The sequence below is a fragment of the Pedobacter sp. Leaf132 genome, assembly GCF_920984695.1.
In the GTDB taxonomy this organism is placed as follows: domain Bacteria; phylum Bacteroidota; class Bacteroidia; order Sphingobacteriales; family Sphingobacteriaceae; genus Pedobacter.
Window position 1 is genome coordinate 230,687 of sequence record NZ_CAKLBO010000003.1, and the last position, 57,671, is coordinate 288,357.

The 57,671-nt window shown below is 36.2% G+C and carries 56 protein-coding genes and 1 pseudogene (2 of these 57 running past the window's edge); 35 read left to right on the forward strand and 22 right to left on the reverse strand.

From position 1 onward, the window contains the following. The 21 genes from LUA86_RS08280 to LUA86_RS08380 all read left to right on the forward strand — a co-directional run. Positions 1-1,242, forward strand: the 3' portion of a protein-coding gene (locus tag LUA86_RS08280; protein ID WP_231460136.1) for a RagB/SusD family nutrient uptake outer membrane protein. 381 nt of this gene lie to the left of the window's left edge; the window shows 1,242 of its 1,623 coding nt (coding positions 382-1,623); its start codon lies off the left edge, out of view; its stop codon occupies positions 1,240-1,242. A 12-nt stretch (positions 1,243-1,254) separates the two neighbouring features. Then, positions 1,255-2,382 (forward strand): SusE domain-containing protein, encoded by a 1,128-nt coding sequence (locus LUA86_RS08285; RefSeq protein WP_231460137.1) that lies wholly within the window; start codon positions 1,255-1,257, stop codon positions 2,380-2,382. A 48-nt stretch (positions 2,383-2,430) separates the two neighbouring features. Beyond that, on the forward strand, positions 2,431-3,636 hold the full coding sequence (locus LUA86_RS08290) for a glycoside hydrolase family 76 protein (protein ID WP_231460138.1): 1,206 nt from the start codon (positions 2,431-2,433) through the stop codon (positions 3,634-3,636). A gap of 22 nt (positions 3,637-3,658) precedes the next feature. Continuing rightward, on the forward strand, positions 3,659-6,013 hold the full coding sequence (locus tag LUA86_RS08295) for a GH92 family glycosyl hydrolase (RefSeq protein ID WP_231460139.1): 2,355 nt from the start codon (positions 3,659-3,661) through the stop codon (positions 6,011-6,013). 19 nt (positions 6,014-6,032) lie between these two features. Then, complete coding sequence (locus tag LUA86_RS08300) at positions 6,033-7,211, forward strand: glycoside hydrolase family 76 protein (RefSeq protein ID WP_231460140.1); 1,179 nt, start codon at positions 6,033-6,035, stop codon at positions 7,209-7,211. A gap of 8 nt (positions 7,212-7,219) precedes the next feature. Further along, the gene (locus LUA86_RS08305) at positions 7,220-7,921 is read left to right on the forward strand and encodes an ROK family protein (protein ID WP_231460141.1); all 702 of its coding nucleotides are present in this window, start codon (positions 7,220-7,222) and stop codon (positions 7,919-7,921) included. Further along, the gene (locus LUA86_RS08310) at positions 7,900-8,076 is read left to right on the forward strand and encodes a hypothetical protein (RefSeq protein WP_231460142.1); all 177 of its coding nucleotides are present in this window, start codon (positions 7,900-7,902) and stop codon (positions 8,074-8,076) included. Before LUA86_RS08305 ends, LUA86_RS08310 begins: the two co-directional genes overlap by 22 nt. Before the next feature lie 276 nt (positions 8,077-8,352). Further along, complete coding sequence (locus LUA86_RS08315; RefSeq protein ID WP_231460143.1) at positions 8,353-9,030, forward strand: response regulator transcription factor; 678 nt, start codon at positions 8,353-8,355, stop codon at positions 9,028-9,030. Then, a complete protein-coding gene (locus LUA86_RS08320) occupies positions 9,027-10,283 on the forward strand; it encodes a HAMP domain-containing sensor histidine kinase (RefSeq protein WP_231460144.1) in 1,257 nt (418 codons plus the stop codon). The genes LUA86_RS08315 and LUA86_RS08320 overlap by 4 nt, the downstream gene beginning before the upstream one ends. Positions 10,284-10,288: 5 nt before the next feature. Continuing rightward, positions 10,289-10,951, forward strand: coding sequence for a cytochrome b/b6 domain-containing protein (locus LUA86_RS08325; RefSeq protein WP_231460145.1), 663 nt, complete (start codon positions 10,289-10,291; stop codon positions 10,949-10,951). A gap of 35 nt (positions 10,952-10,986) precedes the next feature. After that, positions 10,987-11,673 carry a VIT1/CCC1 transporter family protein gene (locus LUA86_RS08330; RefSeq protein ID WP_231460146.1) on the forward strand — a complete coding sequence of 229 codons (687 nt, stop codon included), beginning with the start codon at positions 10,987-10,989 and terminating at the stop codon, positions 11,671-11,673. A gap of 249 nt (positions 11,674-11,922) precedes the next feature. Then, on the forward strand, positions 11,923-12,348 hold the full coding sequence (locus tag LUA86_RS08335) for a ubiquinol-cytochrome c reductase iron-sulfur subunit (RefSeq protein ID WP_231460147.1): 426 nt from the start codon (positions 11,923-11,925) through the stop codon (positions 12,346-12,348). A 6-nt stretch (positions 12,349-12,354) separates the two neighbouring features. After that, positions 12,355-12,789: a thioredoxin family protein gene (locus tag LUA86_RS08340; RefSeq protein ID WP_231460148.1), complete on the forward strand. Its 435-nt coding sequence runs from the start codon at positions 12,355-12,357 to the stop codon at positions 12,787-12,789. A gap of 5 nt (positions 12,790-12,794) precedes the next feature. Beyond that, positions 12,795-13,727 carry an FAD:protein FMN transferase gene (locus LUA86_RS08345; RefSeq protein ID WP_231460149.1) on the forward strand — a complete coding sequence of 311 codons (933 nt, stop codon included), beginning with the start codon at positions 12,795-12,797 and terminating at the stop codon, positions 13,725-13,727. A 2-nt stretch (positions 13,728-13,729) separates the two neighbouring features. Further along, positions 13,730-13,960, forward strand: a complete 231-nt coding sequence (locus tag LUA86_RS08350) for a DUF4266 domain-containing protein (RefSeq protein ID WP_231460150.1) — start codon at positions 13,730-13,732, stop codon at positions 13,958-13,960. A 15-nt stretch (positions 13,961-13,975) separates the two neighbouring features. Further along, a complete protein-coding gene (locus tag LUA86_RS08355; RefSeq protein ID WP_231460151.1) occupies positions 13,976-15,187 on the forward strand; it encodes a DUF3570 domain-containing protein in 1,212 nt (403 codons plus the stop codon). Between the two features lie 269 nt (positions 15,188-15,456). Further along, entirely contained in the window at positions 15,457-16,848 is a 1,392-nt protein-coding gene (locus tag LUA86_RS08360) for a DASH family cryptochrome (protein WP_231460152.1), read from the forward strand. A gap of 113 nt (positions 16,849-16,961) precedes the next feature. Then, on the forward strand, positions 16,962-17,549 hold the full coding sequence (locus LUA86_RS08365) for a Crp/Fnr family transcriptional regulator (protein WP_231460153.1): 588 nt from the start codon (positions 16,962-16,964) through the stop codon (positions 17,547-17,549). A gap of 68 nt (positions 17,550-17,617) precedes the next feature. Next, positions 17,618-18,391 carry a hypothetical protein gene (locus LUA86_RS08370; RefSeq protein ID WP_231460154.1) on the forward strand — a complete coding sequence of 258 codons (774 nt, stop codon included), beginning with the start codon at positions 17,618-17,620 and terminating at the stop codon, positions 18,389-18,391. Positions 18,392-18,685: 294 nt separating this feature from the next. After that, entirely contained in the window at positions 18,686-19,294 is a 609-nt protein-coding gene (locus LUA86_RS08375; RefSeq protein ID WP_231460155.1) for a GIN domain-containing protein, read from the forward strand. 712 nt (positions 19,295-20,006) lie between these two features. After that, complete coding sequence (locus LUA86_RS08380) at positions 20,007-23,411, forward strand: glycosyltransferase (RefSeq protein ID WP_231460156.1); 3,405 nt, start codon at positions 20,007-20,009, stop codon at positions 23,409-23,411. A 38-nt stretch (positions 23,412-23,449) separates the two neighbouring features. On the opposite strand, the gene LUA86_RS08385 is transcribed toward LUA86_RS08380, so the two are convergent. Genes LUA86_RS08385 through LUA86_RS08410 form a run of 7 tightly spaced genes read right to left on the reverse strand, consistent with a single transcriptional unit; the run spans position 23,450 to position 28,895 of the window. Beyond that, positions 23,450-24,997 carry a cryptochrome/photolyase family protein gene (locus LUA86_RS08385; RefSeq protein WP_231460157.1) on the reverse strand — a complete coding sequence of 516 codons (1,548 nt, stop codon included), beginning with the start codon at positions 24,995-24,997 and terminating at the stop codon, positions 23,450-23,452. A 38-nt stretch (positions 24,998-25,035) separates the two neighbouring features. Beyond that, positions 25,036-26,184 (reverse strand): FAD-binding domain-containing protein, encoded by a 1,149-nt coding sequence (locus LUA86_RS08390; RefSeq protein WP_231460158.1) that lies wholly within the window; start codon positions 26,182-26,184, stop codon positions 25,036-25,038. Position 26,185: 1 nt separating this feature from the next. Further along, positions 26,186-26,470 (reverse strand): TIGR03643 family protein, encoded by a 285-nt coding sequence (locus LUA86_RS08395; RefSeq protein ID WP_231460159.1) that lies wholly within the window; start codon positions 26,468-26,470, stop codon positions 26,186-26,188. Positions 26,471-26,504: 34 nt separating this feature from the next. Next, positions 26,505-26,657, reverse strand: a complete 153-nt coding sequence (locus LUA86_RS19230; RefSeq protein ID WP_231489798.1) for a DUF2256 domain-containing protein — start codon at positions 26,655-26,657, stop codon at positions 26,505-26,507. Between the two features lie 7 nt (positions 26,658-26,664). Then, positions 26,665-27,501 (reverse strand): phytoene/squalene synthase family protein, encoded by an 837-nt coding sequence (locus LUA86_RS08400; protein ID WP_231460160.1) that lies wholly within the window; start codon positions 27,499-27,501, stop codon positions 26,665-26,667. A gap of 12 nt (positions 27,502-27,513) precedes the next feature. Continuing rightward, positions 27,514-28,128, reverse strand: a complete 615-nt coding sequence (locus LUA86_RS08405; protein ID WP_231460161.1) for a MarR family winged helix-turn-helix transcriptional regulator — start codon at positions 28,126-28,128, stop codon at positions 27,514-27,516. Positions 28,129-28,175: 47 nt separating this feature from the next. Then, positions 28,176-28,895, reverse strand: a complete 720-nt coding sequence (locus LUA86_RS08410) for an SDR family NAD(P)-dependent oxidoreductase (protein WP_231460162.1) — start codon at positions 28,893-28,895, stop codon at positions 28,176-28,178. A 222-nt stretch (positions 28,896-29,117) separates the two neighbouring features. Here LUA86_RS08410 and LUA86_RS08415 point away from each other — a divergent pair, with 222 nt between their 5' ends. Continuing rightward, on the forward strand, positions 29,118-29,930 hold the full coding sequence (locus LUA86_RS08415; protein ID WP_231460163.1) for a glycosyltransferase family 2 protein: 813 nt from the start codon (positions 29,118-29,120) through the stop codon (positions 29,928-29,930). On the opposite strand, the gene LUA86_RS08420 is transcribed toward LUA86_RS08415, so the two are convergent. Then, positions 29,916-31,022, reverse strand: coding sequence for a glycosyltransferase (locus LUA86_RS08420; protein ID WP_231460164.1), 1,107 nt, complete (start codon positions 31,020-31,022; stop codon positions 29,916-29,918). The genes LUA86_RS08415 and LUA86_RS08420 overlap by 15 nt on opposite strands. Beyond that, the gene (locus tag LUA86_RS08425) at positions 30,964-32,046 is read right to left on the reverse strand and encodes a glycosyltransferase family 4 protein (RefSeq protein ID WP_231460165.1); all 1,083 of its coding nucleotides are present in this window, start codon (positions 32,044-32,046) and stop codon (positions 30,964-30,966) included. Before LUA86_RS08425 ends, LUA86_RS08420 begins: the two co-directional genes overlap by 59 nt. Before the next feature lie 310 nt (positions 32,047-32,356). Between LUA86_RS08425 and LUA86_RS08430 the strand changes: the two genes are divergently transcribed. Further along, on the forward strand, positions 32,357-33,697 hold the full coding sequence (locus LUA86_RS08430; RefSeq protein WP_370634337.1) for a putative sensor domain DACNV-containing protein: 1,341 nt from the start codon (positions 32,357-32,359) through the stop codon (positions 33,695-33,697). A gap of 96 nt (positions 33,698-33,793) precedes the next feature. Here the strand turns inward: LUA86_RS08430 and LUA86_RS08435 are convergent, their stop codons facing one another. Beyond that, complete coding sequence (locus tag LUA86_RS08435) at positions 33,794-34,381, reverse strand: hypothetical protein (RefSeq protein WP_231460167.1); 588 nt, start codon at positions 34,379-34,381, stop codon at positions 33,794-33,796. 286 nt (positions 34,382-34,667) lie between these two features. Here LUA86_RS08435 and LUA86_RS08440 point away from each other — a divergent pair, with 286 nt between their 5' ends. After that, positions 34,668-35,825 carry a zinc-dependent alcohol dehydrogenase gene (locus LUA86_RS08440; protein ID WP_231460168.1) on the forward strand — a complete coding sequence of 386 codons (1,158 nt, stop codon included), beginning with the start codon at positions 34,668-34,670 and terminating at the stop codon, positions 35,823-35,825. 48 nt (positions 35,826-35,873) lie between these two features. On the opposite strand, the gene LUA86_RS08445 is transcribed toward LUA86_RS08440, so the two are convergent. Further along, complete coding sequence (locus tag LUA86_RS08445) at positions 35,874-36,302, reverse strand: EamA family transporter (protein WP_231460169.1); 429 nt, start codon at positions 36,300-36,302, stop codon at positions 35,874-35,876. Positions 36,303-36,312: 10 nt separating this feature from the next. Further along, the gene (locus tag LUA86_RS08450) at positions 36,313-36,465 is read right to left on the reverse strand and encodes a hypothetical protein (protein WP_231460170.1); all 153 of its coding nucleotides are present in this window, start codon (positions 36,463-36,465) and stop codon (positions 36,313-36,315) included. A 549-nt stretch (positions 36,466-37,014) separates the two neighbouring features. Here LUA86_RS08450 and LUA86_RS08455 point away from each other — a divergent pair. From LUA86_RS08455 to LUA86_RS08465, 3 genes are all read left to right on the forward strand, one after another. Then, a complete protein-coding gene (locus LUA86_RS08455; RefSeq protein WP_231460171.1) occupies positions 37,015-38,571 on the forward strand; it encodes a PAS domain-containing sensor histidine kinase in 1,557 nt (518 codons plus the stop codon). Continuing rightward, positions 38,558-38,941, forward strand: a complete 384-nt coding sequence (locus LUA86_RS08460; protein WP_231460173.1) for a response regulator — start codon at positions 38,558-38,560, stop codon at positions 38,939-38,941. Before LUA86_RS08455 ends, LUA86_RS08460 begins: the two co-directional genes overlap by 14 nt. Before the next feature lie 140 nt (positions 38,942-39,081). Then, complete coding sequence (locus LUA86_RS08465; RefSeq protein ID WP_231460175.1) at positions 39,082-39,975, forward strand: SDR family oxidoreductase; 894 nt, start codon at positions 39,082-39,084, stop codon at positions 39,973-39,975. A gap of 105 nt (positions 39,976-40,080) precedes the next feature. Here the strand turns inward: LUA86_RS08465 and LUA86_RS08470 are convergent, their stop codons facing one another. The 7 genes from LUA86_RS08470 to LUA86_RS08500 form a co-directional block, all read right to left on the reverse strand. After that, positions 40,081-40,266, reverse strand: coding sequence for a CsbD family protein (locus LUA86_RS08470; protein WP_231460177.1), 186 nt, complete (start codon positions 40,264-40,266; stop codon positions 40,081-40,083). A gap of 54 nt (positions 40,267-40,320) precedes the next feature. Then, positions 40,321-40,707 carry a hypothetical protein gene (locus LUA86_RS08475; RefSeq protein ID WP_231460178.1) on the reverse strand — a complete coding sequence of 129 codons (387 nt, stop codon included), beginning with the start codon at positions 40,705-40,707 and terminating at the stop codon, positions 40,321-40,323. Positions 40,708-40,732: 25 nt separating this feature from the next. After that, complete coding sequence (locus tag LUA86_RS08480; protein ID WP_231460179.1) at positions 40,733-41,749, reverse strand: hypothetical protein; 1,017 nt, start codon at positions 41,747-41,749, stop codon at positions 40,733-40,735. 84 nt (positions 41,750-41,833) lie between these two features. Then, positions 41,834-42,415, reverse strand: a complete 582-nt coding sequence (locus LUA86_RS08485) for a hypothetical protein (protein WP_231460180.1) — start codon at positions 42,413-42,415, stop codon at positions 41,834-41,836. Between the two features lie 17 nt (positions 42,416-42,432). Further along, positions 42,433-43,707 carry an OmpA family protein gene (locus LUA86_RS08490; protein ID WP_231460181.1) on the reverse strand — a complete coding sequence of 425 codons (1,275 nt, stop codon included), beginning with the start codon at positions 43,705-43,707 and terminating at the stop codon, positions 42,433-42,435. Between the two features lie 306 nt (positions 43,708-44,013). Then, positions 44,014-44,733, reverse strand: a complete 720-nt coding sequence (locus tag LUA86_RS08495; RefSeq protein ID WP_231460182.1) for a LytTR family DNA-binding domain-containing protein — start codon at positions 44,731-44,733, stop codon at positions 44,014-44,016. A 205-nt stretch (positions 44,734-44,938) separates the two neighbouring features. Further along, the gene (locus tag LUA86_RS08500) at positions 44,939-46,579 is read right to left on the reverse strand and encodes a HAMP domain-containing sensor histidine kinase (RefSeq protein WP_231460183.1); all 1,641 of its coding nucleotides are present in this window, start codon (positions 46,577-46,579) and stop codon (positions 44,939-44,941) included. A gap of 162 nt (positions 46,580-46,741) precedes the next feature. On the opposite strand from LUA86_RS08500, the gene LUA86_RS08505 reads away from it, so the two are divergent. Next, positions 46,742-46,972, forward strand: a complete 231-nt coding sequence (locus tag LUA86_RS08505) for a hypothetical protein (RefSeq protein ID WP_231460185.1) — start codon at positions 46,742-46,744, stop codon at positions 46,970-46,972. An 86-nt stretch (positions 46,973-47,058) separates the two neighbouring features. Here the strand turns inward: LUA86_RS08505 and LUA86_RS08510 are convergent, their stop codons facing one another. The 3 genes from LUA86_RS08510 to LUA86_RS08520 all read right to left on the reverse strand — a co-directional run bounded on the left by LUA86_RS08510 (position 47,059) and on the right by LUA86_RS08520 (position 49,419). Next, on the reverse strand, positions 47,059-47,805 hold the full coding sequence (locus tag LUA86_RS08510) for a LytTR family DNA-binding domain-containing protein (protein WP_231460186.1): 747 nt from the start codon (positions 47,803-47,805) through the stop codon (positions 47,059-47,061). Between the two features lie 2 nt (positions 47,806-47,807). Continuing rightward, entirely contained in the window at positions 47,808-48,827 is a 1,020-nt protein-coding gene (locus LUA86_RS08515) for a sensor histidine kinase (RefSeq protein WP_231460187.1), read from the reverse strand. 178 nt (positions 48,828-49,005) lie between these two features. Further along, positions 49,006-49,419, reverse strand: a complete 414-nt coding sequence (locus LUA86_RS08520) for a hypothetical protein (RefSeq protein WP_231460188.1) — start codon at positions 49,417-49,419, stop codon at positions 49,006-49,008. Positions 49,420-49,690: 271 nt separating this feature from the next. On the opposite strand from LUA86_RS08520, the gene LUA86_RS08525 reads away from it, so the two are divergent. The 7 genes and pseudogenes from LUA86_RS08525 to LUA86_RS08550 form a co-directional block, all read left to right on the forward strand. Continuing rightward, on the forward strand, positions 49,691-51,022 hold the full coding sequence (locus tag LUA86_RS08525; RefSeq protein WP_231460189.1) for a sigma-54 dependent transcriptional regulator: 1,332 nt from the start codon (positions 49,691-49,693) through the stop codon (positions 51,020-51,022). Positions 51,023-51,277: 255 nt separating this feature from the next. Further along, positions 51,278-51,355: a K(+)-transporting ATPase subunit F gene (gene kdpF / locus LUA86_RS19305; protein WP_370634344.1), complete on the forward strand. Its 78-nt coding sequence runs from the start codon at positions 51,278-51,280 to the stop codon at positions 51,353-51,355. A gap of 27 nt (positions 51,356-51,382) precedes the next feature. Next, a complete protein-coding gene (gene kdpA, locus LUA86_RS08530) occupies positions 51,383-53,101 on the forward strand; it encodes a potassium-transporting ATPase subunit KdpA (protein WP_231460190.1) in 1,719 nt (572 codons plus the stop codon). Between the two features lie 83 nt (positions 53,102-53,184). Next, complete coding sequence (gene kdpB / locus LUA86_RS08535) at positions 53,185-55,212, forward strand: potassium-transporting ATPase subunit KdpB (RefSeq protein ID WP_231460191.1); 2,028 nt, start codon at positions 53,185-53,187, stop codon at positions 55,210-55,212. 18 nt (positions 55,213-55,230) lie between these two features. Then, entirely contained in the window at positions 55,231-55,791 is a 561-nt protein-coding gene (kdpC, locus tag LUA86_RS08540; protein ID WP_231460193.1) for a potassium-transporting ATPase subunit KdpC, read from the forward strand. Between the two features lie 142 nt (positions 55,792-55,933). Beyond that, a pseudogene (locus LUA86_RS08545) lies at positions 55,934-56,961 on the forward strand (porin). Between the two features lie 21 nt (positions 56,962-56,982). Next, on the forward strand, positions 56,983-57,671 hold the 5' portion of the coding sequence (locus tag LUA86_RS08550) for a sensor protein KdpD (protein WP_231460322.1). It continues 442 nt past the right edge of the window; 689 of the gene's 1,131 nt are visible here — the first part of the coding sequence; its start codon is at positions 56,983-56,985; the stop codon falls past the right edge of the window.

The window sequence follows — 57,671 nt, forward strand, 5'->3', positions numbered from 1 at the left end:
AAAGCAGAAAATCAGTTTATGAGAGCTTTTGCACTATTTAATTTAACTAAATGGTATGGTGATGTTCCGCTTCCTGACCACAATTTAACTCCCGAAGAAGCGCAGGTAATTCCACGCAGTTCAAAAGCTTCGGTTAATGCTTTTATTGTAAGTCAGCTAGAAAGCGCTATTCCAAATTTGCCAAGTAAAGATCAGCTTCCGGCTAACGAAAATGGTAGAATTACAAAAGGTGCTGCCTTAGCTTTACAAATGAGAACTTTATTGTACGAGGGAAATAAAACTGCAGAAGTGATTGCGATTTGCGAAAAACTAATCAACAATCAGGCAACCTATGGAACTTATTCATTAGCAGCTAATTATAGTGCTTTATTTAGCGATCCTGCAATCAATAAAAACAATAATGAAAGTATCTTATCGCTACAATATGTTCCTACAATAAGAACATGGCAAAATTTTTGGGATTTTGCACCCCGAACAGTTGGTGGCAGGGTGAGTAATATGGCACCTACACAAGAGTTGGTTGACGATTATGTTATGCTGAATGGAAAGGGAATTAAAGAAGCTGGTTCAGGCTACGTAGAAAGTAATCCATACATTAACCGTGATCCACGACTAACCGCCACAGTTGTTTACGATAGATATACATGGATAAATCCGAATAACAGTACCAAAACTATCTACATAAAACCGGGTACCGATCCGGTTCAACCTGGCCTTGATGAATACTCTCCGGGCTCTCAAAGCGCATCTGCTACAGGTTATTATTGGAGGAAATATTTTGATCCAAGCGCATTATCAAGTTTTGTTTCAGGTAATAATCTTCATTTGTTTAGATACGCGGAAGTTTTATTAACCTATGCTGAAGCTAAAAACAGCTTAGGACAAATGGATGCTACAATCTGGGCGAAAACAATCGGCGCACTTCGCTCCAGAGCCGGCTTTACTGATGCTGCTGCTTTGAGTTATCCTGGCGGAGATTTGACAAGTATTATCCGCAGAGAACGCAGGGCAGAAATGGCAATGGAAGGTTTGCGTTTAGATGATTTAAGACGCTGGAAAACTGCCGAGATCACTATGAATGGTTTTGCGCATGGGGCTAAATTTGCCGCCGACCAAAATGTTGATAATGGTTATATCCGCACTCAGCAACGCAAATTTAACGCTCAAAGAGATTATTTATGGGCAGTTCCATCAAGTGAAATAAGTCTAAACAAAAATTTAACCCAAAATCCGGGCTACTAAAATATAAGCAACATGAAAAACTTGAAAGCAATATATGTTTTGATGGCGCTATCATTATTCGCCATTAGTTCATGCAAAAAAGACACAAAAGAACTTAATGAGAATATTAATCCCATTGGAAGTTTAAGCATACCTCAAAATATGCAAAGCATTAAATTAACACCATCAAACGCATTGGCTACGCAGCAGTTTAAGTGGGACCCAGCGAGCGCTGAAGATGGTGGGCTTATTCTTTACGAAGTAGCATTTGATAAAGAAAGCGGAGACTTTTCAAAACCGGTTTATAAAGTGGTATCAGATGGCGCCGGTGTGCAGGCTCAGGTTACAATTTCTCATAAAGATTTAACCAAAGTTGCAGCATTATGCGGAATCAATTCATCAAGTACCGGAAATATTAAATGGACAGTAATTGCATCCAAAGCAAGTAACAGAAAACCTGGTCAGGAAAGTAGAACGCTGCAACTTGAACGCCCGGCAGGGTTTGCTGAAGTGCCAACCGACCTTTATCTTACAGGTTCTGCAACAGAAGCAGGAGACGACATTAGCAAAGCAATTAAATTTAAGAAACTAGATGAAGGCGTTTTTGAAATATACACAACGCTTAAGCCCGGTACTTATCAGCTAACAGATAAAATTACTGCATCAGGTCGAAAATTCTACACCGAAGGTACATTAGTTAAAGAAGGAACCACATCTGTTACAGTTTCGGGTGGTGCAAAGGTATATTACCTCAAATATGATTTCAATGTAGCCACTGTGGTGGATGCAGTTGAGGTTCAAAGCCTGGGGTTATACATGTCGGCTTACGGTAATGAGATAGGCCAGTTAACATATACTGCAAATGGTGTGTGGCAATCAGGAAATATTCCGGTTGTATTTTATCAATTTTCTTGGGGTAGAGATGAAAGATATAAATTCGCAATGCATACCTCTGGAGGTGTTCGCTATCTGGGAAGCAGTAATGTTAATAATGTTAGTCCTGTTGGCCAAGGTGCAGCTTACTTTTATTTAAATCCGGTTACTAATGATCAATGGAATAATACTTATAAGTTTAATCCTTCAGCCGATAATAAAAGTGTTAAGGTAATTGTAAGTCTTAACGCTGGCGGGCCATACACCCACACTGTAACTACACAATAATTACGTTGTATTGCCACCGGTTTAAGCCGGTGGCTAAATATTCTAACCATGAAAAAATTATTTTTTAATACTGCTCTGATTTTGTCTATCTTTTTTTTGGCAGCTTGCAAAAAAAATCCCGTAGTTGAGCCGGTTACTCCACCACCTGTTGTGCCACCTACAGGGCCGGGCGTTAAAGTAGACTACCTAAAGCTTGCCCAGGAAACACATACCTTTACCACCAATAATTTGCTTACTGCTAGTTATGGCTATCGTGCTAATACCACAACCCATGCTAACAATTGTTATGAATGGTACAACGTAAGTCAGATTTATGCAGATGCAGCTATGGTGGCTGCGGGCCAAACCAAACACCTCGCATACATGAATAATACCTTTAAATTCATGGATAATATGTGGGATAAAAAAGACCTCCGAGGTGGTTACTTTGCATCTGTAAATTTAGATGGTACTGGCGCCGGTGGTGATAAATATGTTGATGATAATGCGCTTAGCGGAATGGTTTATCTGGAAGCTTATGAGGTTACTACCGGAGCAGATAAACAAGCTTACCTGGCGAAGGCCAAAGCATGCGGAGATTGGTTAATCAATAGTGGTTTGTGGGATAATGTTTACGGTGGTGGATTTTATTGGAATACACTTAAGCCTGAAAAACCAACGCAAACCAATGGCCTAACACTACAGCTATTTTTAAAACTTTATAGTTTAACCGGCGAAAGCATTTATCGAGAATGGGCGATCCAGGTTAATAATTGGCTGAATACAAAAATGTTTGATCCGATTAGTGGTTTATACATCTGGAAAATTGACGGAGCCGGCGAGGGTAAGAAACACACGGATAAATTTACTTATGATAATGCCATCATGGTTGAGGCTTTTTTGTTGTATAGCACAATCATGAACGACCCGTCTTATCTAACCAGAGCACAAAATATTGGTAAAGCCATGAATATCACCCTGTGGAATGCTGCCTGGAAAGGCTACATTTTTAATACCAATGAAACCAGAATTAACCCGGCATGGTGTGCCTGGGGGTCTCAGGCAATGATTAGATTATACGAGGCAGATAAAAATGAAAACTGGCTGGTTTATGCAAAAGAAAATATTAATCGTTTAAATATTGCAAATAGAAATCAATCAACATTTGCTTATTATTTCTTTGCTGGTTTTGACGGGCAAAACCGCTCACCAGAAATAGAAACTGTAGATCAGGCATGGATGCAACGAATTCAGGCCTTGTTATCAAAATATTAGTTCAATTTTAATTCCAATACTTATGAAAACGGCCAGCCAATCCTTCTTAATTTTAATGCTTTCTCTTTTCGTGATGCCGTGCGTATGTGCTCAGGATCTTCTAAAATATGTAAATCCAAATATTGGTACTGCCCACAGTAGATGGTTCTTTTACACGCCTGCAGCAGTGCCTTATGGAATGGCTAAACTTGCACCATCAACCAACGGAAGTTACGGCAACTTACAGGGTTGGGAGGCAGTGGGTTATGATACGCGTCATAATTCTATTGAAGGTTTTGTACACTTTCATGAATGGCAAGTGGGCGGTATTAGTTTTATGCCAACTGCCGGCGACCTTAAAACCGTTCCCGGATTACTTGATAAAGCGAACAGTGGATATCGTTCGGTCTTTGATCGAAGAAATGAAATTGCCCAACCGGGCTATTATTCGGTGTTACTTGATGATTTTAAAATCAAAGCAGAACTTACGGCAACTAAAAGAGTTGGCTTTCATCGTTATACTTTTCCAAAAAGTGAAAACTCCAGAATTATCCTTTCTATTGGTAACATTCAGGGAGAAAGTGGGCCAATAACAGATGCATCTGTAAAAATGATTGATGAGACCCATTTTGAAGGCTTTGTAATTACCTATCCAAAATATGTTAAAACCTATGATGAGGGCGGTAAGGTAGCCATGTATTTTTATGGAATTCTTGACAAGGAACCAAACAGTGTTGGATCGTTTAATCAAAAAGAAACTAATTTAAACGCTAAAAATGCTTCAGGCATAGGTGCTGGTTTATTTTTGGGTTATAAAACTACAGAAAATGAAAGTGTAGAAATTAAGGTGGGTTTATCTTATACCTCTACACAAAACGCAAAGAACAATTTGATGGCAGAAGCATCTGAGCTAAATTTTGATGGCGCAAAAAAGGCCGCTCAATCAGAATGGCAAAATGAATTGGGAAAAATGAAGGTTTCTGGACAAAACAATGCTGATTTGGTTAAGTTTTATACTGGTTTGTATCATGCTTTGCTTGGCCGTGGTATTGCAAGTGATGTAAATGGAAATTTTCCCCGGCATGATGGTTCAATCGGACAATTACCGAAAGATAAGAACGGCAAATTCAGTTATAATTTTATGAATACTGATGCTATTTGGGGCGGTTTTTGGAACATAACGCAATTATGGTCTTTAGCGTATCCATCACACTATAGCGATTTTGTACATACTCAATTAGAAATTTATAAAGAGCGAGGTTGGTTTGGCGATGGAATTGCCAATAGTAATTTTGTATCTGGGGTAGGTACTAATTTTGTCGGGCTGGCAATAGCAGGTGCTTACCAGTCAGGCATACGTGATTACGATTTGGATTTAGCCTATAAAGCGGTATTAGGAAATGAACTTAATTACAGAAACAGGTTGGTGGGTTCTGGTAAAACAGATACCAAAAGCTTTGTAAATAATGGCTTTGTACCATATCTGGAAGCCGATAAAACAGATTCAACAGGTTCACATTTTTCTGGTTCGCACACAATGGAATACAGTTATAGTGCATTTGCTGCAGCTCAGCTTGCTAAAAGTATGGGGAAGATTAATGATTATAAAAGGCTAATGGGGTTATCCAACGGGTGGCGATTATTGTTTGATAAGGATTTAAAGCTTATCAGGCCAAAAACTGAGGATGCAACGTTCATAGATAAATTTAATCCTTTGGAGGCTTGGAGAGGTTTTCAAGAAGGTAACGCAACACAATATACTTTCTACGTGCCACAAAACCCTAAAGCGTTAATTGCAGAAATCGGAACTAAAACATTTAACGAGCGCCTGGATAATATTTTTAAAACTTCTCAGAAAAACGCATTTGGCGGAGGAAAAACAATTGATGCTTTTGCTGGTATTCAATCTTTATATAATCATGGTAACCAGCCCAATCTGCACATAAGCTGGCTTTTTAATTATTCATCATCACCTTGGTTAACACAAAAATGGACGAGGGCAATTTGTGATGAATTTTATGGCACCGAAAGTATTCATGGATATGGCTATGGTCAGGACGAGGACCAAGGCCAGTTGGGTTCATGGTATGTTATGGCTTCGGTTGGTTTATTTGATGTAAAAGGCTTAACGGATGGTCGCCCAACACTTCAGATTGGAAGCCCTGTTTTTGATAAGTCAGAAATTCGACTGGGCAATGGTAAGAAACTATTCATCAAAGCCAGCAATAATTCTAAGCAAAATGTTTATGTACAATCGGCTTTGTGGAATGGTAAAGTGCTGGATAATGCCTGGCTCTATCGCGATGAAATTATGAAAGGCGGTACACTAACTTTAAAAATGGGCAGTAAGCCAAATCAAAAGTGGGGTGTGAAATTGCCGCCGCCTTCGGTCCAGTAAGTTCTTTATCAAATTTCAAATGATGAAATATTTATTTTTTCTTATCTGTATCTCGTTCTGCTTAAGGGGATATGGTCAGGAATTAAATCAAAATACGATATATAAAAGCAGAGCTGATGCTATGTTTGAAAAAATTTGGCAGCATTACCGGGTAAAAAAATATCCTGGTTTATTTACCGAACATTATCCATCTGAACAAAAAATTACACTGGATTATTTTCAAGGTGCAAACGTTAATGAAAAGACGGTAAGTTTTCTTTGGCCATTTTCCGGGATGTATTCTGCAGCAAACGTGTTAGTTCGATTTCCTGAATTAAAGCAGAAATATAGCAAATATTTAGATACGCTATCAATTGGCGTTTGGAGTTACAGAGATACAACCCGAAGTCCGGTAGGCTATCAGGCTTTTCCAGCGATGCTGGAAAAATCAGATAGATATTATGATGATAACGCTCTGGTTTGTATTGATTATCTGGAAGCTTATTTGAATACTAAAGACCAAAAATACATTTTAAAGGCAAAAGAAGTTTTCGATTTTATTATTAGTGGATGGGATGAGCAGCTGGGAGGCGGTGTATATTGGTTGGAAGGACATAAAGATCAAAAACCGGCCTGTAGCAATGGAATGTCAACGCTGGCGGCATTGAAACTTTATCAATGTACAAATGATACATTTTATCTTGATTGGGGTAAAAAATTTTATAACTGGATGTTCATCACTTTACGAAACCCGGATGGGATATATTACAATGATGTTAAAATGAATGGCATACGTAACAAGGTTTATTACACGTACAATACTGGTTCAATGCTCGAATCGTCTGTTTTACTTTATGGATTTACTAAAGAACCAAAGTATTTAAACGAGGCTGAAACTGTTGCGAAAAAAGCTCATCGCTTCTTTGCAAATAAAAATAAAACACAGACAAGTTATTATAATATCGATTTGCCTTGGTTTGTTACCGTTTTGTTTCGTGGTTACGAAGCACTTTATCATCTAAATGGCAATCCAACTTACATCAATGCGGTAGCTTCTGATTTGGATAAGGCGTGGCAAAATTCATCAGATAAGTACGGTTTTTTGACTGCAAAGTGGGCAAGGGATAAGGTATCGAAAGCGAAACCAAAATGGTTGCTAGATGAGGCTTGTGTAGCAGAATTATACGGCAGATTAAGTTTGTTAAATATTAAAAAATAAAATTCTACGTGAAAGAGCATATAAATTTAGGTGTAGATATTGGCGGTTCGCACATCACTTCGGCCTTAGTCGATGTTTCAAATGGAACCATATTAGAAGGCTCATGGCAGAGAGTCAAAGTAGATTCGCAAGCCGGCGCCAAAGATATTGTTTCAACCTGGTGCGCCGTAATGAAAAAAAGTTTAGCATCTTTTAAGTATTCTGGTAAAGTTGCAGTTGCTATGCCGGGTCCGTTTGATTACCTTAATGGTATCTCTTATATGAAGGGAATGGGGAAGTTTGACGCTCTTTATGAACAAGATATAAGAACATTAATATTGAATGGCATGGACGGTTTGGTTAAAGAAATTTCATTTATTAATGATGCCGGATGTTTCTTAAAAGGAGAATTAGTACACGGTGCAGCCTCAGCTTATAAAAATGTAATGGGTTTTACACTCGGTACAGGCTTTGGTTCTGCAATTGGAATTGAAGGTGTTGCAACCGATGGTGAGTATTGGAAACATTCTTTTATGAATGGGATATGTGAAGATTTCTTTTCTTCTAAATGGTTAGTTTCAAAATATAACAGTTATTCGGGGCAAGCCGTTTCTAACGTTAAAGAAATAATTGAGGGTGTAGAAAAAGCAGATCCGTTTTTCAGGTTTTTGATGAATTTGGAATTAATTTGGCAACGTTTTTATCTAAATTGCATAGAAGTAACCCATTAGATTGTGTAGTTTTTGGTGGTAACATTGCAAAAGCATCTATTCATTTTCTACCTCAATTAAAATATTACCTCAGCGCCAGAGCTATATCAATTCCAATTTACATATCAGAAAAGGGAGAAAATGCAGCATTGATTGGAGCAGCATGTGCGGCATAAATATTTTACTTTCGCAAAGATTAAAATCAACATCTTTTTCATTGTTCAAAGATTAATAAATACACATTCATCAAAATAATTTTAAGGTTTAATCACATAACTATTTAATGATGTTTTTATCTTAAATAACTTTTCCTGAAATCTTAATTTGATTAGATATGGTTTTCGCTAATGTGCTTAAACGAAAACCATTTAATTCTACCTTCCTCAATAAATAAATTTATTTTTTAGCAAAACTTCAAATTGTCTTCAATATCTTGATGGATATTTGATTATATGAAGATTCTTATCATAGAAGATGAACCCGGTTTGCAAAGAAGTATTAGTGAATACTTAAGCGGAATGGGTAATGTTTGTAGCGTAGCCTCTTCTTACATTCAGGCATTAGAGAAACTGGAATTGTATCATTACGATTGCCTGCTTTTAGATTTAGGTTTGGGTGATGGTGAGGGTTTACAATTATTAAGTTTTTTAAAGCGTACAGATAGGGCAGAAGGCGTAATCATTATTTCTGCCAGAAATTCTTTAGATGATAAGCTTACGGGGCTGAGTTTGGGTGCTGATGATTATTTAACAAAACCCTTCCATCTTTCAGAACTTAATGCCCGAATCCTTGCAGTTATGCGCCGCAAAAGTGCTATGGGAGAAAGACACATCAGTTTTAAAGAAATAAGAATTGACTTAGATGCAAAAGAAGTTACCGTTAATAATAAAGGTGTTTATCTAACTAAAAAAGAATTTGATTTACTATTATACTTTATATCCAATAAGGGTAAAGTAATCTCAAAATCGGCGGCTGTAGAACACATTTGGGGTGATGATGCAGATATGGCAGATAGTTTTGATTTTATCTATACACACATAAGAAATATTAGAAAGAAACTTTTGGATGCCGGTAGCGGCGATTACTTTCAGTCGGTTTATGGTGTTGGATATAAATTTGCAAGTGAATGAAGCTTTTCTCTAAATATAACCGCATCCTTATTTTAATCAGCTTTGTTGGTTTATTGGTTATAGGTCTGCTTTTTTACCAGATGCTTATATTTTACCTTAACCGACAGCTAGATCATGATATGGTTGAGGAGGTAATGGAAGTTAAAGAGTATTCGGTAAAAGGCAAGTTCTACACACCGCATGAATTTGAAGATTTAGTGGTGCAATACAAACCTATTGAGAAGGTTAGGTCGTACTCGCAATATGGCGATACCCTTTTCTACAATTCGCTTAAACATCAAAATGAACATGCCCGATTTTTAAGAACGGAAATGATGCTTGATGGTGAGCCATACCAGATAACAGTTATAGCATCGAAAATGGAAAGACAAGAGCAGATAAAAAATATCTGCCTGATTATTCTATTGCCAGTCTGCATCTTACTCATTGTTGTTTTACTGGTTAACAGGATGTTGCTGAAGAAAATATGGGATCCTTTTAGCCAAATGTTAAAGAATATAAACGACTTTAATATCAACCATGATAAGCCTTACAGATCGGTTGATATGCCTGTAGAGGAATTTAAGCAGCTCAACCAGGTGTTAATCGATTTATCTGGTAAAGTAAAAAAGGACTACGAAGAGATAAAACTTTTTACTGAAAATGCTTCGCATGAGATGATGACGCCGCTTGCAGTGATTAATTCAAGGTTGGATAATATGCTGCAATCCAGTAACCTTGATACTAAAGAGGGAGAAATGCTTAGCGAACTTTATCAGGCAACTTCACGTTTAACCAGGCTAAACCAATCCCTTTTGCTTTTGGTTAAAATTGATCATAATTTACTACAGGAGCATGAAGATATCGACCTTTGCCAGCTTATTCAAGAAAAAACTCATTACTTTCATGAGCTTTTGCAAGAAAGGTCTATTCAGCTTAAAACTACGCTTTTACCGTCCCGGATCATCGCTAATCGCCAGCTGATAGAGATTCTCATTAACAATCTTTTTAGTAATGTTATTCGTCACAATTACGAAAAAGGAAGCATCGAAATTTATTTAGATAGCAATCAAATTATTTTTGCAAATACGGCTCATCATGGTGCCCTGGATGCTGAAAAGATTTTTGATCGCTTTTACAAAGGCATTGCTTCTGAAGGTACAGGCCTTGGGCTGGCCATACTAAAGCAAATCTGTATCCGTCAGCATTACTTATTAAATTATACATACCAACACAACCTACATACCTTTATTATAACTTTTAATAATCAATAAATCTTATGGCTGTTATCGAACCATTAAACCAAGAAATTCTTGGCGGTAAGCAAGGTAAAAAATATCCTTCTTCCACCCGTTTATGGCATTGGCTTAACTTTATTATGATTACCGGATCGTTGTTAACCGTTGCAATAAACTCTATATTGTTTGATCGGGCACAACATAACTTCGTAAAATCAGAACTGATGGATGCAGGCGCATCTGTTAGTGATAAGCAGGCAGGTGCTGCACTACACGGACTTGAAGACCAGGTTTGGGGCATACACATCTATTTTGGCTATGCCCTTGCTGCACTTTTTTTATTTAGGTTGATGGCTGAATTCTTCATGCCTCCAGCACAAAGGATTACGCCAAAAATCAGGAAGGCTTATCAGGCTTACTTTATTTTAAAAAAGGAGCGAGAGGCTGCCAAGCATGAATTGGTGGTTAAAGGCCTGTATCTGATATTTTATGCATTGCTGTTTATAATGGTTTGCACAGGTTTATTACTTGCTTTTGAGGATTACACTGGCATCCCGCTAGATATTAATCATACTATTAAAGAATTTCATGGATTTTGTATGTACCTGATACTTGGTTTTATTGTGCTTCACTTGGCTGGGGTTTTCCTGGCTGAGCGAAAAGATGGAAAAGGAATCGTATCTGATATGATAAATGGTGGTTAAGAAAAGCAGAATGATAAACTCTAATTGGTAATGATATGGCTCATAAAGAAGAACACCTAAAAAGCTCTGCTTTTATATCCGATATTGTTATCGGGATGAGTGATGGACTAACCGTACCCTTTGCGCTTGCTGCAGGTTTAAGTGCTGCCGTAAATAGCAATTCAATTATAATAACGGCTGGTATTGCTGAAATTATTGCCGGTTGCATTGCTATGGGCTTGGGCGGTTACCTTGCAGGGAAAACCGAGCAGGAACATTATGAAAGTGAACTAAAAAGAGAATATCTGGAGGTGGAAAATGTGCCCGAAAAAGAGAAATTAGAAGTTAAAGAGATTTTTGCTGAATATGGACTGGATAGTAAAGCTCAGGATCTTATTGTTAATCAACTAAGTACAAATAAAAAACATTGGGTAGATTTTATGATGAAATTTGAGCTTGGCCTGGAAAAGCCAGACATCAACAGAGCCCGTAAAAGTGCGCTTACCATAGGGTTTTCTTATTGTGTAGGAGGAATTTTGCCACTATCTGCATACTTTTTTACCAAAAAACCGCAAGAAGGACTGATACTTTCTGCTGTACTTACCATCATTTGCCTTTTTGTATTTGGCTATTTCAAAAGTAAAGTTACAGGCCAGCCGCCAATAAAAGGTGCGTTAAAAGTAACCGCTATTGGGATTATTGCTGCCGCTGCCGCATTTTTAATTGCCAGACTTATCAGCTAAATAATAAGCAACAAAAACTTTGTGCGGATTATTAACACATATTTAACATATTGAATTTAAAACTTCAGAATTTCTTCAGACTTTATATATATTTTTGTTACAAACATTATAGCGAAAATATAATGTTTTAAAAATCATCCTCAACCAAACTCTTTTTTATAGATAAAACTCTACATCTAATATTCTCCTTTAAAGATATTTTAAAGGCATTTAATTTAATTGTTATCTGATATTATCTATAAAAAAATTATGGACAGAAAAGATTTTCTCAATAGTATTGGTATGAGTGCTGCAGCCTTTGCACTAATCAACTGCGTTGGTTGTAAAAAGAGCGACACAAGCAGTTCTACAGGAACTACCGGGCCAACTGGTGTAAATTTCTCACTTGATTTAAGCTTGGCAGCAAACGCTGCCTTGATAAACAATGGAGGTTCGCTGGTTTCAAATGGAGTTATCGTAGCCAAAACAAAAACGGGTTCGTACATAGCAGTTCAGCAATCATGTACGCACGAGAGTTATACGTTAAGCTATCAATCGGCAAATAGCCGCTTTTATTGCCCTAACCATGGCGCAACTTTTTCTGAGAACGGAGCAGTTAACAATGGGCCGGCCACCAGAGCGCTTACCGTTTACAACACCCAGTTAATAGGAACTACTTTAAAAATTTATTCGTAATAAATTATGAAATTACTTTTTATTGCCCTTTTAGGGATATTTACAATACAGGCATCCTGGATGGGCAATTTTTCTGAAGCGCAAAAACAAGCGAAAGCATCGCACAAACAGATTTTGATCAATTTTTCCGGTTCAGATTGGTGTGGCCCATGCATTCGCCTTCGCAAAGAAATACTTGAATCTGAAAGCTTTGAGCAATATGCCAATACTAATCTTCTTCTAGTCAGAGCTGATTTTCCGAGGCAGAAAAAGAATCAGTTATCAAAAGAACAGGTTAAGCTTAACGAATCTTTGGCAGAAGTTTACAATAAGGATGGCAAATTTCCATATACTGTTTTGGTTGATGAAAATGGTAAAGTGCTAAAAAGCTGGGATGGTTATCCAGATGAAAGCGCTCAGGCTTTTGTAGCAGAAATCAATAAAATAAAAAATAAACTATAATAAGAATGGCAAAATCTGTTGCTGTAAACAGAATACTAAAACTCATGGGAAATCGCTTTGAGTTTACCGTAATCTCTGCAAACGAGCAAGTAGGGAATGCTGCAATAGATAGTGCAATTGATGAAGTGAGCCGTATAGAGCGGTTGCTTACCACTTTCAGCAATGATAGCCAAACAAGCTTTATTAATGAAAATGCTGGCCTTGCTCCGGTAAAGGTTGATGATGAAGTGATTAGCCTTATCGAACGCTCTGTTAAAATATCTGAAATTACTGATGGAGCTTTTGACCTAACATACGGTTCGATAGATAAGCGGCTCTGGAATTTTGATCAGAATATGACCAGCCTACCGGATGTGGAAACGGCTTTGGCATCTGTAGAACTTATAGATTACCGAAATGTGATTTTGGATAAAAAACACTCAACAGTAAAGCTTAAAAATAAAGGAATGCGCATCGGCTTTGGTGGGATTGGTAAGGGTTATGCCGCAGATAGGGCTAAAAAGATACTTCAAAATTTAGGTATTGAAAGCGGAATTGTAAATGCTGCGGGCGACTTAATTACATGGGGCACTCAAATTAATGGGCAACCGTGGACAGTTGGTATTGCAGATCCTGAACAAACCAATAGGCCTTTTTCTGCCCTGAAAATTAGTAATATGGCGATTGCAACTTCTGGCAGTTATGAGAAATATGTTACCATTGATGGTAAACGCTATTCGCATACTATCGATCCTAAAACAGGATTGCCTGTGAGCGGTGTTAAAAGTGTGAGTATAATTTGCCCGAGTGCTGAACTGGCTGATGCATTAGCCACGCCAGTTGTAGTTATGGGTGTAAAAGTTGGCCTCGAACTGATAAATCAGATAAAACATGTAGCCTGTATTATCATCGATGATGAGGATAGGGTATTTACTTCAAAAAATATTAATGTGATATAATTATGAAAATTTCCAGGATGTTTTTCCTTTCGATGCTTACTGCATTTTCCTTAAGCAGTATGCTTAGTGCATGCAGTAGCGTAAAGCCTTACCAAAAAAATAAGATAAATGATGCAGACATGACCTTATCTGCAAGGAAAGTGCAAAAGTTTGAACAAAGTTTCCAGCTTTACAGAGAAGGCGCTTCGGGAGCAAACGGGGGCAAAAGCGGTGGTGGCTGCGGCTGTAATTAATTTCAGAATCAAAAAATGAGAAAAATATATCTCCACGTGCTTTTTATGTACTTCGGTATATTAAGCACTTATGCGCAAAACAAACCAGAACCAGCGAAAATTGATAGCAGTAAATATCAATCGAGGAAACTTAAAATTGATGAAATAAATCTGGTTTCAGCTTATTACCATCAGGATGGAAATAATTCTGCTGTAACAGGCGGTATAGGTACAGAGAAATTGAGCGACTTCGCGAATACCATTGATCTGCAAATGTCGAAATTTAATAAAAGAGGCAAGAAAAATACCTTTCTTTTTGAGCTTGGTGTAGATCATTACACCTCAGCATCTTCGGATAAGATAGATCCAAATACCATATCTTCTGCGTCATCTGCAGATACACGCATTTACCCTTCACTAAACTGGACACAATCTAATGAAGAAACAGGTAATTCTTTTGGCTTTACCGGCTCATATTCAACAGAATTTGATTACCAGTCGTTAGGTGCCGCTTTTAATTTAACGCGGTTATCTAAAGATAAAAATACCCAGTTTGATTTCAAGGCACAGGCATTTTTAGATCAATGGACGGTAATTTTGCCGATTGAATTGCGAACGGGCAATACCGGAAAAGGTGGTGAGCAATACGAAACCGCACCGAGAAATTCATTTAGTGCCTCATTTTCCTTATCTCAGGTTATTAGTCAAAAGTTTCAGGCTTCCTTAATTTTAGAGCCATCCTATCAAAAGGGTTTACTCGCTACAAAGTATCAGCGTAATTATTTTACAGATGGTTCACTTCGTTCAGAAACCCTGCCGGATAAGCGGTACAAAATTCCTATTGGGCTGCGGATGAATTACTTTTTGAATGATATGTTTGTGATACGTACTTTTTATCGATACTATATGGATAATTGGGGTATAAGGGCACACACTGCAGAACTCGAAGTACCGGTAAAGATTAATTCATTTTTTTCAATAAGTCCGTTTTACCGATACAATAATCAGGTAGGAACCAAATATTTTGCGCCATACGGTCAGCATGCTCCATCAGCACAATATTTTACCAGCGATTACGATTTATCTACTTTAAACAGTGATTTTTACGGTGCAGGCATCCGCTTTGCTCCACCAAAAGGTGTTTTTGGCTGGCAACGATTAAATATGCTGGAATTGAGATATGGCCATTATTCGCGTTCTACAAGCTTGGTTTCCAATATCGTATCATTAAACCTGAAGTTTAAATAGGATGAATAATGTTCTGATGTATCTCTAAGAATAAGTATTGAATATCATTTAATAATTTTTTGGCAGCCTGCTCATTGTTTGAGCAGGCTTCGTTGTTTATTTACCTGTTTATTTGATGGTGAATTTAAATATAAGGCAAGTAAAAGAACATATTTCTTTTTATGATGTTCACTATAAGTGATTTCGATTTTGCATATCCAATCTCATTATTCCCCCTTGCAAAAACGAATAGAAGCTTCAAATATTAATCATCTGTAAAATAGCATAAAATGAAAAAACGAGGTTTAGTCTGGTTCAAAAACGACCTTAGGTTACTTGATAATGAAGCCTTAACTAAAGCTCAGGAAGAGTGTGCTGACTTGATTTTTTGTTTTTGCTATGAGAAAAAATGGTTTAAAGAATTAGAGCTCGGCTTTAAAAATATGGATGCCGTCAGGTTAAAGTTTTTGCAACAATCTATTTTATCGCTAAAAAAAGAATTAGAAGATATTGGCGGTCACTTAATTATTGGAACAGAATCTGCAATTGACACCATACCGGCGCTAATTAAAGATTATGGCGTTACAGATGTATATGCAGAGGAAGAATATGCCAGCTACGAGTTAGATTTAGTTAGCAAAATAATGCAGGCATCAGCTGATGTAAAGTTTCATTTTTTTTGGGGCAAAACGCTTTACCATAAGGATGATATTCCTTTCAGCATTTCAAAAATTCCGCTTACCAGTAAAGCTTACAGAATCCCGGCAGGGCGAGAAGCAAAACCCCGGGTAATTTTTGAAAAGCCCACTAAATTAAAATCTGTTCCAGGTATAAAATCCGGCAAAAATCCACCTTATAAAGATTTTGGTTTTGCAAAAGAAGAATATGAAAGCGCTGTGCCATTTGTTGCCGGAGGTGAAGATAAAGCCTTAGAAAGATTGGAATATTATACTTTTAAATCAGAACTTTTAACAGGATATAGATGGAGCAGAAATAAATCTGACGGGCTTGATTACAGTTCAAAATTTTCTCCGTATTTGGCATTGGGCTGTTTATCAGCAAGGGTAATTTACGAAAAGGTACAAGCCTATGAGGCAGAGGTGAAGAAAAATCAAAGTACCTGGTGGTTGGTTTTTGAATTGGTATGGAGAGATTATTTCACATTTAAGTCGATTCGATTCGGAAATTCGGTTTTTAGTAGCGATGGATATAAAAACAAAAAACTAACCTGGGAAAATGATACTCAAAAATTTGAGAGATGGTGTAAAGGCAATACAGGCATTCCTTTTATAGATGCTCACATGCGCCAGCTGAATAAAACCGGTTTTATGAGCAATAGAGGCCGGGTAAATTGTGCCAGTTATTTGGTTTATGATTTAAAAATAAACTGGACATGGGGCGCTTATTATTTCGAATCTAAATTGATAGATTATGATGTAAGTTCGAACTGGATGAATTGGCACATGCAGGCATTTGAAATTTGGTACACCAATCCTGTTCATCAATCTAATAAATACAAAGCGCAAAATTTTATCCGAGAATGGATACCCGAACTATCTGCAAAGAACAATGTTGAAGTTTTAATACCCTGGGAATTTGATATTTCAGATTATCCAAAGCCAATCGAAGTTTATAAAAAATGGGATAGGGCTATTAAACTCATCAAAGAAATTGCAACATAAATCATTAATATAGAATTATTTACAGAGAATTTTGCAAAGATAAATCATGCTTACTGAAGTATATTTGCTCGGAAAATTTATAATTAGTTTAAGCTTAGCTGTATCTTCGATTTATGCAAAAGAATGTTGTTAGTGCAGTAACTAATCTGGTTAATTTTGATGATAGTGAACTGCTAATCTTTTTGGAAAAGCTTAAGCCACGCAAAATTTTGAAAGATGATTATCTGTTAAGGGCAGGTGATGTTTGCAAAGCAATGGTAATTATCAACTCCGGCGTACTCAGGTATTTCACCATTACTGAAAAAGGGGAACAAAGCCATTGGTTTGCCTTTGATGGTGAGTGGCTGGGCGATTATGAAAGCTTTTTAACACGGCAGCCATCATCAAACTTTATACAGGCCTTAGAGGATACAGAAGTGTATTGTTTAAGCTATGATGACATGCAAAAGCTTTATTCAATTGGCGCTAAATACGAACGTTTTGGCAGGCTGATGGCAGAAAATCTTTTCGTTAGCGTTGGGCGTTCAAGGAATGATTTGGTAAGCTTATCAGCCGAAAAAAGATATCTAAACTTAATAAATACTTACCCAAATATCGTAAAACGGATACAAATACAGCATATTGCAACCTATCTGGGTATACATCCTCAAAGTTTAAGCCGCATAAGAAAAAATCTTGCGAAGCAAAAAAATTTGGGATGATATTATCCGTAAATAATAAGTAACCTATGTTATTTTGGAGCTGATACTTTTTAAAGAATTTAGCGCCAATGAAAGTATTATTCAATCTCCTAAAAAATCATGAAAAGGCTGCAAGGCCTTTGTTCTATCTGGGCATTTTCCATCTGATATTGGCCATACTATTTTTAGCTATTTTACCTTTCGAGCATCGAAGGTTACTGGGCATAAATTTATGGATTAAACCATTAAAGTTTGCACTGTCTATCGGCATTTATTCCCTCAGCTGGGTATTAATTTTTCCTTACCTCCGCGGTGAAAAAATTAAAAAATATTTTGCCCGATTTACTGTATTTGCAATGGGTTTTGAGATGCTTTGTATTGCTTCTCAGGCTGCAAGGGGCGAATTATCACATTTCAATCAATCCGGAACTTACAATATTATAGTTTATGCTTTGATGGGAATTGTTATCACTGCTCAAACAATTTTCTCCCTATGGATATCTATTCAGTTATATAAAAATACGCCACCTAATATGAGCCTTTCGATGCTTTGGGCTTTACGTTTTGGCATTTTTATTTCTATTTTTTTCGCTTTACAAGGCGGTTTTATCGGACAGCGGATGGCACATACTGTTGGTGGTGCAGATGGCGGACCTGGGATTTTATTTTTTAACTGGAGTACAAAACATGGTGATTTAAGAATTGCTCATTTTCTGGGATTACATGCACTTCAAATTATACCTGCCTTTGCATGGATTTTTAAAGGCAAGCGTGAAATTTATGTTATCACCTTCGGTTTACTATATTTCTTGTTTGTGAGTTTTGTTTTTTATCATGCCTTAATGGGAAGGGGTTTATATTAACGGTTAACGTGTAAATTGATTACTGCATTTATCTTACATGGATTAAAACACGTAAAATGCTGATTTGTTTATAGTTAAGATTTGGTTATACATACTCGAGACTCATAGCCCAAAATAAATACCAATAAGGTTGAATAATATGTACTGCGGTTGGTATGGTCTTTTTGCCCGTTGGTCGATTAGTCTGTATCGCTGGTCTAAAACAGCATATTTCGCTGAAACGTTTCTGAACTGCTTGTGTCTTATCTACAAAACAATCAATAAAATATTATTCATCCTTAAAATAAAAGCATTATGAAAACTTCAATCAAAACTTTATTCGCAACTTCATTAACAGTTATTACCTTAACAACTTCAGTTTTTTCTACAAGCTTAATGGCTAATGAGAAAAAACCAGTAACAACAGTTTCAGCACCTAGTAATTTCAAAAGAATTTCGGTTCAGGGAAATGTAGAAATTAAAATTGTACAAAGAAAAAGCGAAGCGGTAACTTACGCAGAAGATAATTTGGGTAAAGCAAAAATTACTCAAGAAGGCGACCTTTTAAAAATTACATCATCTGATAAAGAAGTTAGTAAAATAACCGTTTATGTAGCAGATATTTACAGAATAGAAGCTGCCGATAATGCAGTTGTAAAAACTGAAGGCAAAATAAAAGCTAAATTTTTACAGGTATTTTTAAAAGGAAATGCGCATGCAGTAATTAATTCGAGCACAGAAGGTTTATACACAGTAATAAAAGACGATGCCGATTTAAAACTTAGCGGAGCAACAGATAATCATACAGTAATTATGGGCGATACGCAAAAATTAACAATGGATAGATTTGCGGCACTTAAAACAAACATCCAATCTACTGAAGATATGGGTGCAATAACAGAAACGGTAGCCGTTATAAAATAAAAAACAAACACACGATGCCATTAAAAGCGAAGAGGTTTCTCTTCGCTTTTTTTTTAAATAATTGATAAGCCTTGCCGCTGTAAATATTTAACTTTCTAAAAAGCCTGATATTTTTTTGGAAACAATTTATATACTGGTTGGTTCGTTTGAATAAGATTATGCCCAAATTGTGAAATACTTTAAGATGATTTCTTTTTGCTTTATTACCGCCAATATTTTTAGTTTGATAAGCATATTCATATTACAATCAGCCGAGGTTATAGGTACAGCCAATACAGATTTTAAAAACCTTCCGTATGGAATTGCTATTGGTATAAATTTCTTTCTCTTTTTATCGAGCTTTACCGTATTACTTAATCTTAATGAGCATATTAAAACTAACCCTTTGTGGTGTTTTTTAAGTTTTTTCCTCTTGCCTGGTGTTTTCGTAATCTTGGTGTTCCTGGCTATGTGGGATGAACCCTGGCCCGGCATGCTTTTCATTATTCCTTATCTTCTGGTATTAACAACTACTTTTTTGCGTTTTCGAAAAGCGTAACAGTTGAATCAGTAAAATCTAACTTTTAGTTGCTTCCACGTCTCCATAACTGCATTTTTTAATTATTTAAATACTTAATATTCAAATCGATAGGTAGTAAATCGTGGCTGTTTTCTTGTTTCATCAAATCTTCATATTACTTTTTGAAGTTTGTTGCATCAATCAGATCAGAAAATGTCCGGAAAACAAATATTTCAAACTGAAAATAAGAAAAGATGGAATACCTTTACTTGGGTAAGTCGTTCATTCTTTATTATTTTTATTGGCGCCATCATTTGTGTTGCCCTTACACTGTCATCGGTACAATATCCAAAATTACCCTACATAAATACTAATGCGCCATTAACCGCAAAGCAATTAGAAAAGCTTAAGAAATCGAAAGAATATAGGGCATTCACTATTGCCAAATCAAAACTCGTAAAGATTAAAAAAGACCGTGAACTTCGTTTGCAAACCCATCATGGTGAAAAAAAGCGCATAAATATGGCTTTTTATGTAAGTTGGGCCGGTACGGTAGATAAATCTTTGCCAGACTTGAAACGCAATATTGGCCATTTAGATATGGTGGCGTTAGAATCATTTTTCTTAAATGGCGATTCAGTGGTCGATAAGTCTGATACAGCAGCTTTAAAGGTGATAGCCAAAGCGAAGAAATCAGCTATTGCAGTGGTATCTAATTTTAACAAAGAACGTTGGGATGGAGCAGCAATGAGAAGATTGTTAAACAATGCACCAGCTCAGCAAACGCTGATTACCAATTTAATTCAGCTGACAAAAAAACATGGCTATAAAGGAATTAATATAGATTTTGAGGAGTTAAACTTAGAAAATCGCGAGGCCTTTAATAGCTTCATGGAAAATTTATATGCGCAGTTTCATGCTCAAAAGCTAATCGTTTCGCAAGATATTTCTCCGGAAAATGATGATTACAGCCCGCAAATTTTACAGCATTACAACGATTACATCGTACTTATGGCTTACGATCAGCATACCGAGGGCAGTAATGCCGGCGATATCTCCAATCAACAATGGGTAGAGGAGAAGCTGGATGACATTTGTAGTAAAATGAATGCTGATAAAGTTATCCTTGCTTTAGCCTGCTATGGATACGATTGGCCAGATAAAAGTGTAGGTACGCCAGTAACCTACGAAGCCGCAATAACCACAGCGGTAAATTTTAAGGCTAAAGTAAATTACAATGAAGCCTCTGCTAACCTAAATTTTAGTTATAAAGATGGCAGTGGCATAAACCACAAAGTTTATTTTACAGACGCGGCTACCAATTTCAATTTAATTCGCAAAGCGGATGATTGGGGTATTGGCGGTATAGCTTTATGGAGATTAGGTTCTGAAGATAAACGTTTATGGAGCTTTATTTCCAGCGATTTAAGCTTAACATCTTTGAAAAGTAAACCTGTAGATCTTCGCAAAATAGCTCAGTTAACTATGGGTGGTATAGCTTATATTGGCGATGGAGAAATTTTAGATTTGATTTCTTCCCCAAAACCAGGAACGGTTAAAATTACCCTGAATAAGGATGATTTTACCATTCAAAATCAGGTTTATACTCGTTTGCCTTCTCAATATGTGATAAAAAGATTTGGCGAAGCTGATAAAAAAATTGTTCTAACCTTTGATGATGGTCCCGATCCGGTTTACACACCACAAGTTCTGGATATCTTAAAAAAAGAGCATGTTCCCGGTTGTTTTTTTGTTGTTGGAATAATGGCAGAAAAAAACATGGAGCTACTCAGAAAAGAGTATGATGATGGTTACGAGATTGGCAACCATACATTTTTTCATCCTGATATGTCTGCAATTGGTCCGGCAAGGGTTAAGTTTGAACTGAATGCTACACGCAGATTAATTGAAGCGGTTACCGGTCATAGCACCATTTTATTCCGTGCTCCTTTTAACGCTGATGCTGAACCTCAAAATACATCAGAAATTTTACCTGTTGCACAAAGTCGCAAAGAAAATTATTTAAATATTGGTGAATTAATAGACCCCGAAGATTGGCAACCCGGAAAAACTGCTGATCAGATTTATAAAGAAGTAGTTAAGCAACAAGATAATGGCAACATTTTGCTTTTACATGATGCCGGCGGCAACCGTCAGGCAACGGTTGAGGCACTTCCAAGAATTATCCAATACTTTAAACAGAAAGGCTACACATTTACAACTGTAGGAGATTTAATGGGTAAAAAGAGGTCAGAGTTAATGCCAGCTGTAAAATCTGATGCAAATACGGGTTTTCTAGGTTCAGGAGATTTTTTCTTCATCAATTTCTTTTACTATGGAAATATTTTTTTAAATGTAGTTTTTAGTGTTGCAATTGTTCTGGCTATTCTCCGCACAATTTTTATTGCCTATCTGGCTATTAAGCAGCGAAAAAAATCAAGATTGAATGCGAATGTTCTGCTGAAAAATCCTTCACAAAAAGTTAGTATTATAATCCCGGCTTATAATGAAGAAATAACAGCGGTGCATACGATAAATAGCTTGTTGAAAACGACTTATCCGGATTTTGAATTAATTTTTGTAGATGATGGTTCAAAAGATAAAACTTTTGATAAGATAAATGAAAAGTTTGCAAATCATCCGCAGGTTAAAGTTTTTAGAAAAGAGAACGGCGGCAAAGCATCGGCTTTAAACTTTGGTATTGGTAAAGCAAGCGCTGATTTTATTATTTGTATTGATGCTGACACTCAATTGAAAACAGATGCTGTAACCGAATTAATGCGTTATTTTTATAACCCTAAAATTGCGGCAGTTGCAGGAACTGTAAAAGTTGGTAATGCAAATAACATCATTACAAAATGGCAATCGATAGAATATATCACTTCGCAAAATATGGATAGGAGGGCTTTCGATTTGCTTAACATTATAATCGTAGTGCCGGGCGCTATTGGTGCTTTTCGTAAAGATGTAGTATTGGAAGTTGGCGCATTTACAACAGATACACTTGCAGAAGATTGCGACCTTACCATGCGTATTTTAAAAGCAGGTTACCAGGTGAAAAACTGCGGTACTGCCATTGCATACACAGAAGCACCGGAAACTGTAAATATGTTACTAAAGCAGCGCTTACGCTGGAGTTTTGGCGTTATGCAGAGTTTTTGGAAAAACCGTAAAACTTTATTCAACAAAAAATATGGTTATTTTGGGATGGTTGGTATGCCGAATATTTTACTTTATCAAATTATACTGCCTTTGTTTTCTCCCTTGGCCGATTTGTTTATGCTTCTGTCATTAATAAGCGGTATTTTCTCTCTAAGTGCAATTAATAACTTAACGCTAACGGGCTTTTCCGGTATTTTAAGTTTGCATAATGGTTTCGGACAAGTGCTTTTCTATTACCTTATTTTTATTGTTGTAGATATGTTTTTTGCCGCAATTGCTTTTAAAATGGAAAATGAAAAGTATAATAATCTTCTCTATATTTTTCCGCAACGATTTTTCTGGAGACAGCTAATGTATTTGGTTTTATTCAAATCAATAAGAAAAGCAATTAAAGGCGAGTTAGGCACCTGGGGAACTTTAAAAAGAACAGGAAATGTAAGTCAGGTTGCCGTTTAATGATGTATGGTAGAATTGGAGCGATTTTAGCCAAATGGCTATAGTTTATCCAGGTTTTCTAAACAATATTCTGCTCTTTTTAGAACGGCATGTTTGGTTTCGGCTTCCATTTTATCCCAGATTTTATAAACCATACCCAAGCGATAATTGTGTTGAAGTTTTTCACGGTTCCTATCATGAAAATCCCAATATAAACTATTAAAAGGGCAGGAATTATCACCTACTTTATCGTTACGGTTGTACTTGCATTTTTCACAGTAGTTACTCATTTTATTAATGTAATTAGCAGAGCCTGTGTAAGGTTTTGAGCCAATAATACCGCCATCGGCATATTGGCTCATACCTCTGGTATTGGTTATTTCTACCCACTGTATGGCATCGATATAAATGCCCAAATACCAAAAATCAACTTCATCTGGATTGATACCTGCGAGCAAGGCAAAATTGCCGGTAACCATTAACCTTTGGATGTGGTGCGCATAGGCAAATTCTAAAGATTGGTTAATAGAATGCTTCAGGCAATTCATATTTGTTTCACCGTTCCAATACCATTCTGGTAGTTTTCTGCTATGGTTAAAAAAATTTAAAGTTTCAAACTCCGGCATCTTCATCCAATAAATTCCACGCATATATTCACGCCAACCCAAAATTTGCCTTATAAATCCTTCAATCTGATTAAGCGCTATTGATGTTTTATTGTTTCTCCAGTATTCGATTGCATAATTAACCACTTCGATTGGTGAAAGGAGTTTGGTATTCATGCTGAAAGAAAGGCGTGAATGATACAAAGACCATTCTTCTGTATGCATGGCATCTTGAAAAGTGCCAAATAGCTGCAAGCAATTTTCGCAAAAATATTTTAAAAGTTTTAAAGATTGCGCCCTATTTATTGGCCATTCTAAATATTTAGCATCAATTTTTCCAATCGTTTTAATTTTTGCATCTGTAATTCTCTGCAATTGTTTTCTTACATCGTTTTCAAACAAAAGAGGTGGATTTGGTTTGTGGTTTTTAGGAAGTTTTTTCCGGTTTTCTGCATCAAAATTCCACTGACCACCTTGCGGGTCATCGCCATCATCTACTAATACATGATGTTTTTTACGCATTGCCCGATAAAAACTCTCCATCAAAAATTCTTTTTTGCCCGAAAATAAATCGGCCATTTCATGTCTTTTGGTATAGAAATGTTCGGTGTCAAATACGCTGTGTTTTATTTTTAAAGTGTTGCAAAATTTCTGCAACGCTGTATCTAACCTATACTCATCCGGTAATTGATAATCAAATTCTTCGATTCCAAATTTCTTAATGATATGGGATAGATTTTCGGAAAAATTTTGTTGGTTTTCAGCATCATCTAGCTTAAGGTAAATCGTGTTAAAGCCTTTATCATTAAGTAGTTCTGCAAAATTTTCCATTGCTGCAAAAAATGCGCAAATCTTTTGAACATGGTGCCAGGCATAATCCGTTTCTGTTCTAACTTCCATCATAACATGAAGTGTATCCGGAGCAGCTTTCTTAAACCATGAATGTTCAATATTAAGCTGATCGCCCAGAATTAACCTTAATATTTTATATTTTTTTTTCATGGTTTGGGTTTGAAATGATTTGGTTGCAAATAAAGATTTTAAGTGTTGCGGTTGGAGTGATTCATGGATTTAACAAGAAACGGTCTGCAAAGTTTCCAATATTTAAAGAAGGATGGGTAAGCACCGGTAACCTCTGGAAACATCCATTCGTAGCTATCTTTAATACCTGTGTAATGAAGAAATGCAGGATGCGCTTTGGAAATAAAAATTTTACCAGACTGAAGCGTACTCGTTTTATATAAACTTTCTATTTCTGAGAATTCTCCTGCACAAATTTGAATGCCTGGAATATTTTTTGTAAGACTAATTATAAAATCAATCACCTGCTCACTTACCGGATATTTAGTGAAATGGCTGGGTTCTAAAAGTAATATCCTGTTTGCATCATCACTTTTTCTCCAAACTGGGTCTAGATTGTAACTGTTATAAATTATTGTCGGTTTTGATTGGTCAATGTTAGGGATATCCGTTTTAGGCAGAACAGTTTTTGATGGTATGATGGTGCGTTCTTTTAAAACTTGAGGAATTTCCATTAGCGGAAGCTCTTCATAACTTTTATCTAAAAATGTATCTTCTTGATAACTGGAAGTATATTTATTGATGTTTTCCTGATTGCAATAATATTTTTTGCCTGAAAACGCTGCCGATACCCATTGCCAACTTGCATTATTGCTGGCAATATCTCCATCCAAAAGGTAATAATAGAGCCATTTAGATGGCTGTTTCCAATAGGTTTTGCCAATATTACATGTTACAGATGCTACATACATCCTGATATGATTATGCATATATCCAGATTGATAAAGCTCTTGTATTCCATTGTCGATAGCATTTATCCCGGTTTCAGCCTCGATAATTGATGTAATCATATCATTAGATACAACATCTGGTTGTGGCTTGCTTAAATCTTCCCAAATCAGCTCTTTTTTTTCTTGCCAGATACGCTGATAATATTCTCTCCAGGCCAACTCCTGAAGAAATTTTTCTGCAGCTTCAAAACTTGTTCCCTTATCTATTATTGCCTGTAAGATTTGTTTAAGGCTGATTACCCCTCGAGATAGGTATGGTGAAAGGCGACTAACAGCACCATCCGTAAAATTTCTGGTTTTAGCATACTCAATGGTATCCAATTCCTCAATCTGTTTTAATATCTGCTGATAATCGGTGGTAAATTTAACTTTCCCCATATTATCGTTTTGTAATTTTATTATTCGAAATTGCCCGCTGACGGTCACATTTAAAACGAGTTGATACCTGACTACGCAAAGCAGCGTGTTTTGTAGATTTATTTGTCATCCTTTTCCTCCACATTTTAAAACTGCTATCCTTCATCTGCTTTCTCATTAGGGTAATAACTTCCTGATGTTTTAAGCCAAATTGAACCTCAATAGCATCGAAAGTGGTGCGGTCTTCCCAAGCCATTTCTATAATTCTATCAATTTCTTGTGCCGAAAATTTGCTAATGTCAATCATTTTTTAGGGTTGATGTATTGAACTGTGCTAGTTTTTAACTATTTGAAACAGTTTTGCTGCTTCTACATTTATCACTGCAATATTTAACCTCCGTCCACACTTTTTCCCACTTTTTACGCCAGGTGAATGGTCTGTTGCAGGTAACACAGATTTTTGATGGTAAATTTTGCTTCTTTACGCCTTTCATGTTAATATCAAATGCCGTAATATCTGCTTCTAAATACCGAACTAAGCATTAATACGAATTTGTGGGAATTTGAAATTCTAATTCGTTCGTTCATGATTTGATTTGCGGTTTTCTTCTTAATCTTATCAAAAAGCTTTTTGTAATAGATGTAAGCCAGATAAACGCCTCTGCGTGATGATTTTGGCAATTGCCTTATGCCATTTAATGCTGCATCAAACTCGGCAGCTATTTCTTGCTCAATCAAAAGCTTTTCGTTGATAGAAAATGTAGACAAATCAACTCCCGGAAAATAACTTCGGCTTAATAAATAATAATCGGCTTTTAAATCGCGTAAAAAGTTAACTTTTTGGAATGCTGAACCAAGTTTCATTGCAGATTCCTTTAATTGTTCGTAACGCTCATTATCACCTTTTACAAAAACCTGCAAGCACATTAGGCCAACAACCTGTGCCGAGCCTAATATGTAACGATCATATTTTTGAGGTGTATATTCTTCTTTTTTAAGATCCATTTCCATACTCTCCAAAAAAAGATCTATCAACTCTCTTTTTATCTGGTATTGATTTACAACTTTTTGAAAGGCATTAAGTATCGGGTTTAAGCTGATTTTTTCTTCAATGGCTTCATAGCAATCCCTTTTAAATTTATAAAGTAGGGTAGGCTTATCGTAATCGTGAAAACTATCAACTATTTCATCAGCAAGCCTCACAAATCCATATATCGAATAAATTGCTTCCCGATGGGTTTTGTCAAGAAAACGTATACCCAAAGAAAAGCTGGTGCTGTAAGTTTTGGTTACAACCTTACTGCATTTCGCAGATACAGTATCAAAAATAACTTTCATGTATTTTTTTGTTTAATTCTTTTCAAAGTTTTGTACGTAGTGGAAATCTTCAAGTTTTTGAAGCAATGTTATTAACTGTGTTTTTTCGTCTGCAGTAAGCGCACCAGTAACATTTGCAGATGCTGCACGTATTTTATCCATGTATTTATTTAATTCTTCAATTCCCTTTTTTGTAATATTTAATATCATATTCCGCTTATCAACGGCTGATGGTTGCTGACTAATCAAGCCCTTATCCAATAGCCTTTGAATGATTAATGTTCCAGCAGGCTTATCGTGGATATTTTCTTTTATTAATGCAGATTTAGTCATATTTCCACCAGAATTTAGGTTAATCAGGTAAATGAAATCATCAGGCGTAGAGAAAACACTTTCGCTTATGGCTGCCTTCGCCTGTATTTTTGCATATCTGTATAGATGCACAAGGGAAGTGTTGATAACGCTGTCTGCCGATCTTCCCTTAATTTTTCCAGGCCAATCGGGTTCTTTTGCTGAAATTTCTTCAGGCTTAAGGGCTTGCGCATTCATCCAGTTTAAAAAAGAATTCAAATCATCTTTAGCACCTGCATTATGCTGTTCGTAGGTTTTTACTAATGATATTAAATTATCTAAGAGGTTGTACATCATCGCATTTAATTCTGAGGTTTTACGATTTGATTAATCTTTATATTGTGCTAAAACGTTGTTTTCAAATTGCCAAGTCCACCATTAACTGGGATAATTTGTCCTGTTATCCAACCGCTGTCTTCTGATAGCAGGAAGGCAATGGCAGAACTGATGTCTTTAGCTGTTCCATATTTTCCTAAAGGGTGTCTTTTTGCTGAGGCTTCCATCTTTTCAGGGCTGTTGAGCAATTTCGATGCAAGCGGTGTATCTGTTAATGATGGAGCAACTACATTAACTCTAATTTGATTAGCACTTAATTCTGCAGCAAGGGATACAGCCAGCCCTTCAATTGCAGCCTTCGAAGCAGCGATGCTGGCATGAAAACCCATTCCGGTTCTTGCTGCAACCGAACTTATTAAAACTATAGATGCTGCAGAAGAATTTTTTAAAGATTTTAACGATTGCTGTATGCAGGAAGCCGCTCCAACCACATTTAGTTTAAAATCATCTACAAAATCATTTTCAGATAGTCTTGAAAATGGTTTTAAATTAATATTGCCTACGCAATAAACAAAGCCATCGAGTTCGTTTGGTAAAAATGAAGCTAAAGCTGATGAAGAATCTAAAACATCCATCTCCAGGTATTTAATGGAATCATGCCAAAGTGTTGAACGATTTCTGCTCGCTGCATAAATGTTTGCACCTTCTAAATTTAAAAAATTAACTAAATCTAATCCGATACCTGAACTAGCGCCAACAACAAGAATATTTTTGTCTTTAAACTTCATAAAAAATTTTCAAATCAATTATGTATTTATAAACTAATATAGCGTAATAAAGTTTATAAATAAACTAAATTTTTACACATTCATTTGTTAAAGGATTTAAAATAGTTTCAGAATTTAAATAATTAGCGGAACTTATTGGCCATGGCGATGTTCTTTAGATGGGTTTTAGGCTAATCAATCTTAATACTGAGAAGGTTTAGAATTACTGTAAAATATATTGAGTTGAAAAAAATATCAGTTGTAACCATTGTAAAAAACAGGCAGCCAGCGCTAGAAAACTTAATTATTGGACTAAGCCAAAATGCCCAACTGCCGAATGAGCTTATCGTTATTCACATGAACGAAGAGCCATACAATCTTAAAAATCAGGCTTTTGAAATTAAAGCGATAACAATGTGTGGAGAAGGATTGCCATTGGCTGCGGCTCGGAATTTCGCCATTGAACATGCGACTTTTGAGCACGTTATTTTTCTGGACGCAGATTGTATTCCGGCTGCCGATTTAATAATGCGTTATAGCGAGTTATTTTTAAAAGATATGCTTTTGTGCGGCAGAACTAAGTATTTGCCTAAAAGTGTTATGCAATACCAACAGTTCTGGACAGATTTAAACGAGATTTCTGAACCAGACCCAATACGAAGTAGTGTTGAGCAATATCCTTATGAACTTTTCTGGTCGCTTAATTTTGCATGTTCCAAAACAGTGTATTCAAAAATCGGAGGTTACGATGAAGGTTATATCGGCTATGGCGCAGAAGATACAGATTTCGCATTTAGTGCCCGTGCCGCAGGTGTGGAAATGCAAACAGTTGATGCTTTTGCTTATCATCAATACCATGCAAGTTATAATCCGCCGCTTAACCATTTAAATGATATTGTTGCTAACGCGATGTATTTTTATCAGAAATGGAAAAAATGGCCTATGGAAGGATGGCTTAAAAGATTTGCCGATATGAAACTGATAAAATGGGAAAATGATAGTATCGAAGTGATTAGAAATCCATCAGCTGATGAAATTTTATCAGCGCTTAAATAAATTGAAAAAGTTTTGGTAGCTAACTTTTATGTATTTACCGGCTTTTTCTGCAGCATTTGTATCTATCAATGGCGCCCAATTTCTTTGGTTTGGCAAAAGATTAAGTAAAATTTTATTCCAGTCTACTTTAAAACACAATTCTGGCAAAACTATCTCTGCTAAACCGAGTTGCTCTACAATCTGCGCTTTTTCTAATTGTTCATCGAAGGGGCGTTTTTCAGGTATAAGTATAAGCCGCTTGTTTAATGCACCCATTTCCATAACCGTGTTGTGCCCTGCATTTCCAATCACAATGCAGCAACCTCGTAATATAATTCTTGGGTCTAAAACATCACCATGAAAAATTAAGTTTTTACAGTTTATTGCAATGTCTTCTAATTTTCCTAGTACCTGAAAATTCCAATCCGGGCACATATTAGCAATGTGTTTAAGGAGCGCTAAATTAATGCTGGTGCCTCCGTTACCGATTAAAATCCCAACTTTTCTCTCATCAATTATGGATTTATCTGCCTCAGGTTTAAATCTTGATAAACCACCAGCAAAAAACGTTTTGCTGGTTAACCAGGTAGATTCGCTTCCATTCATCTTAACATGATATGGAGCAATTAATCCAAGGGCATTACGATAGGCAATTTCATGCGGCAAATCTGTTCTCTTACCATGCTGGCGAATAATAATAGTTGGCACGCCCGATAAACGAGCCAGCATCGCTACCTCTACAGAAACATCAACAATAAGTAAAAGGGGGTAGGTATTGGCAAAAAAGTCTGCCATCAAAGCAACCCGGCTTCGCTGGCCGTTTATATTTAAGGGCGCATAATGTAATCCATAGATTTCATCTTCCCCTTTAATCTCAGGTTTGTTTTCAAAATCAAACGGTAAATCAACGATGGTTACATGAGTTGGAATGAGCTTCCTTTTTGCAGCCAAACCGCTACCCATAAAGGTTAAATTGCAATCTTTTAACGTTTCGGCTATAGCTATTGCCCGCATTAAATGCCCCGAACCATGATGATGAACATAAAAGGCAAAGTTATACGGCACGTGGCATAGAATTAGCGATTGTATCCAGTAATAATGCTTCGTAAGCATCTATCATACCTTCAATATTAAGAGATTCTTCAGCCCTTTTTCTAGATTCGGTTCTATTTAAAGTGATGGCTTTTTTAATGCACAACGCTAATTCCTCGGGGTCGTTACTTTGTGTTAATGAACCGCAAGAATCATCAATAAGATATGGAAGCGCCCCTTTGGCAATTCCGGCAACTGGTGTGCCACAAGCCAAACTTTCTGCTACAACTAATCCAAATGGTTCTTCCCAGCATGGAGTAATAACAGAGCATTTTGCATTACCGATAAGTTCATTTAGCTCTTCATGAGTGCAATTGCCAAGCATTTCTACATTATCACTCAGTAATGGCTCAACATAGGTATGATAGTAATGACTATCTGCAATGGTTCCAGCCACTTTAACTTTTACACCGGCAGACTTTGCCGCTTGTATTGCCAAATGTGTGCCCTTATCAGGATGTATTCTTCCAAACCAAATCACATAATCGCCTTTTTGTTCAGGATAAAATTTCCATTGCGTAACATCAACGCCATTCCAGATAACTTCGCAATCGTTAAGATATGGTTGCCAGGCTTTTGCGTTTGAACGTGAGACACTTACATAACGAATTCTACCAGATTTCCGCTCATGCGCCATGGCACGCTTCATCTCAAAAATCGGTGGGGTATGCAATACGGTTATCATGGGTGTTTCGAGGATGGTTGACATGGTAACCGGAACATAATTCAAAGAATTATTGAAGATGATATCATGTCCGTTACCATCAATATCTTGCATTAATTCCAGGTAAGCATGGTGTGTGGAAATAAAATCTTCGCTCATTTCATGACTACGAAATCTCGAAAAAGTTTCTCTGTCGTAGTCCAGATCGCTTAAAATTACCTTTACATTTAATGATGGATCAGATAGTTCGCTTGCATAAAGGGTTACATCATGCCCCCGCATAATAAGCCTTTTGGTAATTTCGTAAGTAAAAGCTTCCAATCCGCCCATGTAAGGTTTGCGGATAGGATGTTTAAGATGTGCTATAATTCCAATGTTCATAATGTAGTTTCCAATATTAGAACTGCATTATAAAGGAATAAGTTTTTAAAAATAATACTCAGTGTTAAGATTGTAGCAAAATCAAATTGTTTTTTTAGTTGTGGCTATAGCTTTTAGCAAAAAAAAAGCCATCGAATTATCGATAGCTTTAAACCAAATATATGATGAATAGGTAAATGTATAAGCTAAACAGGCAATGTTGAAGATTGTTTCAAAAAAAAATTATAATTTGATAGCATAAAGCTTTAAGAAATTTGCCAAAAAGCTCAAACGATTTAATCATTTATTTGTTAGTTGAAAAAACATCCCATTGGAAAATTCTCGACCAAAAGATCTTGCCGCATTAGTTTATAACAAGCTGAAGCTCAACAAAACAATAAAAGTTTTGCCGGCTGTAGAAACGTTGGAACTTTTTTTTGATATACTTTTTTATTTGAGTATGTGCAAAGAAGAAAGTGATTTGATAAAAGTGACAGTAACCTTTATCGATCCAAATAATCCAGACCCAAATCCTCCGAGAAAAATTGTACCTGAGCGGTGGAGCAGCATAGCCTTTACCAAGCCGATTATGATGAATACTAAATCGCTTGCTAAACTATCTAAAGCAGCCGATCCAACAAGTTCATCTCTAGCCGTATACTTTGATGAAAAAGGCGATTTATTTGTTTGGGGATTGATTGATCAGGCAATGCATTACCAGGATTTTTTAAATTACGAATCTGATACCCATTCAGAACAACCGGGGCTTTTTCAGGTTGCAGTAAGCGATATTGGTACCTTACATGTGCTTTTTGATTATGAGTTACTCGCTACCCTTAAGCAAAATTTATTGGTTAAAAGATACCTTGATGTACTTACAATTGGGCCAATTGCAAAAATTTTAAGAGGCAACGCAACTTTTCTTAAAGCCGAAATTAAGGCATATGTAGAAAAAATGCATCCTGATGAAAACTTTACAGATTGGGAAGAATTTTTAGATAATTTATGGATACAAACCTTTTCGAGGTTGCTGCTTAAAATTCAGAATTACCAGCATGGCGGCGCTATTTTAATTACTTCACCTTCAAAAGACCTTGATGTTAAATACGAAATTCATTACGATCGTTTAACAATGGCGATGATTGCCCATGCAAAATCATCCATAGCAAATTATCTTTCTGAAGAAGCCATACAGCAAGAAATTTCCGGAGGTAAACGTTCAATACATAAAAAATTATATCAACAGGAATGCATTTCTTTTTATGATAAAAAAGGAACATCAGACGAGATAAAAGGTGCTATCAGTTTTATAGCTTCTCAAAGTTGTGTTGATGGTGTGGTATTATTTGATACAAAAATGGTTGCCAATGGATTTGGAGCCGTACTTCGTGCTAAAAAAATGCCCAAAAAGATTTATGTTTCTGCAACTGCTACAGCCACTGCAAAATCACTGGTATCACACGAGCCAAGGCATTATGGCACCCGCCATCGCTCAATGATTGCTTATTGCTATAATCATCCATCAGCACTCGGAGTGGTTATCTCTCAAGATGGAGAAATAAGGGCTTTTGCTAAAATAGATGAGAAATTAATTATGTGGGAAAACATAAAAACACAACAGTACAGGCGCAACGCTACCCAGAAGAGCATTCATAAAACCAGCCCCTTATAGTTTGATTATTTCACTCGAACGATATCAAACTAACTTCAAATTATTAGGCAAAGCGATATACGCCCAAATTAATTTAAAATTTGAACACCTTAGCATTTAATTAATTCCCACCAGGATAAAATAATTTTGATTTTTCTTTTTAACTAAAATATCCAAATGTTCTTCAAAATCGACCAGATTGTTCACCTCATTTTTGAAAAATGTTGCGAACACTTCTAAATCTGTTTGTTCATTAAGTTCAATTTCCAGGGTTTCATTACCGCTCCATTTGGCGCTTACAATTTCAGGATAGGTGCCTTTTAAAATGGCCGAAAAGCCTTTTCTGGTAAAAACCTTAGCAATATTGTTGGCAATTTGAGAAGCGAGTGGAATTAGTATTTTACTATCTGTACTCCATTGTAGTGCATGTTCATCTTGCCACATTTTCCCAATAAATTTGTTGCCCAGGTACACATTATAATATTTTCCGTTGGATGCCACAAATGCTTCAATCTCTCTGGAACCTTTTAAAAGCGTAAATACATAACCATTTATGGCAGGCTTGCGAAATTTTTTAAACGCCAGATTTGTTATACGTTTGCGGTTATAAAAAAAAGCGATACCCGACAATGCTAAAATCACACCCGTAGCTAAAAGCAATTGCTTTTCATTCGTATTAAAATCTTTTTTAAATATTGTATTCATCTTAATTTAAAAAACATCAAATTCTAAAATTAGTTTTTTGAATAAACAATTCATTATTAAGTTTTTTTTAAAAATGATGTTACCATTCAGTCGCGTATTTATCGCTTTAAATTGTAACCATTTATCAAGTAAGAGTATAAAACCCCAATATTCTGATTAATACGGTATCTCACATTTTATTAAGCGACTTGAATTAAATGCTGTTGTAAAAGAGTAGTTGTGATATTAATGCCCAATAGCAACTGCCATTTTAAATGGGTATCAACAAGCATTAAAATTATAAAATATGAAAGCAGCAGTATTCCACAAACCTGGCGATATCCGGGTAGACACAGTACCGGATCCGGAAATTTTAGATCCCAGAGATGTTATTTTAAGGGTTACCGCAACTGCTATTTGCGGTTCAGATCTTCACATTTTGAGCGGTGCAGTTCCGCAGAAAGATCCATTGGTAATGGGGCATGAATTTATGGGGATTGTAGAAGAAACCGGTTCGGCTATTACTAATCTTAAAAAGGGCGATAGGGTTGTTGTGCCATTCCCGATTGCTTGTGGCGAGTGTTTCTTTTGCAAGCATGAAGCCAGCCCCGCATGCGAAAACAGTAACTACAAAAATTATGGTCCAAACGGAGATGTTGCCAGTCAAAAAGGTGGTGCGCTATTTGGCTACACTGATTTATACGGTGGCTATAGTGGTGGTCAGGCGCAATACGTAAGAGTGCCTTATGCAGATATAAGTCCGAGGATTGTTCCTGAACATTTAACAGATGAGCAAGCTCTCTTTCTAACAGATATTTTCCCAACGGGATGGTCTGCGATAGATTGGGCACAACTAAAGGGCGGAGAAGTTGTGGCAATATTTGGCTGCGGCCCGGTTGGTTTAATGGCACAGAAAGCCGCCTGGATTAATGGTGCGAGCAGAGTTATAGCTATCGATCCATTAGATTACCGATTGGAAAAAGCAAAGGCAGTAAATAATGTAGAAATCTTAAATCCACACAAAGTAGATGTTGTTGAAGCCATAAGAGCTATGACGGGAGGGCGAGGTGCAGATGTTTGTGTGGATGCAGTAGGCTTTGAACCCGAAAGAAATTTTATGGATAAAGTAAAGGCAACTTTTAATTTTGAGAAAGGATCTATGAAAGTATTGGATATGTGCTTTGAAGCCGTTAGGCGAATGGGTACAGTATCTATTGTTGGTGTTTATGGTTCACCTTATGATAATTTCCCTTTGTTCAGGATTTTTGATAAAGGTATAACCATTAAGCAAGGGCAGGCTCCTGTAATTAATTACATCGATAAATTAATTGGCTTGGTTAACGATGGTAAAGTGGTTCTTGATGATATAATTACACATACTTTGCCATTGGAAGATGCTGCACATGGTTATAAAATCTTCGATGAAAAAGAAGATGATTGTGTTAAAGTGGTATTAAAACCATAACAGCAATTTAAGCAACATCCCGTCAATAATTTATTGGCGGGTTTGTTATTAATCGCCGGGCTCAGATAAAGCAATTAATATGGCGCCACTTACCATTACCACGCCACCCACAACAAGTTGCCAGGTAAGCTTTTCTTTCAGAAATATAACAGATAGTACAATTGCAACTACCAGAGATAACCGTTCGATTGTTACAACATAAGATGCAGGACCTGATGAAAGCGCCTTATAAGAGAAGAGTGTTGATAATGTGGTAAAAATTCCTGCTGCTATTAAAAATATCCAGGCATTTTTTTCAATGCTTTTTACTTCACTAAAATTACCTTGAAACAATACAACCATCCAGGTAATGGCCAGAATTAAAACAGCTTGAATAGCAAAAGCTAAGCTCGAATCTACATTTTTTAAACCCGCTTTTGTTAAAACTACAACCAGAGCGGCAGATAAGGCTGCAAGTAATGCCCAGATAATCCACATATTTTTTTGTTTAAGTTATTGATTGAAGTTTTTCGCTTTGCGGCATTTGTCTTGTTGGATTTGCAGATAATTCACTGTTATCAATTGCTTTAAATAGCCCTGTAATAGAAGCTGCAACAATCAGACAAACTAAGAGCCATTCGAAGGAATCGAGTTTTTTCATAATTTTTCAACATTACAATAGCTTAAAAGTTTTTACTTAAATAAAAAGTATAAGGTAATGCCCAGGCATAATGTAATTAGCACAACCATCAAAATAAAAGTTAAGACTAGTTTTTCGAATGAATCAATTGGTCTCATATCAAAATAAGCTTTAATACAATAGAAAAGTTTTACGCTCAATTATTTTTTTATAAATCATAAGTTATATCCATATTTAAATGACTTTCCTGGTAGTATAGGCAAATGGACTTACTTGTTTTTATTCTGTAAAACAGATGTTTAATTATTTAAAAACAGATAGTTTACAGCCTTAAATGAGAATAATAAATGCTTTATTTTCATTTGTGGTTAGAGGTTTTCTGATTGGTTAATAGCATTTTACTCAATTTGTTTAAAAAAAATAAAATTTTAGGTTAATTGGCAAAACAAAATACTGCATAATAAGTTATTACATTTGCTTTGGTTGTTTTAGCATAACGATGAAGGAAAAGATTATAGTGCAAAAAATATAAACCTAACAACCGCTTTTTTTTACCTTAAATGTGAATCCTTGAATGCATTTTTAGACGGGAAGTTTAACTTCTCCGGAGACTCCCTTAAATCTAACTTCGATTTGTTGACGCAAGCGCTCAATGCTTCGATTTCTGGCATTATTATAACAGATAATTTGCAGCCAGATAATCCCATCGTATTCTGTAATTTGGCTTTCGAACACATGACCGGTTATTCCAGAGCAGAAATAATTGGTCACAACTGTCGTTTTTTGCAAGCTCAGGATAGAAACCAAAAGCAAAGAGAAATTCTTGCCAATTGCGTTAAAGAAGGAAAAGAATGTGTAGTAGAAATTCGGAATTATCGCAAAAACGGCGATTTATTTTGGAATGAGCTTTACGTGTCGCCGGTTAAAAATGATAAAGGTGAGGTAACACACTTCATTGGTGTTCAAAATGATGTAACATCTCGAAAAAATGCAGAACATGATCTTCGTCAGCAAAAAACGCTTATGGAGAAACAAGTGCAGGAACGTACCATTGCGCTTAAAGAAAGCGAAGCATTTCTTACCAGTATAATCGAAACCGTTAGAGAGGGATTGCTTGTTTTAGATCCTGAATTTAACGTACTAAGCGCTAACTATCATTTTTTAAAAACATTTAAAGTTAGTATCGAAGAAACTGTAGGTAAGCAACTTTACGAATTGGGAAATAACCAATGGAATATTCCAAAACTAAAAGAACTGCTTATTAAAATTTTACCTACAAATAACCCTGTTGTAGATTTTGAAGTTGAACACGATTTTCCGCATATAGGCAAGAAATTGATGCTACTTAACGCTTATCGGGTAGAACTTGAAGGCCAGTTCAAAGATCAGATATTATTAGCTATAGAAGACATTACCGACCGAAAAGAAATTGAACGTCGTAAAGATGATTTCCTTTCTATAGCAAGCCATGAGTTAAAAACGCCATTAACGACCATAAAAGGATACATACAAGTTTTGGAGCGCATCATTCCAAAAGATGCATCAGAGAAATTTGTAAATACTTTTTCAAAAGTTTCATTATATGTTGAGCGCCTTAACACTTTAATAAGCGAACTGCTCGATGTATCGAAAATACAAACCGGAAACATCGAACTTCACATGTCTGAATTTGATTTTGATCATTTGATACGTGAAACGGTTGATGGCATTCAGGCTACTTTTCCTGGTCATAAAATAATGCTTCAAGGAGAAACAAAAGCCAAAGTAATGGGCGATGAATCGCATATCATACAAGTGATTAATAACTTACTCTCAAATGCAATTAAATATTCGCCAGATGCTAAAACAATTGAAGTGAATATTGCAAATGTGAGTGAATATGTTAAGGTTTCTGTAAGAGATTTCGGCATTGGTATTAGTCCGGAAGATACCGCTAAAGTGTTTGAACGCTTTTATCGCGGAAGCGAGATTCAGAAGAAATTCCCGGGTATGGGAATTGGTTTATACATCTGCGATCAGATTGTTAAAAATCACCAGGGTACACTTTGGGTAGAAAGTGAAAAAAATAAGGGTTCTGTATTCAGTTTTACCTTACCAAAACATAGAAAGGATAATGATGCTGAATAAGAAAATTATAATATGTGATGATGATGAAGGCATCTTAGATATGATGGAAATGATTCTGGATGATGAAGGATACCAGATTATAGCCGAATCAAATAGCCTTAATTTACGTTCAATCATAGAAAGGGAATCGCCAGATTTAATTATATTGGATTTATGGATGCCTATGCTATCCGGAGATCAACTACTACGCATGATTAGGGATACTGAGGCATACAAACATTTGCCTGTTCTTGTTATTTCTGCAAGTAGAGATGGCGAAACCATTGCTATGGATGCTGGTGCATCTGGTTTTTTAGCCAAACCTTTTGATATTGATGGTTTGTTGGGTAAAATAGAATTGCAGCTTAGTGCAACAAATTGGCAGGCCTGATAATTTTAGGCTAAACAAAGAGGTTGTTATTTTGAGCGAACAAATTTTTAATTTATAGTGTTGAATCATTAAACGATAACAAATGTTATCATGTTTAATGCCGGAGTGTAACCCTATTACTCCGGATAAAATATCAACCTATGAAAGATAATCAAGCAATTAAAAATCCGCTAGAACAATACCCTCAACCCCCTTTTCCTAAACAACCACAACCTGTTCCAGGTTTAGCATCCAAAATGGACCCAGTACCAGATCATGGTGAAAAAACTTACGTAGGCAGTAAAAGGCTTTTGGGTAGAAAGGCACTCATTACCGGAGGAGACTCTGGTATTGGAAGGGCAGCAGCTATTGCTTACGCCCGCGAAGGTGCTGATGTAGTTATCAATTATTTGCCTCAGGAACAATCTGATGCTGATGAGGTGATAGCCTTAATTGAAGCGGCCGGACGTAAAGGCTATGGTATTGCCGGAGACATTACCTCAAAAACATTTTGTGAAGAGCTGGTTAAGCAAGCTTCAGAAAAATTGGGTGGTTTAGATATCCTGGTCAACAATGCAGGGCATCAGCAGGCGGTAGAATCTTTACTCGATATTACTGATGAACAGTTTGATGCAACTATGAAAACTAACATCTATGCACCGTTTTGGATAACAAAAGCGGCTTTGCCAATTCTTCCTGCTGGTTCAGTAATCATTGCAACGAGTTCTGTGCAGGCCTACGACCCATCCGAAAACCTTTTTGATTATGCTCAAACTAAAGCCGCAAATGTAGCTTTTGTTAAGTCTCTTGCAAAACAGTTAGGCCCAAAAGGCATTCGAGTTAATGGTGTGGCACCTGGCCCCGTATGGACACCATTGCAAACCAGCGGTGGGCAACCGCAAGATGCCATTACTGAATTTGGAAAAAAGACACCACTTGGGCGTCCTGGTCAGCCAGCAGAATTGGCCTCAATATATGTACAACTGGCAGACCCGCAGGCTAGTTATGCTAACGGACAAATTTATGGCGCTGCAGGTGGCAGTGGTCATCCATAATTACAATTTCATAAGTAATCAAGCGCCGTTACAGATTTTTATAAATCAAATTTGTTGTAAAATAGAACAGGCTTCCAATTTCTTGGAAGCCTGTTTATTATTGTTCTACAATGATTTTAACCAATCAGCAACTTGCTCACGGGTTTTACCGGTTTTCTGTTGTAATTTGCCGTAAAGCTCATCTTCTTTACCATCCTCGTACTTCAAATCATCATCAGTTAAATCTGCATAAGCCTGTTTAACTTTTCCTTTAAGTTCATTCCAGGCGCCTTTTAATTCTAATTTGTCCATTGTTTTTGTATTTAGGGTGAATTTATTTTGGTTAATTATTAAATTTTATAAGTATCACTTTGGGATATCTTTCGAAGCATACACGCTGTCTACAACATATCTGCTGAAACCTCGCCAAGGCAGGTTATTTTTATATTCTTTGTAATGCAGTTCGTAAAATTTTCCGCTATTACCCATCATCTGCTTTGCTATAGTTTCATCCGATACGGAAAATTCAAATTCATTGTTTTGTAAAGTACCGGTTTGCCTAGAGCGTATACCACTTTGAATCAGCTTTCCTTCATTGGTTTTGAAAATGTAACCCTTTTTTACAATGTAGTTGAGCTCGCCGGCTTTTACACCTTCGCCAAAAACAAAGAAGTAATTATAATAGATTAAGCCTCCAATTACCAGAAGAGCTAGAACGGCGATTACGCCTCCAATTTTTTTTCCTTTGGTCATAAACTAAAATTTAAGATTTGGAATTTTATATGCTGCTTTCAGATGGTATTTCCTGAACAATTGTAAGCCTTTTTTTGGAGGCGATAATTGCACCAAAACCTGCACTTAAAGCGCCTAAAATCATTCCAAAGAAAGAAAATAATGCAAATTTTGAAAGTGCCGATGCCATTTCATCACCAACTTCTCTTGCTTTCGCTTCTGCCTGTACTTTAACTTCTTTAACTTTTTCTTTGGCAGTTTTAATTGTAGTTATCCAATTATCTACAATTTGCTCAGACTCAGCTTCACTTTTTCCGGTTCTATTTTTAACAACATTTACCAAAGCTTCTTTATCTGCTGCTTCAAAAGTTGAATCATTTTGCGAGAAAAGTTTTGAAATTAAAGCATCAATTCGCTGTTGCGCTTCCTGTGGGTTTTCTAAAATTTCTTTACCGGTTGATTTCCCTTGTCCGGATGCCTGGTCTATTTTTTTATCCAGATTGCCAGGTTGTAATTCTTTTTTCTCTGTCTGCTTTAATAAAAGTTCAGCTTCCTTTTTCATTTTCCCGAAAGTATTCTCATCTACACCTAACTGGTCTTTAATCATATCTCCGGCTTCAGGTGCAACTGCTTTTATGCCTTCTCCTGCAAGCGAAAATCCTTTAGTAATTACTGTGCCAGCACCGCCTATAATTTTTCCGACTGATGATGTAATTAAGTACATGTTAAGGAAAGTAAGCAAGCACCATGTTAATAATCCATGAAGCACTAAATCAGTTTTTTGGATATGATTTGAAAACCATCCTGCAACCCATCCGCCACTAAAAACAGATATTAACATGCTTACAATCCACCAAACTAAAGCGCCCATGCCTAATCCGCTAAAAGGTTTTGCCTCATCCAGAGGATTAATACTGCCAAAGCCAATGCCAAGGCCTAAAAAGCTTAATAAAAGTTGTACAGCAATGGCGATGAATACGCCTGCAATTATTGCTCCCCATGATAGGCGATTAATAAATCCCAATACAGATTTATCTCCTGTAGTACGAATTTTATGTTCCATTTTATGATAATTGAGTAGGTAATGATTATTGTGATATTTTCTTAAAAAAGCTGCTCTCATAGAAAGCAGCTTTTAAAATTTATATTAATTAGTGATGTCTCTTTTAACTTTGTTAGCCGTTCTTTGGCCTGGTAAGTAAATCTGGAACCCGAAAGATAGGTTAAGATTATTTTGAGTAGTTGAACTACCAAAGCCTACCAAACCATTGTATTTTAACAAGGTTTCTAAACCGATATTTGGCGTGATGAAATATGCAAAACCTGGTCCAACGCTTATATTTAAGCCATTCGTGTTGCCACCACCTTTGCTTACGTTAACGCCGCCAATACCTACTGTTGCTTCTCCAAACAGGCGACCGTGACGAAGCACCTCAACATCTTTGCCGGTGTAATAACGACCTAATGCACCTACACCATAACTGGTTGTTGTGTTAGAGTTTTTTGCAGTTTCTAAGCCGAAGTTTACGTAACCACCCAAGGCCACATTATCTTGAATAAACCAGGCAGCTTTTGGCGTTATGTCCACACTGAAAATTTTAGGATCATCTAATCCTAGATTAATATTGGTCAGGTTTCCACCCACCATTACGTTGCCTTTTTGTATCTGGGCATTGGCTGCAAGAATTGTTGTTGCAGAAATGATAACTGTTGCTAATAATTTTTTCATGATTGATGTTTTATTGATTAATATAAAGTGAATTCTACACGGCGATTTTCTTGTCTACCTGCCGCTGTTTTATTTGTAGAAATTGGTTGGTCTGGTCCGTAACCGGTTGCTTCAACTCTCGATGCATTTACACCTTGTGATACCAGATATGATTTTACAGATTCTGCTCTTTCTTTCGATAAACGTAGATTCAATTCTCTACCACCAGTATTATCTGTGTGGCCAGCCAATTTAAGACTGAAGTTTTTCTCGATTAATAGCGTTGCAACTCTGTTTAATGTTGTATAAGATTTAGCACGGATTGTTGATTTACCCAAATCAAATTCCAGATTGGAAATTGCATCTCTAACAATTTTACGGTCTGCCTCAGTTACAACAGTGGTTTCTTTAACAATGGTTTGCGTAATGGTTAATGGGCAACCAGAACCATCTACAATAGTTGCAGCCGGTGTTCCAGCACATTTATCAAACTTATTTGCTACACCATCATTATCGTCATCGGCAAGGTCTTTAGCATATTGTTCGCGGTCTCTTGCTGCATTTTGTTCGGCTGTAGATAATGCATTTCTCAACTCAGCACTTTCTGCAGCACTTTGTTTACGCAAATCTGCAACGGCACTGTAGTTTTGCAGCTGAGAATTTTCTTTATTTCCAAGAGAAAACTCAAGCCCTGCGTGTGCGTAAGAGAATCTACTTTCCTGATAAACATTTTTAACAGTTGGCGAAGATTTAATAAAATTGATATCATAACCTAAATCGATATTGATACCTTTTGCTACGCCAAATTTAAATCCAACTCCTGTTGGGATAAACCAGCCTTCTCTATCTGTAAAAACATCTACGTTAGCAAACTTTGAATCTGATGACATGTAACCTGCACCAGCTTTTAAATAGGGGATAAGCACGGCATTTTCTGTGTTTAAACTAAAGTTTGCAATGTTTAATACAGCAGTTAATGAACCCGACCAATTAATTTTATTTATTTGTTCAATAGTGCTTGTTGTGTTTAGTGTTTTGATTTCTCCGCGAAGAAAATCTGCCTGAAGCCCTAAAGCTGGTAAAATTTGCTTTTTAATAAAGCCGCCGTATCCAATACTTTTAAATTCGTTGGCTTTAACGCTTCCACCACCTAAAAAAGTGTTTTGGCTTAATATGCCACCATGAGCACCAATACTCCATGTTCTTAAAGATTGCTTGCCAAATCTGCCTGCTGCGTTAGGCTCATCTTGAGCAAACAACTGCGTTGAAAGACTCAATAGGCTAATCGCCATCATTGATTTCGTAAAATTCATATTCATTTTATTTATCTGTTTTTAATTAATTATTTAATCTAAAACTTAAAGCTTGTATGCCTTATAAATAAAAATTGCCAATTAAATAGTCCGCATCTAGCGGGATTCAATCGCCTTTTTTATTTTTGAATTACTGTTGCAAAAGATTACTCATCAAAGTTTTCAGTTTTGATAAGCCATCGCATTGCTAAATAATTACAACCAAAGAAAAGGAGATGAATTTTGCTACAGAAATCGGTTCGACAGAAAGCCCAAACCATCCGACAGAAGGTCGATTTTAATCGTTAAGAAAAAAATAAAATTAGCTTAAAGCCAGGATTTAAAATGAGATCTAAATTGCGGTCTGTATTGGCTGGATACCGGAATAACCGCTTTTCCGATTTTGACGGTGTAGTTTTGGATGGCATCAATTTTATCTAATGCTACAATAAAAGACCGATGAATACGCATGAAACGACTGGCCGGTAAAAGACTTTCCATTGTTTTCATGGTAGATAAAGCGGTAATCATTTTACCTTCTTTTGTATAAACCTTAATGTAATCTTTTTGACTCTCGCCATAAAGAATTTCACTAAAAGGAACCCGAATAAGTTCATGTTCTACTTTAAGAAAAACAAATTCTTCTGTATCTTGCTTTTGAGCAATTGCAGATGAATGATTTTTAGCTTTGAAAGCAGCCTTAAAAAAATCTTCGTAAGTAAAAGGCTTTAACAGATAATCGATGGCATCAACTTTATAACCTTCTGATGCGTAATCTCCGGAGCCGCTGATAAAGATTATTCGTGGCATATCTCTTCCATATTGGTCGTAAAGAGATTTGGCGAAACTCATTCCATCAATACCAGGCAGATTAATATCTAATATGATTAAGTCTATGCCCAATTTACCAATTAAATCAATGGTTTCTACCGGATTGCTGTGGACAGATATCAGCTCAAGAAAAGAGGTTTCCCGAACAAAATCAGCTACATAATTACTAACTTCCTGATCATCATCAATAATTAGACAATTTAACTTTGTCTTCATTGTATAGCCAGACTAGATGAAATTATTCGGATTGTTTCGTAAATGAGCATTAAGGGATTTATTACACCTCAAAGGTAACTTTATCTTTGGAAATTAAAAATCATAATGCCTGTTTTACGGATTTCTATATATAGATTAATGATGGAATAATTACATATTAAATTTAAAGCCGATATAATTTTTATAATAGGATTAGCTCCGGAATCTATTTATATGGAATAGAAAAACTGACTGTACAGCCTTGTCCTTCATCACTCTGTAATTCGATACGGCCACCTTGCTGATTAATTAGCTGACGGCAAAGATATAAACCTAAGCCTGTGCCCGGCTTTTTACCACCAGCCTGATAAAAAGGTGTAAATAATTTTCCTTGCTTGCTTTTAGCTATTCCTGAGCCGGTATCTTTAACAATTACACTTAACAGCGGATGGTTATCTTCTTGCTGAATCTTTGCCAATAAGTTAATAGAACCCTTATCTGTATATTTTATGGCGTTACTTAAAAGATTAATAAGCACTTGCTTAAGTCGCAAACTATCTCCCTGAACCTGCAATATATCGTTTCCTTCAAATTTGAAATTAAATTCAAGATTTTTTCGCTCTGCCATAAAGCGCATGGCTTCTACAGAATCGTTGATAGCTTCGTATGGAGAAAAGATTGAGAGGTTAGCTTCATCCGGATTCTGCTCCAATTTGCTCACATCAAGTACATTGTTAACTGTTTCTAATAACAACGATGAAGCTAAATTAATCGAAGTAACTTTGCTCTCTTGGTCCTCTTGTAGTTGTGTTCTTTTAAGCATAAAAACGGCACCGTTTATGGCCATGAGTTTGTTTCGTATTTCATGACTCATAATTGCTAATATTTCCGAACGTTGGCCAGCTAATCTAACCGCTCTCAAATTTTCTCTGATGTATCTTCTTTCTGCTAATGCAGCTTTGCGAATATAAACAAGCAATAAAATGATAAACAACAATACGAAAGCTGTTGCAACTGCGGTGTAAATATTTAAATCTTTTGAAGTTGATTTATATTCTTCGAGAATTTTTTCACGACTTTGTTCAAAAGCCATTTTATCTATAGCCTGTAAATCCAGTAACACTTGTCGTAATTGCGTTAAAAGGCTCAGGTTAGCCAGAATTAATTCCTGATTTGAATTCATCAGGCGGCTGTATTGTTGGCCAAGCTGCTTCACCAATGCCGGATCTTGCTCGTAAATTTTATTCTGCTCCTTTTTAGTTCGGATGGTAACCACTTTAACTTCTGATTTATTCTGCACAGCATCTTTGAGCCGATCTATAAGACCTCTATTTGCAGATTCTTTACGCACAGAAACGGCCGTATCTGCAGGTATAGTGGCAGTAGGATTAGTAGCATAATCTCTTATCGTGTTAACAGTTGTTTTATCGAGTAAAAATGTAAACCTTTTTTGCAGATCGAACAATTGCTGAGAAACTTTTAACTTTTGTTGTAATGCATAAGCGATTTGCGCTTTATTTTGCGAAGTATCTTTATTATCGGTGGGTTTGTAATGTTTTATAATTACGCCCATTTTGGAAAAAATAGAGTCAAGCTGTTGCTTGTAAGCAATTAACTCCTCTTCATTTCCGTTAGAACTGGCTTGCCTGAAGCTGTTTTCTGATACATTTAAATCAAATAATAATTCGCTTATCTCAGGCTGGTGACTGGTGCTGCTTAACTGTTCGCTAAGTCGGTTTAATTTAACATTTATCGTATGACGTAAGATGTATGAACCGCCAGCGATGATAAATGTGAAAACTAGAAAGATGATAAGTAATTTTCTAATTATTCGAGTAAAACTATTTGATTTTCGGTAGTCAACCATACGATATTGTGCTTCATTTAATTAGCCTTTGTAACAATTATCTATCAAAAATAGTTTGTTAAAATGATGTTTTAATTGATTAGGCGAATTTCCGTTTTGCATCAATATTTTTATTTGCAAAACCTTTACCATTTGATTATGTCTCTATTATAAACAATGGTTATGGATAACAAGAGAAGTGAAAAATCAGAAAAGGAAATAGTTAAAGATTTAGGTGAGGTTGGTAAGAATGCTGATAAACAGTATGATGCGGAAGAATTAGATGAAACTATTGGGGATTTGGGTGAACAAATTAAAGGTAGTGATGCAGATAGCGACCAATCTTTGGGAAATGATGTAAAGGAAACAAAAAAGCAAGAGCAAGTTAAAGGCAGTGATGCAGGTAAAGGTTAAGTTTTATGATTTTTTGGATTAAAATTTTAGATAATTAATTTAGTTTAATGAAATATGGTTCAGACTGAAATGTAAAAAATCAAAAGCTACAGATGATGCAAGGCTTGTTTCACAGTTTCTTTATTTGGTTTTGAAATAGGAATCTTATCGCCATTGATTAATCGTAGAATTCCTCCATCTTCTTTAAGCCAACTTTTAACGTATTTAGGATTAACCAAATGACTTTGATGAGTTCTTAAAAAGCCATTTGGGCGAAGTAAATCAGCATATTCTTTTAAAGATTTAGAAACTAAAATTTTTTCTGAGTTTGCCAGAAAAAAATGGGTGTAGGTATTATCTGCCTCACAGCGCACAATTTCTGATAAGTTGATATATCTAATCTCATTTTGCATCGGTAAGGCAATTTTACTTGTTTTCGTATCGGGCTTTTTTAACTGTTGTAATAAAAAATCGATTTGAATAGCATGAATAGAGTCTATTGATTTTTGTGCTGCTTTATTAACTGCAAGTTTTAATTCATCAATATCTATTGGTTTCAGTATATAATCGAGTGCTGCAAATTTTACCGCTTGAATTCCATATTGATCATAAGCTGTTACAAATATTACCTCAAAATTTCGATTTGGTAATGATCTCAAAACATCAAATCCTGTTTCTTTACTTAATTGAATGTCTAAAAATATCAAATCTGGTGCAATACGTTTAATAACCTGTACTGCATCGCTAACATTTTGTACACTTGCCAATATATTAACCTGCGGACAATGCTTTTGTAGCAATGTCCGCAGATTTTCTAAATTTGAGATTTCATCATCTATTAAAACTGCTCTCATACTTACAGCCAGTCGGTTAATGTTATGTTTACGATTGTTCCCTTTGCGTTAGATTGTATCTCTAAAAGAAAATGATTTTCTTTATAAAGGTTATTTAGTAAAGCGATTCTATTGTTGCTTAGAGAGAGTCCTAAACCGAAGCTCTTTTGTGTAGAATCAAAACCTATCCCGTTATCTTTAACCATTAATAATAAATTTCTTTTATCCCTAATAAATTCTACTGTGATTTTACCATTGTTAGCTTCTAATGATATTCCATGTTTAACGGCATTTTCTAAAAAGGGTTGCAAGAGCATGCTTGGGATTTCTATGTTTCTCAAATCTAAGTCATCATCTACATTGATATTATATGCAAAACCAAAACGCAATTGTTCCATTTGCAAGTAATCATCTAATAATGATTTCTCTTGGTATAAGCTGATTAGCTCTTTATCGTTCAATATATTGCGTGTTAATCTAGCAAATTTTGAGAGATACTTATTAGCATTGTCAATCTCGTTTTTATTCATTAAATTTTGTATGCCAGAGAGTGCGTTGAATAAAAAGTGAGGATTTAGCTGTGAACGAATCGAACCAAGCTGAAGTTTTGCAATATTTTTTTGTTGCTCTTTTTCGGAGAGATTTTTTTTATTTCTTTTCCTAATGTAGTAAAATATCATGAGAAATAATAATCCAATAACTAAGGTTGCAACAAATGCGTAGGTTAACAGTTCTCTTTTGCTGTAGCTCTCATTCTCCAAAGTAATAGATAAGGTATGTCTTGTATAATATTTTTCAATTTCCTTGGCAGATATGTTACAGTTAGGGCAGTTATTCCATTTAATTAATGGTTGTATAATAATTTCATATTTACCAGATTTTTTAAAGATATTTTTATCAAATACCATGTAAGGTAGAAATCCATCATTTTCAATAAAAAAATTATATTCCCAGGCGGATGATGTAAAAACAGTTTGATTTGTTTGTTTATCAATAATAGTGGTGTAGTAAAGATAGTCTTGATTCGATTTGTCGATAACCATAGCTATGCCTTTACTATTATTCGTCAATTTAAAGCTATCCTTCTTTTTTAAATCTATGGAATAGCCAGATTTTGAATTTTTATTAAGTGTTATTTGTTCTGCAAAGAATTTAATCTTTGCTTTTGGTAATGGCTTTCCATAAAAAACTGATTTGTAAATTTCTTGTGGTCTATCTACACTATATAAGAGAGTGGTAATAGTCTTTCCCCTTTATTTGAAAAATACCAAGACTAGTATATTTATATGGCTCGGGCATTTTAACATCTTTTAGCTGGGCTCTATTAAAAGATTGATTGACTAATATTGGCTTTTCATCTTCTAAAATACTATATCTGTAATTTTCTATTCTATCGGTCTCACTAAAATAGATGTCAATATTAAAAATATTAACATCTGGTAAATAGTTAAAGCTAACATTTGGTTGATTCGGAAATTTATTATCATAATGAACGTTTCTTACAGAAGTATCAATCCGCATAAGTAGTTTTCTACCAGCACTAAAGTTTCTAAATGGAGATTTATGCCCATTTTGACTGTATACATTTGATAGCGACAGGATGAAGCTCAGAAATATCAGGGTTATCTTTTTCATGTTCTTAAGTTTAATTTTCATCAAACATGTTGTAATATTAATAAAAATGGAATCGTAAAATAGTATGTCCTAGTTTTGAGATAGTAGAAGTGTCATTTTAGGAAGTATTCGGAAAACCCACTAATGTAGATTTTGACATAGCTCTTCCAATCAAACTTATATTTATGTCTCTTATTGAATTGATATTGATTTATTAAAATGAGATAATTTTTAAGATTACCGTTCATCAAATTCAAATCAACATTACTAAAATCTCTACTATATTTACCAAATGGAAAATACGGTACTGATTATAGATGACGAACCAAAAATACTTGGGCTATTATCTAGAATTATCGAACTGGAAGGCTTTAAAGTTCTTCAGGCCGAAAATGGTAAGGCGGGTCTTAAAATAATTAGTAATAAAGATGTTCAGGTAGTAATTAGCGATGTGAAACTGCCCGATTATAATGGTGTTGAATTGGTTGCGGCCATTAAAGAAATCAAACCATTTATAGAAGTTATAAATCTTACCGCTTTTGGAACCATTTCTGATGGAGTACAAGCCATGCGAAACGGTGCATTTGATTACATTGTGAAGGGTGATGATAACGATAAAATTATTCCGTTGCTTTACAAAGCAATGGATAAAGTGAAACTTCAAATCAAGGTAGCTGATTTAGAAAAAAAGGTAGGTTTGAGCCTTAGTTTTGATAATATTATTGGTAGTTCTCCGGCAATTCTGCATTCAATTTCCATGGCAAAAAAGGTTGCCCTTACCGATGCTACCGTATTATTGCTCGGCGAAACGGGTACGGGAAAAGAAGTTTTTGCACAAGCCATACATCAAGAAAGTACACGAAAAAATAAGCCATTTGTTGCCTTGAATTGCAGTGGCTTTAATCCTGAACTTCTGGAAAGTGAACTTTTTGGCTACCGTCAAGGCGCTTTTACCGGTGCATCGAAAGATAAAAAAGGTTTATTAGAGGAAGCCAACGATGGCACGCTTTTTCTAGATGAAATAGGCGAGATGAACGTGGATTTGCAGGCAAAACTTTTACGGGTACTTGAAAGCCAGACTTTTATAAAAGTTGGTGATACGAAAACGAGTAAGGTTAATGTTAGAATCATCGCTGCAACCAACAGAGATTTAAAGGAAGAAGCTGAAAGTGGGCGGTTTCGTTCAGATTTATATTATCGTTTATCTGTTTTCCTGATTCAATTACCTTCACTTTTAGAAAGAAAAATAGACATTTTTCCGCTTGCGAAACATTATTTAGAAGAGTTTTCATTAAAGGTTAATCGTTCTGATATGGAAATGGATCAGGCTTTCATTAACCTGTTAACAAATTACAGATGGAAAGGTAACATCAGAGAGTTGAAAAATGTAATTGAACGTGCCGTTATTCTTGCAGATAGCAGCTTAATTACGGCAGACCTTTTGCCTTTCGAGTTTCATGAAAATCCTGCCCAACCTAATGGCATGCGTATGGAAGCCATCGAAAAACAACATATTAAAAAAGTAATGGCTTACACCGGCGGCAATAAAACAGAAACATCAAGGCTGCTCGGTATTGGCCTAACAACACTTTACCGCAAACTCGAAGAATACGGCATTAGCTAAATTTTTTCCAAAATGAAAATCAACCCTTCCAAAATGGAAGGGTTTTTTTATGCCTAAATTTTTTGTATGTGTATTTTATCTATTCAATAAATTGATTTATAGGTGTTTACGTTTTATTGGCTTTTTGTGGTACGTGAGTTGAACCATGGCATGAAAAAACAATACAGCTATGCTAATACTTCTTTTTATTCTTCTGATTGTGCTCTGGTGGGCCTCTTATAAATCAATCAACTGGTTCGATAAAATCTAAAAATTATGATCGCCTTATTTCTAATCGCTATTGCCGTATTCATTTACATGGTTTACGTGCTAATTAACCCCGAAAAATTTTAACATCTCTTTTATTAACAATTAAAAAAAATGAACACAGAATTACTTGGAATAATCGCAACCTACCTACTTACAGTGGTAATTGCTATTCCGCTTGGCCGGTACCTGGCTAAGGTATTTGCAGGTGAAAAAGTCTGGACAGACTTTTTAAAGCCTTTAGAATCTGGTATTTATAAATTGTCAGGCATCAATCCAAAAGAAGAAATGGACTGGAAACAGCATTTAAAAGCTTTGATGATGATTAACCTGGTTTGGCTGGTTTATGGTTTCTTCGTATTGATTTTTCAAGACAAACTTCCTTGGAATCCAGACGGAAATCCGGGAATGTCTCCTGATTTATCTTTTAATACCATCATTAGTTTTGTAGTGAATTGTAATTTGCAACACTATTCTGGCGAAACTGGTGTAAGTTATCTATCACAACATTATGTTTTGATGTTTTTGCAATTTGTAAGTTGTGCTACAGGTATTGCCGCTGCGGTTGTATTGTTTAAGGCCTTTAGAGATAAAACCGCCACTAAACTGGGCAATTTTTGGGAATTCTTTGTAAAATCAATCACCAGATTGTTGCTGCCAATGTCTCTTATTATAGCAATTATCTTAGCTTTTAATGGTACACCGGCAAGTTATGAAGGCAAAGACCAGTTTATTTCATTGCAAGGCGATACCGTTCATGTATCAAGAGGTCCTGCTGCACAGTTTATTGCCATAAAACACCTTGGAACAAATGGTGGAGGCTGGTTCGGTGCCAATTCTGCGCATCCGTTTGAGAATCCAAATTATGTAACAAACACAGTTGAGTTGGTTGCCCAGGTAATTATTCCAATTGCAATGGTTATCGCCTTTGGTATTTTTATTAGAAGACGAAAACTTGCCTGGACAATTTTTGGAGTTATGACTATCGGAATGTTGCTCTTGCTTGTACCAACCATAAGCTCGGAGTTAGGTGGTAATCCAGCTTTAGCAAAAATGGGTATAGCCCAATCAACCGGAGCAATGGAAGGTAAAGAAGTTAGGTTTGGACCAGCTATTTCTGCCTACTGGAGTACCGTAACAACAATTATTTCTACAGGTTCTGTAAATAGTATGCATGATTCTACAATGCCACTTACCGGACTTTGGCAACTCCTTGCCATGATGATAAATTCGTTTTATGGCGGTTGCGGTGTAGGTTTATTAAACTATTTTATCTATCTAATTATTGCAGTATTTATTTCGGGTTTAATGGTTGGTAGAACTCCCGAGTTTCTTGGCCATAAAGTAGAAGCAAGAGAGATTAAGATTGCGGCCATTATTACACTATTAAGCCCCTTTTTAATATTAGCCGGAACAGCTATTGCGAGTTATACCTTTAATAATTATGGCGATGCTACATGGTCGGTACAACCCAAAAACTGGCTAAATAATCCTGGTTTCCATGGTTTTTCTGAAATGCTTTACGAAGTAACCTCATCAAACGCAAATAATGGTTCTGGCTTTGAAGGCTTAGGAGATAACAATGTTTTTTGGAATGTGCTTACCGGAATTATTTTAATGTTTGGTCGATTTTTACCGATAATAGGTCCGATAGCAATTGCAGGGCTTTTAGGCGCTAAGAAATTCATACCAGAATCTGCCGGAACGTTAAAAACAGACACCAAAACCTTTGCGCTAATGACTTTCGCCGTGATTTTGGTATTAAACGCACTTTCTTATTTCCCGGCGTTGGCTTTAGGTCCGATAGCTGAATATTTTACCATCATCAAATAATAAATGTAAGATGTAAAGGGATTGCTAAAGATTTTAAAAAACATCAACACATCCCACAAAACATCAAACGCTACATAAATAAAATGGAATCTAACACTAAATTATTCGATTCTGCCTTGGTGCAGACCGCAATAAAACAATCTTTTATAAAATTAGACCCTCGGGTAATGGTTCGCAATCCGGTAATGTTTACGGTAGAAATTGGAACCTTGGTAATGGCTTATGTCACTATTTACTCCATTAGTAATCCGGGTCAGGGCTCTGCAGTTTATAACTTTGTAATTTTTCTTATCCTCTTGCTAACGGTTTTGTTTGCAAACTTTGCAGAGGCAATTGCCGAAGCCAGAGGTAAAGCACAGGCAGATAGTTTACGTAAAACGAGGTCGGAAACACCTGCTAAAGTTTTATTGCAGAACGGTACTGTTGAAATTAGATCTTCTAATCAACTGCAAAAAGGCGATGTATTTTTATGCGAACCTGGTGACATTATCCCTACAGATGGTGAAATTATTGAAGGCATTGCTACCATCGATGAATCTGCAATTACAGGAGAATCTGCTCCGGTTATCCGAGAATCTGGTGGTGATAAATCTTCTGTAACAGGTGGCACTAAAGTACTTTCTGAAGAAATAAAAGTACAAGTGAGCACCGCTCCGGGCGAAAGTTTTTTAGATAAAATGATTGCTTTAGTTGAAGGTGCTTCCCGCCAGAAAACACCGAATGAAATTGCATTAACCATTTTACTTGCAAGTTTTACTTTGGTGTTTATTATTGTTTGCGTTACGCTGAAACCATTTGCAGATTACGCCAACACACCAATTACAATTGCTGCTCTGATTTCATTATTTGTTTGCCTTATTCCAACAACAATCGGGGGCTTGTTATCAGCCATTGGAATTGCCGGAATGGATAGAGCTTTGAGGGCAAACGTAATTACAAAATCTGGTAAGGCAGTAGAAACTGCGGGTGATATTGATGTTTTACTTTTGGATAAAACCGGAACGATAACTATTGGAAATCGTAAAGCAACTAATTTCTATCCTACGGCTGGCGTTGTGATTAAAGATTTTACAAATGCCTGCATATTAAGTTCATTAGCGGATGAAACACCAGAAGGAAAATCCATTATCGAACTTGCAGCCGAACAAGGTTACAAATCTTCTGGTACCCCAGCCAATTCAACATTTATCAAGTTCACTGCAGAAACCCGTTCCAGCGGTTTGGATACTGTTGACGGCAGAAGAATTAGAAAAGGTGCTTTCGATTCTATACGCAACATTGTCGAAAAAGCCGGTCATATTTTTCCTTCGGATATTGAAAACCATGTTAAAAACATTGCTACAAATGGCGGAACGCCTTTAGTGGTGTGTGAGAACGAGCAGGCATTAGGGGTGATAGAACTTCAGGATATTATAAAACCTGGCATAAGCGAGCGATTTGAACGCCTTAGAAAAATGGGTGTAAAAACGGTAATGGTTACGGGTGATAATCCTTTAACCGCCAAATATATTGCCGAAAAAGCCGGTGTTGATGATTTTATTGCCGAAGCCAAACCTGAAGATAAAATGAATTACATTAAAGATGAGCAGGCTTTGGGTAAGTTGGTTGCCATGATGGGAGATGGTACAAATGACGCACCTGCACTAGCGCAGGCAGATGTTGGTGTAGCCATGAACAGCGGAACACAGGCGGCCAAAGAAGCTGGTAACATGGTCGATTTGGATAACGACCCAACAAAACTGATAGAGATTGTAGAAATTGGAAAGCAACTTTTAATTACCCGAGGAACCTTAACAACTTTTTCTATCGCTAATGATGTTGCCAAGTATTTTGCAATCGTTCCTGCTTTATTTATCGCATCTATTCCGGCGCTTCAAAGCTTAAACATTATGGGCTTGCATACGCCAGAATCAGCCATCCTTTCTGCGGTGATTTTTAACGCAATTATTATCCCAATCCTGATTCCACTTGCTTTAAAAGGTGTTGCTTACAAGCCGATTGGCGCAACAGCTCTTTTACGTAGAAACCTATTTATTTACGGAATAGGAGGTGTGGTTGTACCATTTATCGGCATTAAAATAATTGATTTATTAGTTGGCCTTTTTGTATAGGCTTTAAAGAAAAATATCATGAAAAAATACATCATTCAATCCATTCGCTTAACTGCTATATTAATCGTTCTGTTATGCGTTGTTTATCCAATTAGTGTGGCATTTGTAGCTAAGTTTTCAAAAGGAAACGGCGGAGGAGAAAAAATTATCAGGAACGGTAAAACTGTCGGTTACGCTTTATTAGGTCAGTCGTTTAACAAGCCTGAATATTTTTGGGGCAGGCCATCAGCTAATGGCTACAACGCTGCAGGTTCAGGTGGTTCCAACAAAGGTCCTTCTAATCCAGATTACTTAAAAGAAGTTCAATCACGCATCGATACACTTTTAAAATACAATCCTTCAATTAAAAAATCTCAAATTCCTGCAGATATGGTTACCGCTTCAGGAAGTGGTTTAGATCCAAATATATCTGAACAAGGTGCTGCAATTCAGGTAGCCAGGGTGGCAAGCGTAAGAAAAATAAGCGTTGAAAAAGTAAAAGAATTAGTTGCCATGAATACGCAAAAACCATTAATGGGACTATTCGGACCATCATCAGTTGATGTACTGAAACTAAATCTGGCATTAGATAAACTATAATATTCAAGGCACTGCAAGCCTAACCGAAAAATCGGTATAGGTTCGGCCGCACAACTACCTTTAATAAAATATATCGGGCAAGGCCCAAAAAAATAAAAACATGAAAAAAATTTTAATATTTGCCGCCACATTATCAGCAAGCATGTACGTACATGCTCAGGAAACGCCAAAAATAAAAGTCTCAGGTTATCTTGAAACTTACTACGGATATGATTTTAACAAACCTGCCGACCATAATCGTCCGGGATTTATCTATTCACATAACCGTGCAAATGAAGTAAACCTGAATTTAGGGTTCATTAAAGCAGCTTACGATAGTGGAAACATCAGGGCAAATCTTGCCGTAATGGCGGGTACTTATGCTAATGCTAACCTGTCTGCGGAACCTGGTGTACTCAAAAATATTTTTGAAGCGAATGCGGGTGTAAAACTCTCTAAAACCTCTAATTTATGGATTGATGCTGGTATTTTTTCCTCGCATATTGGCTTTGAGAGTGCCATTTCTAAAGATTGCTGGGTGCTTACCAGAAATATTTCATCAGAAAACACCCCCTATTATGAGTCAGGTGCCAAAATAACTTATGGTACCGAAGATGGCAAATTTACAGCTACAGCGCTGTATTTAAATGGATGGCAAAGGATAACCAGAATAAATGGTAACAATAAACCTGCATGTGGTTTACAATTAACCTGGAAACCGAGTTCAAAAATTACCCTAAACTATAGCAACTATTTAGGAACCGAAGGTGCCGATTCTGTATTGGTAAATAGGTTTTATCATAATTTATATGGAGTTTTTCAGCTAACAGAGCAGTTAGGTTTAACGGTTGGCTTTGATTATGGAACGCAACAGAAACAAAAAGATAGCAACGAACATAACGAAGTGATTTCTCCGGTAGCCATTGTACAATATAAGTTTGCACAAAATGGGCTGCCGCCGGAAGATTTGAATATTATGATGATAAAAACGGAATGTTGATTGCCACAGGTTCACCAAATGGTTTTAAAACCAAAGGTTATTCATTAAATGTCGATTATGCTCCAATCAGCAATGCTGTGTTAAGATTAGAAGGCAAGGTTTACGATAGCAAGGATAAAATTTTTATGCGTGATGTAGCGGCTGTAAACGCTAATGCAAGTTTAACGGCAAGTATTGCAGTTTCATTTTAAAAAGAATATTATCGGTTAATGATGGAAGAGCAGCAAAAAGACGATTCGGTTAAGTATTTCCTAAATCTGGTTAAAAAATCCAGAAGGGGAAAGCTTAAAATCTACATTGGCATGAGTGCCGGTGTGGGTAAAACCTATCGTATGCTGCAAGAAGCTCAGGCTTTACTTCGTAATGGAATTGATGTTTGCATCGGTTATGTGGAAACGCATAACCGTGTAGAAACCCATGCACTTTTGAATGAACTTCCAATTATCGAGCGGCGCAAAATATTTTATCGCGGTAAAGAGATGGAAGAAATGGATCTGAAAGCTATTGTAAATCGTCATCCAGAAATTGTAATTGTTGACGAACTGGCGCATACAAATATTGAGGGAAGCAAAAACGCAAAGCGATGGCAGGATGTTTTCGATTTACTGGAAGCCGGAATAAGTGTAATTTCGGCGGTTAACATTCAGCATTTAGAAAGCATTAACGAAGAAGTAGAAAGAATTACCGGCATTAGCATAACAGAGCGTATTCCTGATAAAATATTAGAGTTAGCCGATGAAATTGTAAATATTGATTTAACTGCTGATGAACTTGTAAATCGCCTTAAAGAAGGTAAAATTTACGATAAAAGTAAAATAGAAAGCGCACTTAAAAATTTCTTTCAGGCTGATAGGATTTTGCAACTGCGAGAATTAGCTTTAAAAGAAGTGGTGCATCAGGT

Coding starts and splice junctions, on each gene's coding strand:
- LUA86_RS08295 (WP_231460139.1), top strand. CDS start 3,659: ATGAAAACGGCCAGCCAATCCTTCTTAATTTTAATGCTTTCTCTTTTC.
- LUA86_RS08335 (WP_231460147.1), top strand. CDS start 11,923: ATGGACAGAAAAGATTTTCTCAATAGTATTGGTATGAGTGCTGCAGCC.
- LUA86_RS08380 (WP_231460156.1), top strand. CDS start 20,007: ATGTCCGGAAAACAAATATTTCAAACTGAAAATAAGAAAAGATGGAAT.
- LUA86_RS08390 (WP_231460158.1), bottom strand. CDS start 26,184: ATGGGGAAAGTTAAATTTACCACCGATTATCAGCAGATATTAAAACAG.
- LUA86_RS08385 (WP_231460157.1), bottom strand. CDS start 24,997: ATGAAAAAAAAATATAAAATATTAAGGTTAATTCTGGGCGATCAGCTT.
- LUA86_RS08405 (WP_231460161.1), bottom strand. CDS start 28,128: ATGATGTACAACCTCTTAGATAATTTAATATCATTAGTAAAAACCTAC.
- LUA86_RS08435 (WP_231460167.1), bottom strand. CDS start 34,381: ATGAATACAATATTTAAAAAAGATTTTAATACGAATGAAAAGCAATTG.
- LUA86_RS08325 (WP_231460145.1), top strand. CDS start 10,289: ATGGCTGTTATCGAACCATTAAACCAAGAAATTCTTGGCGGTAAGCAA.
- LUA86_RS08460 (WP_231460173.1), top strand. CDS start 38,558: ATGATGCTGAATAAGAAAATTATAATATGTGATGATGATGAAGGCATC.
- LUA86_RS08420 (WP_231460164.1), bottom strand. CDS start 31,022: ATGCTTACGAAGCATTATTACTGGATACAATCGCTAATTCTATGCCAC.
- LUA86_RS08340 (WP_231460148.1), top strand. CDS start 12,355: ATGAAATTACTTTTTATTGCCCTTTTAGGGATATTTACAATACAGGCA.
- LUA86_RS08365 (WP_231460153.1), top strand. CDS start 16,962: ATGCAAAAGAATGTTGTTAGTGCAGTAACTAATCTGGTTAATTTTGAT.
- LUA86_RS08475 (WP_231460178.1), bottom strand. CDS start 40,707: ATGACCAAAGGAAAAAAAATTGGAGGCGTAATCGCCGTTCTAGCTCTT.
- LUA86_RS08520 (WP_231460188.1), bottom strand. CDS start 49,419: ATGAAAAAGATAACCCTGATATTTCTGAGCTTCATCCTGTCGCTATCA.
- LUA86_RS08465 (WP_231460175.1), top strand. CDS start 39,082: ATGAAAGATAATCAAGCAATTAAAAATCCGCTAGAACAATACCCTCAA.
- LUA86_RS08480 (WP_231460179.1), bottom strand. CDS start 41,749: ATGGAACATAAAATTCGTACTACAGGAGATAAATCTGTATTGGGATTT.
- kdpC (WP_231460193.1), top strand. CDS start 55,231: ATGAAAAAATACATCATTCAATCCATTCGCTTAACTGCTATATTAATC.
- LUA86_RS08450 (WP_231460170.1), bottom strand. CDS start 36,465: ATGAAAAAACTCGATTCCTTCGAATGGCTCTTAGTTTGTCTGATTGTT.
- LUA86_RS08505 (WP_231460185.1), top strand. CDS start 46,742: ATGGATAACAAGAGAAGTGAAAAATCAGAAAAGGAAATAGTTAAAGAT.
- LUA86_RS08470 (WP_231460177.1), bottom strand. CDS start 40,266: ATGGACAAATTAGAATTAAAAGGCGCCTGGAATGAACTTAAAGGAAAA.
- LUA86_RS08500 (WP_231460183.1), bottom strand. CDS start 46,579: ATGGTTGACTACCGAAAATCAAATAGTTTTACTCGAATAATTAGAAAA.
- LUA86_RS08510 (WP_231460186.1), bottom strand. CDS start 47,805: ATGAGAGCAGTTTTAATAGATGATGAAATCTCAAATTTAGAAAATCTG.
- LUA86_RS08410 (WP_231460162.1), bottom strand. CDS start 28,895: ATGAAGTTTAAAGACAAAAATATTCTTGTTGTTGGCGCTAGTTCAGGT.
- LUA86_RS08285 (WP_231460137.1), top strand. CDS start 1,255: ATGAAAAACTTGAAAGCAATATATGTTTTGATGGCGCTATCATTATTC.
- LUA86_RS08360 (WP_231460152.1), top strand. CDS start 15,457: ATGAAAAAACGAGGTTTAGTCTGGTTCAAAAACGACCTTAGGTTACTT.
- LUA86_RS08355 (WP_231460151.1), top strand. CDS start 13,976: ATGAGAAAAATATATCTCCACGTGCTTTTTATGTACTTCGGTATATTA.
- LUA86_RS08515 (WP_231460187.1), bottom strand. CDS start 48,827: ATGGTTATCGACAAATCGAATCAAGACTATCTTTACTACACCACTATT.
- LUA86_RS08320 (WP_231460144.1), top strand. CDS start 9,027: ATGAAGCTTTTCTCTAAATATAACCGCATCCTTATTTTAATCAGCTTT.
- LUA86_RS08395 (WP_231460159.1), bottom strand. CDS start 26,470: ATGATTGACATTAGCAAATTTTCGGCACAAGAAATTGATAGAATTATA.
- LUA86_RS08400 (WP_231460160.1), bottom strand. CDS start 27,501: ATGAAAGTTATTTTTGATACTGTATCTGCGAAATGCAGTAAGGTTGTA.
- kdpA (WP_231460190.1), top strand. CDS start 51,383: ATGAACACAGAATTACTTGGAATAATCGCAACCTACCTACTTACAGTG.
- LUA86_RS08445 (WP_231460169.1), bottom strand. CDS start 36,302: ATGTGGATTATCTGGGCATTACTTGCAGCCTTATCTGCCGCTCTGGTT.
- LUA86_RS08330 (WP_231460146.1), top strand. CDS start 10,987: ATGGCTCATAAAGAAGAACACCTAAAAAGCTCTGCTTTTATATCCGAT.
- LUA86_RS08315 (WP_231460143.1), top strand. CDS start 8,353: ATGAAGATTCTTATCATAGAAGATGAACCCGGTTTGCAAAGAAGTATT.
- LUA86_RS08300 (WP_231460140.1), top strand. CDS start 6,033: ATGATGAAATATTTATTTTTTCTTATCTGTATCTCGTTCTGCTTAAGG.
- LUA86_RS08345 (WP_231460149.1), top strand. CDS start 12,795: ATGGCAAAATCTGTTGCTGTAAACAGAATACTAAAACTCATGGGAAAT.
- LUA86_RS08370 (WP_231460154.1), top strand. CDS start 17,618: ATGAAAGTATTATTCAATCTCCTAAAAAATCATGAAAAGGCTGCAAGG.
- LUA86_RS08425 (WP_231460165.1), bottom strand. CDS start 32,046: ATGAACATTGGAATTATAGCACATCTTAAACATCCTATCCGCAAACCT.
- kdpF (WP_370634344.1), top strand. CDS start 51,278: ATGATCGCCTTATTTCTAATCGCTATTGCCGTATTCATTTACATGGTT.
- LUA86_RS08290 (WP_231460138.1), top strand. CDS start 2,431: ATGAAAAAATTATTTTTTAATACTGCTCTGATTTTGTCTATCTTTTTT.
- LUA86_RS08485 (WP_231460180.1), bottom strand. CDS start 42,415: ATGAAAAAATTATTAGCAACAGTTATCATTTCTGCAACAACAATTCTT.
- LUA86_RS08525 (WP_231460189.1), top strand. CDS start 49,691: ATGGAAAATACGGTACTGATTATAGATGACGAACCAAAAATACTTGGG.
- LUA86_RS08440 (WP_231460168.1), top strand. CDS start 34,668: ATGAAAGCAGCAGTATTCCACAAACCTGGCGATATCCGGGTAGACACA.
- LUA86_RS08375 (WP_231460155.1), top strand. CDS start 18,686: ATGAAAACTTCAATCAAAACTTTATTCGCAACTTCATTAACAGTTATT.
- LUA86_RS08495 (WP_231460182.1), bottom strand. CDS start 44,733: ATGAAGACAAAGTTAAATTGTCTAATTATTGATGATGATCAGGAAGTT.
- LUA86_RS19230 (WP_231489798.1), bottom strand. CDS start 26,657: ATGAAAGGCGTAAAGAAGCAAAATTTACCATCAAAAATCTGTGTTACC.
- kdpB (WP_231460191.1), top strand. CDS start 53,185: ATGGAATCTAACACTAAATTATTCGATTCTGCCTTGGTGCAGACCGCA.
- LUA86_RS08490 (WP_231460181.1), bottom strand. CDS start 43,707: ATGAATTTTACGAAATCAATGATGGCGATTAGCCTATTGAGTCTTTCA.
- LUA86_RS08350 (WP_231460150.1), top strand. CDS start 13,730: ATGAAAATTTCCAGGATGTTTTTCCTTTCGATGCTTACTGCATTTTCC.